This window comes from Bacteroides uniformis (assembly GCF_025147485.1).
In the GTDB taxonomy this organism is placed as follows: domain Bacteria; phylum Bacteroidota; class Bacteroidia; order Bacteroidales; family Bacteroidaceae; genus Bacteroides; species Bacteroides uniformis.
Window position 1 is genome coordinate 3,791,665 of record NZ_CP102263.1, and the last position, 57,671, is coordinate 3,849,335.

General features: G+C 45.1%; 54 protein-coding genes (2 of these 54 only partly in view). 19 read left to right on the forward strand and 35 right to left on the reverse strand.

The features are described from left to right. A protein-coding gene (locus NQ510_RS15320; RefSeq protein ID WP_005827650.1) for an alanyl-tRNA editing protein crosses the window boundary here: on the forward strand, window positions 1-372 show its 3' portion. It extends 96 nt beyond the left edge of the window; only the last 372 of its 468 coding nucleotides appear in the window; its start codon lies off the left edge, out of view; the stop codon is at window positions 370-372. A 245-nt stretch (window positions 373-617) separates the two neighbouring features. Then, a complete protein-coding gene (locus tag NQ510_RS15325; protein ID WP_005827646.1) occupies window positions 618-1,061 on the forward strand; it encodes an Hsp20/alpha crystallin family protein in 444 nt (147 codons plus the stop codon). 80 nt (window positions 1,062-1,141) lie between these two features. On the opposite strand, the gene NQ510_RS15330 is transcribed toward NQ510_RS15325, so the two are convergent. The 6 genes from NQ510_RS15330 to NQ510_RS15355 form a co-directional block, all read right to left on the reverse strand. Further along, the gene (locus tag NQ510_RS15330; protein ID WP_005827644.1) at window positions 1,142-2,278 is read right to left on the reverse strand and encodes an acyltransferase family protein; all 1,137 of its coding nucleotides are present in this window, start codon (window positions 2,276-2,278) and stop codon (window positions 1,142-1,144) included. A gap of 312 nt (window positions 2,279-2,590) precedes the next feature. Further along, window positions 2,591-3,706 (reverse strand): ABC transporter permease, encoded by a 1,116-nt coding sequence (locus NQ510_RS15335; RefSeq protein WP_005827641.1) that lies wholly within the window; start codon window positions 3,704-3,706, stop codon window positions 2,591-2,593. A gap of 112 nt (window positions 3,707-3,818) precedes the next feature. Continuing rightward, window positions 3,819-4,922, reverse strand: a complete 1,104-nt coding sequence (locus NQ510_RS15340) for an ABC transporter permease (protein WP_005827637.1) — start codon at window positions 4,920-4,922, stop codon at window positions 3,819-3,821. A gap of 47 nt (window positions 4,923-4,969) precedes the next feature. Next, complete coding sequence (locus NQ510_RS15345; protein ID WP_005837247.1) at window positions 4,970-6,427, reverse strand: ATP-binding cassette domain-containing protein; 1,458 nt, start codon at window positions 6,425-6,427, stop codon at window positions 4,970-4,972. Continuing rightward, on the reverse strand, window positions 6,405-7,295 hold the full coding sequence (locus NQ510_RS15350; protein ID WP_005827632.1) for an HlyD family secretion protein: 891 nt from the start codon (window positions 7,293-7,295) through the stop codon (window positions 6,405-6,407). Before NQ510_RS15350 ends, NQ510_RS15345 begins: the two co-directional genes overlap by 23 nt. A 34-nt stretch (window positions 7,296-7,329) precedes the next feature. Beyond that, on the reverse strand, window positions 7,330-8,592 hold the full coding sequence (locus tag NQ510_RS15355; protein ID WP_005827630.1) for a TolC family protein: 1,263 nt from the start codon (window positions 8,590-8,592) through the stop codon (window positions 7,330-7,332). Window positions 8,593-8,783: 191 nt separating this feature from the next. On the opposite strand from NQ510_RS15355, the gene NQ510_RS15360 reads away from it, so the two are divergent. Then, entirely contained in the window at window positions 8,784-9,677 is an 894-nt protein-coding gene (locus NQ510_RS15360; protein WP_005837252.1) for a helix-turn-helix domain-containing protein, read from the forward strand. 2 nt (window positions 9,678-9,679) lie between these two features. On the opposite strand, the gene NQ510_RS15365 is transcribed toward NQ510_RS15360, so the two are convergent. The 5 genes from NQ510_RS15365 to glmS form a co-directional block, all read right to left on the reverse strand. Next, window positions 9,680-10,228, reverse strand: a complete 549-nt coding sequence (locus tag NQ510_RS15365) for a methylated-DNA--[protein]-cysteine S-methyltransferase (protein WP_005827626.1) — start codon at window positions 10,226-10,228, stop codon at window positions 9,680-9,682. A 37-nt stretch (window positions 10,229-10,265) separates the two neighbouring features. Then, entirely contained in the window at window positions 10,266-13,502 is a 3,237-nt protein-coding gene (gene carB, locus NQ510_RS15370; RefSeq protein WP_034525538.1) for a carbamoyl-phosphate synthase (glutamine-hydrolyzing) large subunit, read from the reverse strand. A gap of 217 nt (window positions 13,503-13,719) precedes the next feature. After that, window positions 13,720-14,796: a glutamine-hydrolyzing carbamoyl-phosphate synthase small subunit gene (gene carA / locus NQ510_RS15375; RefSeq protein WP_005827621.1), complete on the reverse strand. Its 1,077-nt coding sequence runs from the start codon at window positions 14,794-14,796 to the stop codon at window positions 13,720-13,722. An 8-nt stretch (window positions 14,797-14,804) separates the two neighbouring features. Continuing rightward, window positions 14,805-16,688 carry an amidophosphoribosyltransferase gene (locus NQ510_RS15380; RefSeq protein ID WP_005827619.1) on the reverse strand — a complete coding sequence of 628 codons (1,884 nt, stop codon included), beginning with the start codon at window positions 16,686-16,688 and terminating at the stop codon, window positions 14,805-14,807. Window positions 16,689-16,834: 146 nt separating this feature from the next. Beyond that, window positions 16,835-18,679 (reverse strand): glutamine--fructose-6-phosphate transaminase (isomerizing), encoded by a 1,845-nt coding sequence (gene glmS / locus NQ510_RS15385; protein WP_005827617.1) that lies wholly within the window; start codon window positions 18,677-18,679, stop codon window positions 16,835-16,837. A 365-nt stretch (window positions 18,680-19,044) separates the two neighbouring features. Here glmS and gltB point away from each other — a divergent pair, with 365 nt between their 5' ends. The 3 genes from gltB (at window position 19,045) to asnB (ending at window position 26,810) form a co-directional block, all read left to right on the forward strand. Continuing rightward, window positions 19,045-23,598 (forward strand): glutamate synthase large subunit, encoded by a 4,554-nt coding sequence (gene gltB / locus NQ510_RS15390; RefSeq protein WP_369904459.1) that lies wholly within the window; start codon window positions 19,045-19,047, stop codon window positions 23,596-23,598. Window positions 23,599-23,682: 84 nt separating this feature from the next. Continuing rightward, window positions 23,683-25,041, forward strand: a complete 1,359-nt coding sequence (locus tag NQ510_RS15395; protein ID WP_005827613.1) for a glutamate synthase subunit beta — start codon at window positions 23,683-23,685, stop codon at window positions 25,039-25,041. A 41-nt stretch (window positions 25,042-25,082) separates the two neighbouring features. Beyond that, on the forward strand, window positions 25,083-26,810 hold the full coding sequence (gene asnB / locus NQ510_RS15400) for an asparagine synthase B (RefSeq protein ID WP_034525537.1): 1,728 nt from the start codon (window positions 25,083-25,085) through the stop codon (window positions 26,808-26,810). 68 nt (window positions 26,811-26,878) lie between these two features. Here the strand turns inward: asnB and NQ510_RS15405 are convergent, their stop codons facing one another. From NQ510_RS15405 to NQ510_RS15510, 23 genes are all read right to left on the reverse strand, one after another. Beyond that, window positions 26,879-26,971, reverse strand: coding sequence for a smalltalk protein (locus NQ510_RS15405; RefSeq protein ID WP_005837261.1), 93 nt, complete (start codon window positions 26,969-26,971; stop codon window positions 26,879-26,881). A gap of 40 nt (window positions 26,972-27,011) precedes the next feature. Then, complete coding sequence (locus NQ510_RS15410; protein ID WP_005827604.1) at window positions 27,012-27,515, reverse strand: HU family DNA-binding protein; 504 nt, start codon at window positions 27,513-27,515, stop codon at window positions 27,012-27,014. Between the two features lie 247 nt (window positions 27,516-27,762). Next, window positions 27,763-29,556, reverse strand: a complete 1,794-nt coding sequence (gene tnpC / locus NQ510_RS15415; protein ID WP_005827600.1) for an IS66 family transposase — start codon at window positions 29,554-29,556, stop codon at window positions 27,763-27,765. Window positions 29,557-29,628: 72 nt separating this feature from the next. After that, complete coding sequence (tnpB, locus tag NQ510_RS15420; protein WP_005827599.1) at window positions 29,629-29,964, reverse strand: IS66 family insertion sequence element accessory protein TnpB; 336 nt, start codon at window positions 29,962-29,964, stop codon at window positions 29,629-29,631. Next, window positions 29,958-30,320 carry a hypothetical protein gene (locus NQ510_RS15425; RefSeq protein ID WP_005827598.1) on the reverse strand — a complete coding sequence of 121 codons (363 nt, stop codon included), beginning with the start codon at window positions 30,318-30,320 and terminating at the stop codon, window positions 29,958-29,960. Before NQ510_RS15425 ends, tnpB begins: the two co-directional genes overlap by 7 nt. Before the next feature lie 81 nt (window positions 30,321-30,401). Next, window positions 30,402-31,643 carry a DegT/DnrJ/EryC1/StrS family aminotransferase gene (locus NQ510_RS15430; RefSeq protein ID WP_005827597.1) on the reverse strand — a complete coding sequence of 414 codons (1,242 nt, stop codon included), beginning with the start codon at window positions 31,641-31,643 and terminating at the stop codon, window positions 30,402-30,404. A gap of 70 nt (window positions 31,644-31,713) precedes the next feature. Beyond that, window positions 31,714-32,304 (reverse strand): sugar transferase, encoded by a 591-nt coding sequence (locus tag NQ510_RS15435; RefSeq protein WP_005827596.1) that lies wholly within the window; start codon window positions 32,302-32,304, stop codon window positions 31,714-31,716. A gap of 14 nt (window positions 32,305-32,318) precedes the next feature. Next, window positions 32,319-33,125 (reverse strand): glycosyltransferase, encoded by an 807-nt coding sequence (locus NQ510_RS15440; protein WP_080545836.1) that lies wholly within the window; start codon window positions 33,123-33,125, stop codon window positions 32,319-32,321. After that, window positions 33,097-33,558: a CDP-glycerol glycerophosphotransferase family protein gene (locus NQ510_RS15445; protein ID WP_259817145.1), complete on the reverse strand. Its 462-nt coding sequence runs from the start codon at window positions 33,556-33,558 to the stop codon at window positions 33,097-33,099. The genes NQ510_RS15440 and NQ510_RS15445 overlap by 29 nt, the downstream gene beginning before the upstream one ends. Then, window positions 33,507-33,980, reverse strand: a complete 474-nt coding sequence (locus tag NQ510_RS18915; protein WP_394372835.1) for a CDP-glycerol glycerophosphotransferase family protein — start codon at window positions 33,978-33,980, stop codon at window positions 33,507-33,509. Before NQ510_RS18915 ends, NQ510_RS15445 begins: the two co-directional genes overlap by 52 nt. After that, a complete protein-coding gene (locus NQ510_RS15450) occupies window positions 33,893-34,363 on the reverse strand; it encodes a CDP-glycerol glycerophosphotransferase family protein (protein ID WP_259817146.1) in 471 nt (156 codons plus the stop codon). Before NQ510_RS15450 ends, NQ510_RS18915 begins: the two co-directional genes overlap by 88 nt. A gap of 2 nt (window positions 34,364-34,365) precedes the next feature. Beyond that, entirely contained in the window at window positions 34,366-35,742 is a 1,377-nt protein-coding gene (locus NQ510_RS15455) for a bifunctional cytidylyltransferase/SDR family oxidoreductase (protein ID WP_005827593.1), read from the reverse strand. After that, the gene (locus tag NQ510_RS15460) at window positions 35,739-36,734 is read right to left on the reverse strand and encodes a glycosyltransferase family 2 protein (RefSeq protein ID WP_005827592.1); all 996 of its coding nucleotides are present in this window, start codon (window positions 36,732-36,734) and stop codon (window positions 35,739-35,741) included. Before NQ510_RS15460 ends, NQ510_RS15455 begins: the two co-directional genes overlap by 4 nt. Before the next feature lie 4 nt (window positions 36,735-36,738). Then, window positions 36,739-38,121: an O-antigen polysaccharide polymerase Wzy family protein gene (locus tag NQ510_RS15465; protein WP_005827591.1), complete on the reverse strand. Its 1,383-nt coding sequence runs from the start codon at window positions 38,119-38,121 to the stop codon at window positions 36,739-36,741. Then, window positions 38,118-39,176, reverse strand: coding sequence for a glycosyltransferase (locus NQ510_RS15470; protein ID WP_259817149.1), 1,059 nt, complete (start codon window positions 39,174-39,176; stop codon window positions 38,118-38,120). The genes NQ510_RS15465 and NQ510_RS15470 overlap by 4 nt, the downstream gene beginning before the upstream one ends. A 371-nt stretch (window positions 39,177-39,547) precedes the next feature. Further along, window positions 39,548-40,090, reverse strand: a complete 543-nt coding sequence (locus NQ510_RS15475) for a glycosyltransferase family A protein (protein ID WP_259817151.1) — start codon at window positions 40,088-40,090, stop codon at window positions 39,548-39,550. Next, window positions 40,074-40,700, reverse strand: coding sequence for a CatB-related O-acetyltransferase (locus NQ510_RS15480; protein ID WP_005827585.1), 627 nt, complete (start codon window positions 40,698-40,700; stop codon window positions 40,074-40,076). Before NQ510_RS15480 ends, NQ510_RS15475 begins: the two co-directional genes overlap by 17 nt. Further along, the gene (locus NQ510_RS15485; protein ID WP_259817153.1) at window positions 40,697-41,941 is read right to left on the reverse strand and encodes an oligosaccharide flippase family protein; all 1,245 of its coding nucleotides are present in this window, start codon (window positions 41,939-41,941) and stop codon (window positions 40,697-40,699) included. Before NQ510_RS15485 ends, NQ510_RS15480 begins: the two co-directional genes overlap by 4 nt. Window positions 41,942-42,117: 176 nt before the next feature. Then, complete coding sequence (locus NQ510_RS15490; RefSeq protein WP_050758071.1) at window positions 42,118-42,735, reverse strand: IS66 family transposase; 618 nt, start codon at window positions 42,733-42,735, stop codon at window positions 42,118-42,120. Window positions 42,736-43,061: 326 nt separating this feature from the next. Further along, window positions 43,062-43,214 carry a hypothetical protein gene (locus NQ510_RS15495; RefSeq protein WP_005827578.1) on the reverse strand — a complete coding sequence of 51 codons (153 nt, stop codon included), beginning with the start codon at window positions 43,212-43,214 and terminating at the stop codon, window positions 43,062-43,064. Window positions 43,215-43,224: 10 nt separating this feature from the next. Continuing rightward, a complete protein-coding gene (locus NQ510_RS15500) occupies window positions 43,225-44,793 on the reverse strand; it encodes an ATP-binding protein (RefSeq protein WP_005827576.1) in 1,569 nt (522 codons plus the stop codon). Between the two features lie 73 nt (window positions 44,794-44,866). Continuing rightward, a complete protein-coding gene (locus NQ510_RS15505) occupies window positions 44,867-45,352 on the reverse strand; it encodes a UpxZ family transcription anti-terminator antagonist (RefSeq protein ID WP_005827574.1) in 486 nt (161 codons plus the stop codon). Window positions 45,353-45,422: 70 nt separating this feature from the next. Further along, window positions 45,423-45,959 carry a UpxY family transcription antiterminator gene (locus NQ510_RS15510; protein ID WP_034525536.1) on the reverse strand — a complete coding sequence of 179 codons (537 nt, stop codon included), beginning with the start codon at window positions 45,957-45,959 and terminating at the stop codon, window positions 45,423-45,425. Window positions 45,960-46,573: 614 nt separating this feature from the next. On the opposite strand from NQ510_RS15510, the gene NQ510_RS15515 reads away from it, so the two are divergent. The 5 genes from NQ510_RS15515 to NQ510_RS15535 all read left to right on the forward strand — a co-directional run bounded on the left by NQ510_RS15515 (window position 46,574) and on the right by NQ510_RS15535 (window position 49,589). Further along, the gene (locus tag NQ510_RS15515; protein WP_005827569.1) at window positions 46,574-46,933 is read left to right on the forward strand and encodes a hypothetical protein; all 360 of its coding nucleotides are present in this window, start codon (window positions 46,574-46,576) and stop codon (window positions 46,931-46,933) included. A 180-nt stretch (window positions 46,934-47,113) separates the two neighbouring features. Continuing rightward, window positions 47,114-47,479: an SH3 beta-barrel fold-containing protein gene (locus NQ510_RS15520; RefSeq protein WP_005827567.1), complete on the forward strand. Its 366-nt coding sequence runs from the start codon at window positions 47,114-47,116 to the stop codon at window positions 47,477-47,479. Window positions 47,480-47,504: 25 nt separating this feature from the next. Then, entirely contained in the window at window positions 47,505-48,206 is a 702-nt protein-coding gene (locus tag NQ510_RS15525) for a Lin1244/Lin1753 domain-containing protein (protein ID WP_005827562.1), read from the forward strand. Between the two features lie 69 nt (window positions 48,207-48,275). After that, entirely contained in the window at window positions 48,276-48,599 is a 324-nt protein-coding gene (locus NQ510_RS15530; RefSeq protein ID WP_005825891.1) for a hypothetical protein, read from the forward strand. Window positions 48,600-48,671: 72 nt separating this feature from the next. Continuing rightward, window positions 48,672-49,589, forward strand: a complete 918-nt coding sequence (locus NQ510_RS15535) for an IS1595-like element ISBun1 family transposase (protein WP_005825889.1) — start codon at window positions 48,672-48,674, stop codon at window positions 49,587-49,589. Window positions 49,590-49,858: 269 nt separating this feature from the next. Here the strand turns inward: NQ510_RS15535 and NQ510_RS15540 are convergent, their stop codons facing one another. Beyond that, window positions 49,859-50,044 (reverse strand): hypothetical protein, encoded by a 186-nt coding sequence (locus NQ510_RS15540; RefSeq protein ID WP_005825886.1) that lies wholly within the window; start codon window positions 50,042-50,044, stop codon window positions 49,859-49,861. A gap of 284 nt (window positions 50,045-50,328) precedes the next feature. Between NQ510_RS15540 and NQ510_RS15545 the strand changes: the two genes are divergently transcribed. The 8 genes from NQ510_RS15545 to NQ510_RS15580 all read left to right on the forward strand — a co-directional run. Beyond that, window positions 50,329-50,862, forward strand: a complete 534-nt coding sequence (locus tag NQ510_RS15545) for a hypothetical protein (RefSeq protein WP_259817156.1) — start codon at window positions 50,329-50,331, stop codon at window positions 50,860-50,862. Window positions 50,863-50,972: 110 nt separating this feature from the next. Further along, entirely contained in the window at window positions 50,973-51,737 is a 765-nt protein-coding gene (locus NQ510_RS15550; RefSeq protein WP_005827557.1) for a glycerophosphodiester phosphodiesterase family protein, read from the forward strand. A 340-nt stretch (window positions 51,738-52,077) separates the two neighbouring features. Next, window positions 52,078-52,926 (forward strand): diaminopimelate epimerase, encoded by an 849-nt coding sequence (gene dapF, locus NQ510_RS15555; RefSeq protein WP_005827555.1) that lies wholly within the window; start codon window positions 52,078-52,080, stop codon window positions 52,924-52,926. 27 nt (window positions 52,927-52,953) lie between these two features. Continuing rightward, window positions 52,954-54,186 (forward strand): LL-diaminopimelate aminotransferase, encoded by a 1,233-nt coding sequence (locus NQ510_RS15560; protein WP_005827552.1) that lies wholly within the window; start codon window positions 52,954-52,956, stop codon window positions 54,184-54,186. Between the two features lie 85 nt (window positions 54,187-54,271). Beyond that, complete coding sequence (locus tag NQ510_RS15565; RefSeq protein ID WP_005827550.1) at window positions 54,272-54,997, forward strand: hypothetical protein; 726 nt, start codon at window positions 54,272-54,274, stop codon at window positions 54,995-54,997. Between the two features lie 78 nt (window positions 54,998-55,075). Then, a complete protein-coding gene (locus NQ510_RS15570) occupies window positions 55,076-55,432 on the forward strand; it encodes a P-II family nitrogen regulator (RefSeq protein WP_005827548.1) in 357 nt (118 codons plus the stop codon). A gap of 58 nt (window positions 55,433-55,490) precedes the next feature. Further along, window positions 55,491-56,759, forward strand: a complete 1,269-nt coding sequence (locus NQ510_RS15575; protein ID WP_005827546.1) for an ammonium transporter — start codon at window positions 55,491-55,493, stop codon at window positions 56,757-56,759. A 45-nt stretch (window positions 56,760-56,804) separates the two neighbouring features. After that, window positions 56,805-57,671 carry the start of a glutamine synthetase III family protein gene (locus NQ510_RS15580; protein WP_005827544.1) on the forward strand. The gene runs 1,323 nt beyond the window's last position, so 867 of the gene's 2,190 nt are visible here — the first part of the coding sequence; the start codon lies at window positions 56,805-56,807; its stop codon lies off the right edge, out of view.

Here is a 57,671-nt window from a genome sequence, read left to right on the forward strand (position 1 = left end):
TTCGGTTGCGGCCGCTCCATATCAGCACACATAGAACGGAAGAAGAGCAAGCTGGACTATCTCCTTGCCGCCTGCCCCACAGAAGAAGAAATAAAGAAGCTGGAAGAGGCCGTAAACGAGGTAATCGCCCGACAGCTGCCCGTCACAACAGAATTCATTACGCAAGAGGAAGCGCAAGGACGTTTCGACTTGGAACGCCTGCCCGATGGTGCTTCGGAAACGGTACGTGTCGTGAAAGTAGGCGATTACGACGAATGCCTCTGCATCGGAGTACATGTGGAGAATACATCAGAAATCGGAACCTTCAAAATCATCAGTCACGATTGGGACGAAGAAGCCAAGCGTTGGAGAATGCGTTTTAAATTAGTCTGAAAATCTATCAATTTTTAATAAATAAGATAGCAAAATGGCATTAAACAAGCAAATAAGTCAGTTTTTCAATGACAAATAGTCAATAAAGTCAGTGAAAACTGGTTGGCATAAGGTTTGCAATATTGTTAGCGAACGACGGTTCAAGAAACGGATGGTGAAAACCCAAAAGGCAGACACCCGAAGACAAAGAACCGGAGTTCAAAACTAAACAGCATGTTTAACTTAAACAATAGGAGACTATAACTATGATGCCTGTAAGAAGAAACCAAAATTGGTTACCGAGTATTTTTAATGATTTCTTTGACAATGATTGGATGGTAAAAGCAAATGCCACCGCCCCTGCCATCAACGTATTCGAAACAGCAAAAGAGTACAAAGTTGAATTGGCTGCTCCCGGTATGACAAAAGAAGACTTCAACGTTCACATCGATGAAGAAAACAATCTGGTCATCAGCATGGAAAAGAAAACAGAAAGCAAGGAAGAGAACAACAAGGACGAAAAGAAGGAAGGCCGCTACTTGCGCCGCGAATTCTCATACACCAAGTTCCAGCAAACCATGATTCTTCCGGACGATGTCGATAAGGAAAAGATTGGCGCCCATGTAGAAAACGGCGTGTTGAACATTACATTGCCTAAGTTTACAGAAGCAGAAAAAGAAAAGGCCAAGAAATTCATCGACGTAAAATAACGCCCGACCATTAAAAAGAAAATCTCCCGCTGCACAAGATAATGCAACGGGAGATTTTTTATATCCATAGCCATACGGAACTATTTCTTCTTCCCTTTCAGAAAACGGTCTGTCAGCCACTTGCGCACCGGTTCGTCGTACAGTTTCAAACAAGCATAAGCAAGGACAACGGCTCCCACGAAAGTAAGTATCATATAAGGGATACCTTCCGCCATTGTAGCGTTATTGTTGCATACCCAAGCCGTATAAGTATATACCAGCGGATAATGGGTGATATAAATCGGATAGGAAATATCTCCCAGGAACTTGCATACGGCAGTAGAGCGCTTACCGGTCACCTTGCCGCCCGCTCCCATCGAAACAATGACCGGGAAGATGCAGATAATACAGAAAGCCTCGTAAAGCCCGTTCATCCAGTAACCATCCTCACCTCCGATACGGGGAATGGAAAGAACCACCACAATCAGCAGGCTGCACCACCAGAAAGCACGCTTTTCAAGCCGTATCAGCCAGCCGAGGCGTGACAGAAGCAATCCGCCGAAGAACGGATACATCAGCCGGACCATACCCACATACTGCTGTTCCCAGTTCAAGGCCCAACCACCCACAATATCGCCGGCAGGAGCAGTCAGACAACGGTACACCGTAAAACACCCTGCCACAAATACCAGCACCGACAGGGCCACCTTATTGAACTTGCGTACAAACAACGCATACAGGATATTACCGATATATTCATAATAGAGCGACCATGCCGGGCCATTCAACGGATGCATTTCCGTCCAGCCGCGAATGTCGAACTTCAGCGGAAGAGGAAGCAAGGTACAGCCCAGCAACATCACCAGCAGCATTGTTCCGATGGACGTATTCTCGATAGGTGGAAAACAAGGCGACTCCTGAAAATAGAAAAAGGCAGCGCCCACAATGCTTCCCATAATCACCATAGGATGCAGGCGGATGATACGGCGTTTGAAGAAAGTGCCCACGGTCATCCGGTTCCAACGGTCATCATAAGCATAGCCGATAACAAAACCGGAAAGCATGAAGAAGAAATCCACTGCCAGATAACCATGATTGATAATTTGAGTAAGATGGCTGCCACCTGCATGTGCTTCAAAAAGATGGAAGATAATAACCATGACAGCCGCCACGCCACGAAGTCCGTCAAGAATCTCATAATGCGGTTTCGAGGCAAGATAAGTAGTTCGTGTATTCATTTTGGTATAAGATATTTATTTATTCGCGTACAAAGATAAGAGTTTTTTCCAATAAGGGAACTGATAGATATCATATAAACTCTATCAATTAATTGACAAGTATAACAGTTGTCTTTATCATTAGATACATATCACTACTTGCACCTTTTTTTCCGCACAAAAAACAGCTTTTATTATCCATAATAAAAGGGCTACACCTTTTCCTCCTCATGGTGTAGCCTTAAACACAAAAGGGTGTAGCTATCCAAGGCAAATGGTGTAGCCCTTCTTCAAAAAAGAGAGCCAAATAGGATAATAATAAAGAAAAATCAGTTAACTACTTTTCTTATAACTTTTTACCGCCCACAGATTGAAGACCAATGCAAAGACCAACACGGCTCCCAGTTGCGGAAGCAGTTCGGCAAATCCGCCACCACGGAGATAGATGGTACGCATCACCTCCACAAAATAGCGTAGCGGATTGATGCGCGTAATCCATTGCGCCCACTCAGGCATACTGTGGATAGGGGTGAAAAGACCACTCATCAGAATAAGGATAAGCATGAAGAACCACATGACAAACATGGCCTGCTGCAACGTGGTCGAATGATTGGATATGACCAGCCCGAACCCCGACACCACCGGTAGAAAAAACAGCGCCATGCCGTAGATAGTGAGGAAATGTCCCGCCGGCAGAATGCCGTAAAGTACCCATGCCAGAACGAAACAGATGGTCAGCACCACAAAACCTATCAGCCAGTAAGGTATCAGCTTGGCGGCAATGAAAGTGAACTTGCCGACGGGGGTGACATTTATCTGCTCGATGGTGCCCGCCTCCTTCTCGCCCACCACATTGAGGGCAGGGAGAAAACCGCAAATCAGCGTCAGCAGCATTACCATGAGGGCAGGAATCATGAAAAGCTTGTAGTTCAGCGTGGGGTTGTAAAGATTCTGCGTAGTGATGTCCACCCGGGGAAGCGGCTTCCCGGCAAGCCCTTGCGAAGACGACTCCGAACCCAGTTCACGGGTATAGTCACTGATGATGGAAGACAAGTAGGATCCTCCCAGACTGCCCTTCGTGCCGTTCACGGCATTGGCCGCCACCAGCAGACGAGGCGCCTCTCCCTTCACCCAATCCTTTTCGAAATCACGGGGAATCTCCAGCACGACATCTGCCGAACCTGCTTCAATGGCCAGCAAAGCCTCATCGTATGTATCGGGAAGCGCTGTCAGGCAGAAATAAGTGGATGCACCGATTTTATCTACCAGACGGCGAGACAAGACGCTGTGGTCATTGTCCACTATATTCAGATTGATGTTCTTTATCTCCAGATTGGCGGCCCAGGGCATCAGTATCATAATCATGCACGGGAAAATGAAAATCAGCTTGGGCAGGAAGGAGTTGCGGAACAACTGCTTGAATTCCTTTTCAATGAGAAACTTTATCATAAGACGATATTTTAAAGATTTTAGACATAAGAACAAAAGAACAGATTTCCCGTATCCTTTTGTCCTTATGTTCTTCTGCCTGAATAATTAATATAAAATTCATATCCGCTCTTTACTCAAGCCGATGCTTGAATTTCTTGAAACTCACCGTTATCAGCAATACCGCCATCGTGGCAAGTATGCCGACCTCCATCAGCACAAGCGAAACATCCACTCCCTCAATCATCAGCTTACGCACCGCCTGGATATACCAGCGTGCAGGAAGCACAGCTGAAATGGCCTGCAGGATAACGGGCATACTCTCAATGGGGAATATCATGCCCGAAAGCAACATGGTGGGCATCATCAGCATCAGTCCGGACACCAGCATGGCGGCAACCTGCGTCCGGGTGACCGTGGAAATCAGCAGCCCCAGCGCCAGGGAGACAAAGATGAATAGCAGCGACACCACCACCAGCCAGAACAAGCTGCCCGCCACGGGAACATTGAGCACATAGACCGAAAGCAGAAGAATGGTGGTCAAGTTGACAAACGACAGCACAAAATAGGGCACCGCCTTTGCCAGAATGATGAAAAGCGGTTTGACGGGAGAAACCAGCAGGACCTCCATCGTCCCCTTCTCCTTCTCGCGCACAATGGAGATGGAGGTCATCATGGCGCAAATCAGCATCAGAATAAGCCCCATGACACCCGGCACGAAGTTGTAGGCACTCTTCATCTGCGGATTGTACAGCAGCTTGAGCTGGGGTACAATGGCAGCGGCATGCACTCCCGGCGGAAGCATCTCCTGCCCGGCAGAGGAGATGATGTTTGCGGCATAGCCTGCCTGCATAGTCGCCATATTGGGGTCTGTGGCGTCGGAGACAAGCTGCACGCGCGCCTCGCCGGTATAAAGCTTGTCCGAGAAACGCTCGCTGAAAACAAGCGCCATGTCAATCTCCCCTCTTCCGAAAGAAGCCTCCATATCGGCGGGAGAATGCAGGCGGCGGATGACGGTGAAGTATTCGCTTGCATCCATGCGGTCGATGATACGGCGGGTAACTACGTCATTCGACGGGTCGAGCACCGCCACACGCACGTTCTTCACCTCGGTGGTGATGGCAAAACCGAAAAGGATTATCTGCACGATGGGCATGCCCAGCAGAATCAGCATCGTGCGCCGGTCGCGGAAGATATGGAAGAACTCTTTTCGGATGAAAGATATGAATTGTTTCATTGTCTATATTTATATTTAGGCTCGGATAATGCGGATTTCACGGATTTTCAGTCGGCGGTTCGCACAGCTTGACGAGCCAGTTGTTGGAATACATCGTCCATCGTAGTGGCATTGAACTGCCGTTTCAGCTCCCCGGGAGTGTCGAGTGCACGGATGACGCCGTCTACCATGATGGAGATGCGGTCGCAATACTCCGCCTCGTCCATAAAGTGGGTGGTGACAAAGACGGTGATGCCCTCGTCGGCAGCCTGGTAAATCAGCTCCCAGAACTGGCGGCGCGTGGCAGGGTCCACCCCACCCGTAGGCTCATCCAGAAAGACAATCTTGGGACGGTGGAAGATGGAGACGGAGAAGGCCAGCTTCTGCTTCCAGCCCAGCGGAAGGCTTTTCACCAGTGTATCCCGTTCCTTTTCCAGCCCGAGGCGGAGGAGCAGCTCATCCGTCTTGGGGGCAATCTCCGCTTCGGGGATGCCGTAGATACCGGCAAAGAGGCGGATATTCTCCCACACCTTGAGGTCTTCGTAAAGGGAAAATTTCTGGCTCATGTAGCCGATGTTCTTCTTCACTTCTTCGGGTTGGGAAGCCACATCGAAACCTGCCACACATGCCTTGCCGCCGGTGGGGCGGCTAAGTCCCGTAAGCATGCGCATGGCGGTGGTCTTGCCTGCCCCGTTGGCTCCCAGGAAACCGAAAATCTCGCCCCGATGGACTTGGAAGGAGATGTGGTCTACAGCGGTGAAATTACCGAACCGCTTGGTCAACCCTTCCACTTCAATCACCTTGTTTTCGTGGTTTTCCACCCGTTCGTGCTGCAAGCCCGGAGGGCAGAGGATGCCCGCAAAGCGTGTCAGGATACGGTCGGGGGTATCGATGCCTTTTATCTCTCCTTCGTTGATGAAGGCGATGCGGTCGCATTGGCGCGCTTCGTCGATGATGGGGGTGGAAGCAATGATGGTGATACCCCGCTCCTTCAGTCGGCGAAGCATTCCCCAGAATTCCTTGCGGGACACGGGGTCGACGCCCGTAGTGGGTTCGTCCAGAAAGAGGACATCCGGTTTATGGATAAGGGCACAGCTAAGGGCGAGTTTCTGCTTCATGCCGCCGGACAACGCTCCGGCGCGGCGCTTGCGGAAAGGTTCTATCTGCCGGTAAATGTCGCGCACCAAATCATAATTCTCCTCGATGGTGGTGTGGAAGACGGTGGCGAAGAAATTGAGATTCTCCTCCACCGTCAAGTCCGGATAGAGGGAGAAGCGTCCGGGCATATACCCCACCCGCCTGCGGATGGCTTTGTAGTCCTTCACCACATCCAGACCGCAGACCGAAGCCGAGCCTCCGTCGGCAAGCAGCAAAGTGGTGAGGATGCGGAAAAGCGATGTCTTGCCCGCACCGTCCGGCCCGATGATGCCGAAAAGCTCACCGGGAGCCACTGACAGAGAGACACCCCGCAGGGCTTCCACGCTGCCGTAACGTTTGGAGATATTAGTTAAAGTTACAGCCTCCATACATTCCTATTTTCAGCATCCCGTCATTCTTCACGGCAATCTTTACGGCATAGACCAGATTGGCGCGCTCGTCTTTCGTCAGGATAGTTTTTGGAGTGAATTCGGACGTATCGGAAATCCAGGTGACGATGCCGGGGTATTCTTTCCGCACTTCCTTTCCATAATCCGCATAAACCTTCACTTGCTGCCCCAGCTTGATTTCGGCAAGCTGCTCGGAGGTGATGTAGGCACGGAGGTAAATCTGCTCCATATCCGCCACTTTGAAAAGAGGGGTGCCGGGAGCAGCCAGTTCTCCGGCTTCGGCATATTGGGCAAGGACGGTTCCCGTCAGCGGAGAGGTGATGTGGCATTTGCGCAACTGGTCTTCTATCTGCGCCACCTGGATGCCGACAGAGGAACTTTGCCACGTCAGGCTCCGGTCACTGTTGCGCAGGGTGGAGTTCTGTGCGTCGAGCTGCTTGCGGAGGACTTCGAGAAGGGACTCGGCATCATCCAGTTGCTTCTGGTTGGCGGCACCCACACGGAGCAGGTTGGACACACGGTCGCGCTCGCGCCGTGCCTGCACAATCTGTTCCTGAGTGGCGGCTACTTGCTTCAGGATATCAGGCCGCTGGCCTTCCACGGACTTGACACTGGCCTCCAACTGGAGTTTCTTCAGATAGAGTTGGACGGTATCTATAATGCCTACTTCCTGCCCGTCTATCAGTGTCGTACCTTCCTCGATGTCGAAACTCAGCAGTTTTCCGGACGCCTCGGCAGAAACGATGACTTCGGTAGCCTCGAACGTTCCCGTCGCATCATATTTCGGAGTACCGCCGGTACAGGCGGCAAGGAGAAATAAAAAAGGAAATAATTTCAATGATTTCATACTATTTCAAGTTATAAATTACGGATTATAGTCATTAATTGTTCAGCGTATATTTCAGCTGCCAGATGTTCATCAGCAACTGCACCTCATGCAATGCCTTGGTCTGTCGTGCCATACTTTCATTGGTAATCTCCCGCAGCATATCGGTCACGGTCATTGTCCCGTTCTGCACCTTGGCCTCGGCTGCACGGCGGATATTCCCACGCAGACGGATAATCTCGTCATCATCCGCCATCTGGCGGCGCATGGATACAATGCCCGCATCCTGCTGCGTAGCCTGCAGGCGAATGTTGAAAAGGAACACATCCCGGCCGGTTTCTATCTGTTGGCGGGTATTGTCTATCCTGCGGCGGTCGTTCTTCAATGTATACAGACTGCCGAAATTCCAGGACATGCGCACCCCCGCCATGTAATAGGCGTTGAATTCATCCTTCAGCATATTCAACCCTGGATTGCCGTATGCCCCTTGTACAAAAAGGCCGAAACGCGGCATCAACCGGGTGTTCAAAGCTGCCTCCTGCTGGCGGAGTTGCTCTCCCTGCGCATCGTACCAACGAAGTTCGGGGCGGTTGTTCATCTGCCGGTCTATGTTTTCTTCGGCAGCCGGTTTCAATAAAACCGTTTCGGAAGAGAGATCCTTGCCCGTAAAGGCAGCAAGCATGCTGAGGTATGCACGGCGGGTGGTCTCCAATTCCACACGGTGCTGCCTGGTGTTCAGTTGCTCTACGCTGACTGCATCCAGGTCGCTCAGGGTGGCGATGCCATTGGCTATATAGTCGGCTACCTGCTTGTGGGTTCTTCCTAAATCTTCTTGCAAGAGGCTGTTCTGTTTCAGCTGTTCGTCCAACAGCAGGATGCCGAAAAAGAGCTGGTTCACCCGGTCAGTCAAGGCATACATGTCTACATGCTGTTTTTCCAGTTCCACTTCCGAGGCGGCACGCGTCAATCGTTTTCTGGAACGTATATCCCCACCATCCCAGAGGGTCTGCTGCACTTCGAGCATCACCTGGTACTGGTCTTTCGAAGCAGTCTTGATGTCGAGATTAGGGATTTCGACCGGTAGCCGGGTGATGTCACTCTGGTACGTGGCCTTGCCGGATAGGGAAAACTGGGGCAAGTAACCTTTTCCGGCATTGGAGAGGTCGTACCCGCGTGCCTTTTCTATCAGTCCGTATTGCCTGACCAACGGATAATTGTCTTGCGCCCGGCGCTGGCACTCTTCCAACGTGAGCTGGGCATGTGCCAGCATGGCGGCAAGAGAAAGGGTAAAAAAGAAAACGGTTCGTTTCATATCCATTCTGTTTCTTGTTTATTCTACATGGTTTTGTTCTATACACATGCAAAGATAAAGGCATAACCCTATAACCTTACAATCCATTTGTGCGCAAAGATGTTCTAATAGTACGACATTTCGTAGAAAAAGACAAATAATAGGAACACTTTATTATCTTTGCGGTGGAAATATACATTATTCATAAAGGGAAAGATATGGAAAAGAACAAACCGATAAGCGTCGCATTCGAGGACATCCGCAACAATCCGGATTTTATAGAACATTCCGAATACAGATTTATAAACGACGATTTGGGAATGGTCATCAGTTTTCAAGCAATGGGATTCAGGCTATTCCGCACCCAGCAACCTTATCGTGCCAAAGAAGGAAGGATTGTACGCATCATGCAAGGTAAGGGCCGAATCTCCATCAATCTTATCGAATATGAAGCTACAGCCCACGATATTATTATCATCCCTGACAATTCGCTGATAGAAATATCGGAAGTCAGTCCCGACTACGAATTCCAAGTCATCATGCCCACTGCCAATTTTCTGCCCGTACTACAGAATTCCATTCTTTCGGAAGCTTATACACGAAACGGAATCCGCCTTTCATGCAACAACGAGGAATGGGCACACATCAGCAGCTTCTTCTCTTTATTGTGGAATATACTACATTGTTTGCCCTACCGCCGCGGAGCTGTACAGCACTTGATTGTCTCACTTCTCTATAACCTTAAGTATATCCACGAGCACACATGCAAGTCAACTCCGTCACGCCTTTCACGCCAGGAAGAGCTATTCCGCCGCTTCATCGCTTTGGTGAACCAACACAGCAAGCACGAACGCAGCGTCAACTTCTATGCCGACAAGCTATGCCTGACACCGCACTATCTGAGTTCGGTGATACGTGAAACAAGCGGACAAACCGTGATGCAATGGATTAATCAAGCAGTTATCCTCGAAGCCAAAGTATTGCTGAAACACAGTAATCTACTGGTGTTTCAAATATCAGACGAACTGAACTTTCCCAATCCGTCGTTCTTCTCGAAGTTCTTCAAACGTATGACGGGGATGACACCGGCGGAATACCAGAAACAAACCTGACCTCAAAACAGCTGTCCTATACGGGAGCCTGACGGTCCGTCGCAAGAGTCCGCTTCCAATGCCAGCATCCCTTGTTTGGCTGCCAGTCCACCGGCATAGCCTATCAGCGTATGGTTGCTGCCCACCACACGATGGCAGGGGATGAGTATGGAGAGGGCATTTGCCCCATTGGCAGCCGCCACCGCACGTACGGCTTTCGGATTGCCCAGCTTTCGTGAAAGCTCGCCGTAGGACACTGTTTTTCCGTAAGGGATGTTCTGCAACTCCTGCCACACCGTCCGCTGGAATTCTGTTCCGACTGCAAGCAGTGGAACATCGAATATGGTCCGCTTACAGGCAAAATACTCATCCAACTGAATGATTGCCCTTGCAATCACTTCCGAAGTGCCTTCCTCATAATCGGCATGCAGCGCCTGCCGTATGCGCTTATCAACGGTTACTCTACGTTTCTCGTTCAGCATCCAGTCGCATAGGCAGAGTTTATCGCCGAAAGAGCCGAGGAGCAACTCGCCATAAGGAGATTGATAGTATTGGGTCAAAATTGTTTCCATCGAACTTAGTTTTCAGCAAAGATAGCAAATTAAATCATCATTTGTACTCCGCCCACGACTTGATAGCCAAATCATCCGGCGTCATCGTGCAGAATGCATTGATGAACGCACTTGCCAGACGGGCATTCGTTATCAACGGAATATTGAGGTCGATGGCGGCACGGCGTATCTTGTAGCCGTTATCCAACTCGCCTGCGGTGAGGTTCTTCGGAATATTGACAACCATGTCTATCTCCTTGCGGTGCAGCATGTCGAGTGCCTGTGGCTGGCGTTCGGGTTCGCTGGGCCAGTAGACGCGCGTATTCTCCACACCGTTCTCCGTAAGGAAATTGCTGGAACCACCCGTGGCAAATATCTTATACCCCTTCTTCTGAAGCATACGCGCGGCAGAAAGCATGTCCACTTTCTGCTTCGGAGTACCGGTAGAAAGCAGGATATTTTTCTCTGGAATACGATATCCCACGGAGAGCATCGCCTTGAGAATGGCGCAGGAAGTATCGCTGCCGATGCAACCCACCTCGCCCGTGCTTGCCATATCCACACCCAGTACCGGGTCGGCCTTCTGCAGACGGTTGAAGGAGAACTGGCTCGCCTTGATGCCTACGTAATCCAAATCGAACAGATTCTTGTCCGGCTTCTGTACCGGAATGCCGAGCATCACCTTCGTGGCAAGTTCAATAAGGTTTATCTTCAGCACCTTGCTGACAAACGGGAACGAACGGCTGGCACGGAGGTTGCACTCAATCACCTTGATGTCGTTCTCGCGTGCCAGATACTGGATATTGAACGGACCGGAGATGTTCAGCTCACGGGCAATCTCGCGGCTGATGCGCTTGATGCGGCGCACCGTCTCCACATACAACTTTTGTGGCGGGAACTGGATAGTGGCGTCACCGGAATGCACTCCGGCAAACTCGATATGCTCACTGATGGCGTACGCGATAATCTCTCCATCTTGCGCCACAGCATCCATCTCCACCTCCTTGGCATGCTCAATGAACTGGCTCACCACTACGGGATGTTTCTTGCTGACATTCGCCGCCAGCTTCAGGAAGCGTTCCAGCTCCTCCCGGTTGGAACAGACGTTCATCGCAGCGCCGGACAATACGTAGGAAGGACGGACCAATACCGGGAAGCCCACCTTATCCACAAAGGCGTTGATGTCCTCCAGGGAGGTCAGCGCCCGCCATTCGGGTTGGTCTACACCAATGCGGTCGAGCATGGCGGAGAACTTGTCACGGTCTTCGGCATTGTCGATGCTCCTGGCGCTTGTGCCGAGAATAGGTACCTTCTGCGCATCGAGGCGCAGGGCAAGGTTATTCGGTATCTGACCACCGGTAGAGACAATCACCCCGTGGGGATTCTCCAGTTCGAGAATATCCATCACGCGCTCGAAGGTGAGCTCGTCGAAGTAAAGACGGTCGCACATGTCATAGTCCGTAGACACGGTTTCGGGGTTGTAGTTTATCATGACACTGCGGTAGCCTTCCTGGCGGATGGTGTTCAGGGCCTGCACGCCGCACCAGTCGAACTCTACGGAAGAACCGATGCGGTAGGCGCCGGAGCCCAATACGACGATGGACTTGTGGTCGCCGAGGTAACGGACATCATTTGCCGTGCCGCTATACGTTAGGTAGAGATAGTTGGTCTGTGCGGGATATTCGGCGGCAAGGGTATCTATCTGCTTCACTACGGGCAGAATGCCTGCACTCTTGCGGAAATTGCGGACGGCAAGGATGGCTTCTTCGCCGTCCATTGCTTGTTCCAAGCCGAGGGCACGGGCTATCTGGAAATCAGAGAAGCCTTGTACTTTGGCTTTACGCAACAAGTCCACGGGAATCATTGGCAACTCTCCATCAGCCATAAAAGAGTGCAGTTCCCTGCTGGTATCCATGATGTTCATCAACTTCTCCAGGAACCAACGGTCTATCTTGGTCAATTCGTGCACCTGGTCCACCGTATACCCGGCACGGAAGGCTTTGGAGATGACAAAGATACGTTTGTCGGTAGGTTCGCGCAGAGCCTTGTCCAAATCGGCAATCACCAGTTCCTTGTTCTCTACGAAGCCGTGCATGCCCTGGCCTATCATGCGAAGCCCCTTCTGGATGGCTTCCTCGAAAGTACGGCCGATAGCCATCACCTCGCCTACCGACTTCATGCTTGAACCCAGCTCTTTGTCCACCCCGTGGAACTTGCCCAAATCCCAACGCGGTATCTTGCAGACCACATAGTCCAGGGCGGGTTCGAAGAAAGCGCTTGTAGTCTTTGTCACAGAGTTGTTCAAGTCGAACAAGCCATAGCCCAAGCCGAGTTTTGCCGCTACAAACGCCAACGGATAACCCGTTGCTTTAGAGGCAAGTGCAGACGAACGGCTCAAGCGTGCATTTACCTCGATTACCCGGTAGTCCTCGCTCATCGGGTCGTAGGCATACTGCACGTTACACTCTCCCACAATGCCGATGTGACGGATAATGCGGATAGCAAGTTCACGCAATTTATGATAGTCCGTATTGCTCAACGTCTGTGACGGGGCAATAACGATGGACTCACCTGTATGGATGCCCAGGGGGTCGAAGTTCTCCATGTTGCAGACCGTGATGCAGTTGTCGAAGCGGTCGCGCACCACCTCGTATTCCACTTCCTTCCATCCCTTCAGCGATTTCTCCACCAGCACCTGTGGGGAGAAGGAGAAGGCTTTCTCCACCAGCACATTCAGCTCTTCTTCATTGTCGCAGAAGCCCGAACCCAGTCCGCCAAGCGCATATGCGGCACGGACAATGACCGGGTATCCCAGTTCCCGGGCTGCGCGACGGGCATCCGCCGCATTCTCCACGGCTTCGCTCTTGATGGTCTTCACATCAATCTCATTCAGTTTCTGCACAAAGATTTCACGGTCCTCCGTGTCAATGATGGCCTGCACGGGAGTGCCGAGAACCGTCACGCCGTACTTCTCGAAAATCTTGTCTTTATAGAGGGAGACACCGCAGTTCAGTGCCGTCTGTCCGCCAAAAGCAAGCATGATGCCGTCCGGGCGCTCCTTCTCTATCACCTTCTCCACGAAGTAAGGAGTGACGGGCAGGAAGTAAATCTGGTCGGCAACTCCTTCCGAGGTCTGTACCGTGGCAATGTTCGGATTGATGAGAACCGTGTAGATGCCTTCCTCCTTCAATGCCTTGAGCGCCTGCGAACCGGAGTAATCAAATTCTCCTGCTTCACCGATTTTCAGTGCGCCGGAACCAAGCAGCAAGACTTTCTTTATATTGTTTTCTTTCATTTGCATATCTGTTTATTAAAAATGTAATAGTAGTAATAAAACCTTATCTTTCTCTTACCTTACACAATCAGTCACTAATTGAATGGCATTCAGTATAGGACTGAAAGGTATTCACTCTGGGACTGAATGACATTCAGTACGGGACTCATTATACCGTCTTTTACATACTGATTATCAAGAGATTACGAACGCAACCATTCTTGATAAAATTCTCTTACTAAAGCAACTTCACAAAGTCATCAAAAAGAAACTCCGTATCCGTCGGCCCGCTGGCAGCTTCGGGATGAAACTGTGCGGAGAACCAGGGATTGCGTTTGTGGCGGATTCCTTCATTAGAACCATCGTTCATATTGATGAAAAGCGGTTCCCAGTCTTCTGTCAGCGTGTTGTTGTCTACGGCATACCCATGATTCTGTGAGGTGATGAAGCAACGTTCCGTACCCACCATACGCACCGGTTGGTTATGGCTGCGGTGGCCGTATTTCAATTTGTATATCTTGGCGCCCCCAGCTTTGGAAAGCAACTGGTTTCCCATACAGATGCCGAAGATGGGCAGTTTCTCGTTCTGCATTGTCTTGCGGATATGCTGCACGGCAGCATCGCAGGTATCGGGGTCGCCAGGGCCGTTGGAGATGAACAACCCGTCGAACTCCATCCCAGTATAATCATAGTCCCAGGGAACGCGAATCACTTCCACGTCACGTTTCAGCAGGCAGCGGATGATGTTATGCTTGACGCCGCAATCCACAAGGAGCACTTTCTTCTTACCGGTTCCTTCGTTGTAACGGATAACCTCCTTGCAGCTAACTTTATCCACATAATTCACATCGGCATAAGAGGCCTCAGGCATTTCATCCGATTCATCATCAAAGGCGATACGTCCCATCATCACCCCATGCTCGCGAAGCACCTTTGTCAGTTCGCGGGTATCGATGCCCGTGATGCCCGGAATCTGTTCGCGTTTCAGCCAGTCACCGAGGCTTTCCACCGCATTCCAATGGCTATAATTTTCGCTATAATCGCTTACAATAATGGCTTCGGCATGGATATGCTCGCTCTCCATAAAAGTGGCAAGCCCATTCGGTTCGAGAGTAAAAGGCGGCACACCGTAATTGCCCACCAACGGATAGGTGAGCGTCATCAGCTGTCCGGCATACGAAGGGTCGGTCAGGCTTTCGGGATAACCCGTCATGGCTGTGTTGAAGACCACCTCTCCCGCTACCGGTTTTTCAAAGCCGAACGACTTGCCGTGGAAGCGGCTCCCGTCGTCGAGGATTAGAGTTACATTTCTCATTGATTCAATTAAAATTGATAAACTTGTTCTATATAATCAATAAATGCCTTGTTCAGCATCTTCACACCGCCCGGCGTAGGATAATCGCCGCTGAAGTACCAGTCACCCGGATGCTTGGGGCAGGCCTCATGCAGCCCTTCGAGAGGCTGGTAGACAATCTGCACTTTGGCTTTCGTCCCTTTGGGAGTGAGCAGTTCCACCATCTTGGCAGAGATTTCCTCGTCGGTAAAGGGAGCGTATATCTCCTTCACGTAATTCACCATCTGCTCTTTGGGCAGGCCTACCTGCTCTTTGGACTTGCGGTAGGCGGCGGCAATCACATCGCGCATCTCGCGCTCCTTCAGCAGTTCCACAGCAGCCTTGAAGGCGATGAATTCGCTCATCTTAGCCATATCGATGCCGTAGTAGTCGGGATAGCGTACCTGCGGTGAAGAGCTTACAATGACTATCTTCTTTGGCTCCAGACGGTCAAGGATGCCGATGATGCTCTGCTTCAGGGTGGTTCCACGCACTATCGAGTCGTCGATGATGACCAGATTATCCACTCCCGGGACAAGGCTTCCGTAAGTGATGTCGTACACATGGGCGGCAAGGTCGTTCCGGCTGTTTCCTTCGGCAATGAAGGTACGCAGCTTGATGTCCTTGATGGCCACTTTCTCGCTCCGTATGCGCCGCGACAAGATATGCTCCAGTTCGTCGTGGCTGGGACTATGCCCCAAGGCGGCAATCTGCTGCACCTTCTCCTCGTTGAGGTAGTCGTCCAATCCCTGCAACATACCGTAGAAGGCGACTTCCGCCGTATTGGGGATGAAGGAGAAGACGGTATGGTCCACATCGTTGTCGATGGCTTTCAATATGTTGGGTACAAGTTTCTCACCCAGCAGTTTACGTTCCCGGTAAATGTCCACATCACTGCCCCGGCTGAAGTAGATGCGCTCGAAGGAACAAGGTTTCACCTCGCGCGGCTTGTTGATTTGCACGGTGCGCACCTTGCCGGCCTTGTTGATAAACATGGCTTGTCCGGGTTGCAGCTCCTTGATGGATTCGACAGGAACATTAAGGGCTGTCTGTATCACGGGACGTTCGCTGGCAAGCACCGCTATCTCGTCGTCCTGATACCAGAAGGCTGTACGGATGCCCCATGGGTCGCGTACGGCAAAAGTCTCTCCGCTTCCGGTAAGTCCGCACATCACGTATCCCCCGTCCCACTCCTTGCTCGAAGTGCGCAGTACGTTGGCAAGGTCGATGTGGTTTTCTATATAACGGGTGATGTCCATGCCTGCCAGCCCTTCCGCTTCGGCAAGGTTGAAGAGGCGCTCCACTTCGCGGTCGAGGCGATGTCCCAACTGCTCCAGCATGATGTAGGTATCGGCATATTTGCGCGGATGCTGGCCGATGGCGGTAATGCGTGCGAAGATTTCATCCACATTCGTCATGTTGAAGTTGCCGCAGAGGGCAAGATTCTTGGCACGCCAGTTGTTTCTCCGGAGGAACGGGTGCACGTACGAGATGCCGGACTTTCCGGTAGTGGAGTAACGCAGGTGTCCCATATAGACCTCCCCTGCAAAGGGCAGCACACGCTTGGCATAGTCCGCATCATGCAGCTGTTCCTTGGTCAAGTCCTTGAAGTGACCCTGCACCGTACCGAAAATTTCGGTAATGGCGCCCGAGCCGAGAGCACGCTCACGGAACATATATTCCTCGCCGGGACTGGCTTCCAGTTTCACGCAGGCCAGTCCGGCACCTTCCTGCCCACGGTTGTGTTGTTTCTCCATCAGGAGATAGAGCTTGTTGAGTCCGTACATCCATGTTCCGTACTTCTCTTCATAGTACTCCAGCGGTTTCAGCAGGCGTATCATGGCGACGCCGCATTCATGCTTCAGTTGTTCCATCTATCTATTTACAATTTACCATTTACAATGTACAATTTTAAGTGTACAATTTTCTTTTCCTTATTATAGCATACAATTACCATTTACATTTACCCCTCCCAAGCGCAGCCCCATTGTACATTGTAAATGGTAAATTGTACATGTCCTCATTCTACAGTCACCGACTTCGCAAGATTCCTCGGCTGGTCCACATCCATTCCCTTGCACACGGCAATGTGATAGGCAAGTAATTGCAGAGGTACCGTAGTTATTAACGGATCAAGGCACTCCATTGTTTCGGGAAGCTCGATGCAAGTGTCGGCTATTTTACTGATGACCGTATCTCCCTTTGTCACAATGGCGATAACCCTGCCTTTACGCGCCTTTATTTCCTGGATATTGCTCAGCACCTTTTCGTAAAGCCCATTCCGGGTGGCAATAACCACCACCGGCATCTCGGCATCCACCAGGGCAATGGGGCCGTGCTTCATTTCGGCGGCAGGATAGCCCTCGGCATGGATATACGAAATCTCCTTCAACTTCAAAGCACCTTCCAGGGCTACGGGATAACTGTATCCGCGTCCCAGATAGATAAAGTTGTGTGCATAGGTGAATATCTTGGAAAGTTCCGCTATACGGTCGTTCAGTTTCAAGACCTCCTTCATCTTGTCGGGGATATGTCCCAATTCCTTGACAATTGCCAGGTATTGCCCTTCGTCCATCGTCTTTTTCTCTTTGGCAAGTGTCAGGGCCAGCATGGTAAGCACCGTTACCTGCCCGGTGAAGGCTTTGGTGGATGCCACCCCTATTTCCGGTCCCACGTGGATATAGGAACCCGTGTGCGTGGCACGGGGAATGCTGGAACCGACGGCATTGCAGATGCCATATATAAATGCCCCACGATTTCTGGCAAGCTCCACGGCAGCCAGCGTATCGGCCGTTTCACCGCTTTGCGAGATGGCAATCACCACATCGTTGCTGTCAATCACCGGGTCGCGGTAACGGAACTCACTGGCATACTCCACCTCCACCGGAATACGGCAGAAGCTTTCAATCAAATGCTTGCCGATGAGGGCGGCATGCCATGACGTACCGCATGCCACGATGACGAAGCGTTTGGCCGCCAGCAGACGTTCCTTATAATCAATCACTGCAGAAAGAACCACGTTCGTACCCTCCACATTGATACGCCCGCGCATGCAGTCGCGAATGCAGCCGGGCTGTTCGAAGATTTCCTTCAGCATGAAGTGCGGATAGCCTCCCTTCTCCAGCTGGCCGAGATTGAGCGCTACCGTCTTTACCTCGTGCGGACATTCCACATTCTTCAGGTTAACAACCTTCAGCTTCTCTCCCCGGCGGATGAGGGCAATCTCTTCGTCTTCCAGATACACCACCTTATCCGTATATTCCACAATCGGCGTGGCATCCGAAGCCAGGAAAAACTCACCTTCACCGATGCCCACCACCAGCGGACTGCTCTTGCGTGCAGCGATTATCCCATCCGGATTGTCCTTGTCGAGCACCGCAATGGCATACGCCCCAATCACTTCCTGCAAGGCAAGTTGCACTGCCGTCAGCAGGTCAATATGGTTTGTCACCTGAATGTATTCGATGAGCTGTACCAGCACCTCGGTATCAGTGCTGCTTTTAAATACATAACCTTTGGCTTGAAGTTTTTCTTTAAGGACGGCGTAGTTTTCAATAATGCCGTTATGGATGAGGGCGAGGCGTTCGGAAGAGGAATAATGGGGATGGGCATTGACGGAACAAGGTTCTCCATGAGTAGCCCAACGTGTATGTGCAATACCAATGTTACCGGAAATATCTTTTTGAGCAACGAAAGTTTCAAGTTCCGAAACCTTACCTTTCGCTTTGTACACGTTCAACTGTCGGTTATCACTGATTAATGCTACCCCTGCACTATCATATCCACGGTACTCCAACCGCTTCAGACCCTTGATAAGAATGGGGTAGGCTTTCCTTTGACCTATATAGCCTACTATTCCACACATAATGTATCAGTATTTGATTTTGCGCTGCAAATATACATATTCTTAAGAACATAAAGTTAATCTTTCCACTATTTATTTATCAAAAGAATAGAAAAAAGTTGTTTTTACATCAAAAAGTTAAAGAAAGTGTTATTTTAAAAGCAAAAGGCTTAATTTACAAATCCAAATCAAACCGTCTGATTTTGATTTAGGATTAAAAGAAAACAGAGGGTGTTTTCTATCAATTCATAACTTCATCTTCTATCGCAGGAATTTTGCAAGAAAGAAGGCAGGAATACATATTAGCATTTTGCAATTAATACCATATATTTGCCGAACATTTTGAAACCACAAACAATATTATACAGCAATAAAGAAAGCTTATAATCATGAAACAAGAACTTTTTAACAACAAAACAAAAGCAGAGGATTACCAGCGACAGCCCAAACAGTTGGGCTTGTATGAGGCATCCCATGAGCACGATGCCTGCGGAGTAGGCATGCTGGTCAATATCCAGGGAGGAAAATCACATGAACTGGTAGAATCAGCATTGAAGGTACTGGAAAACATGCGCCACCGTGGAGCGGAAGGGGCGGACAACAAAACCGGAGACGGCGCCGGCATCATGCTGCAGATACCGCACGAATTCATTCTGTTGCAGGGCATTCCCGTTCCCGAGAAGGGAAAATACGGCACCGGCCTGCTTTTCCTTCCCAAAGACGGAAAAGACCAGGCTGTCATCTTGAGCGTCATTATCGAAGAGATTGAAAAGGAGGGATTGACCCTGATGCATCTGCGCAACGTGCCCACTTGCCCCGAAATATTGGGAGAAGCGGCTCTTGCCAACGAACCGGACATCAAGCAAATTTTCATCACCGGATTTACGGAAAGCGAAACCGCCGACCGCAAACTCTATATAATAAGGAAAAGGATAGAGAACAGAATACGCAAGTCGGACATCCCCACCCGCGAGGATTTCTACATCGTCTCGCTCTCTACGAAGAACATCGTCTACAAGGGCATGCTCTCTTCCTTGCAGTTGCGCAACTACTTCCCCGACCTCACCAACAGCTACTTCACCAGCGGACTGGCATTGGTGCACTCCCGTTTCAGCACCAACACTTTCCCCACCTGGGGACTGGCACAGCCTTTCCGCCTGCTGGCACACAACGGCGAAATCAATACCATCCGCGGCAACCGCGGCTGGATGGAAGCCCGTGAGAGTGTACTCTCCTCTCCCGCCTTGGGAGACATCCGGGAGATACGCCCCATCGTGCAACCGGGCATGAGCGACAGTGCCTCGCTGGACAATGTGCTCGAGTTTCTCATCATGTCAGGCCTGAGCCTGCCGCACGCCATGGCCATGCTCGTGCCGGAATCTTTCAACGAAAAGAATCCCATCAGCGAAGATTTAAAAGCTTTCTATGAATACCACTCCATCCTGATGGAGCCGTGGGACGGACCGGCGGCACTGCTTTTCAGCGACGGGCGCTATGCAGGCGGCATGCTCGACAGAAACGGACTGCGCCCTGCACGCTACCTGATTACGCAGGGCGGCATGATGGTAGTGGCCAGCGAAGTCGGCGTGATGGATTTCGAGCCGGGAGACATCAAGGAAAAAGGACGCCTGCAACCGGGCAAGATACTGCTTATAGACACCGAGAAAGGCGAAATATATTATGACGGCGAACTGAAGAAACAACTTGCCGAAGCCAAACCATACCGCACTTGGCTGGCCGGCAACCGCATCGAGCTGGACGAACTGAAAAGCGGTCGCAAAGTCTCCCATAGCGTGGAGAACTACGACAGCATGCTGCGCATCTTCGGCTACTCCAAAGAAGACGTGGAACGGCTGATTGTCCCGATGTGTACCATCGGTGCCGAACCCATCAACTCCATGGGCAATGACACCCCGCTGGCAGTACTCTCGGACAAGCCGCAACTACTGTACAACTATTTCCGCCAGCAGTTTGCCCAAGTCACCAACCCTCCTATCGACCCGATACGCGAAGAACTGGTAATGTCGCTGACCGAGTACATCGGAGCCGTAGGCATGAACATACTGACACCCAGCGAAAACCATTGCAAGATGGTGAGGTTGAACCATCCCATCCTGAACAACGCCCAGCTGGATATTCTCTGCAACATCCGGTACAAAGGCTTCAAGACCGTGAAACTGCCCCTGCTCTTCGAAGTGGCAAAAGGGTGCCAGGGATTGCAGGAAGCATTGGCAACCCTCTGCAAGCAGGCGGAAGAATCCGTCAACGAAGGAGTGAACTACATCGTGCTTTCCGACCGCGACGTAGACGCCACCCATGCCGCCATTCCGTCACTGCTTGCCGTGTCGGCGGTACACCACCATCTTATCTCCGTGGGCAAACGGGTGCAGACGGCACTGATTGTAGAAAGCGGCGAAATCCGCGAAGTGATGCACGCCGCACTGCTGCTGGGCTTCGGAGCCAGCGCACTGAATCCGTATATGGCTTTTGCCGTCATCGACAAACTGGTGAACGAAAAGGAAATACAGCTCGACTACGCCACTGCCGAAAAGAAATATATCAAGTCCGTCTGCAAAGGCTTGTTCAAGATTATGAGCAAGATGGGCATCAGCACCATCCGTTCTTACCGGGGCGCGAAAATTTTCGAGACCGTAGGACTGAGCGAGGAGTTGAGCAATGCCTACTTTGGCGGACTGAGTTCACGCATCGGAGGCATACGCCTGGATGAAGTGGCACGCGACGCCATCGCCTTCCACAAGGAAGGGATGGAGGTTCTTAAAAAGAAGGGGGAAGCGGAGTTATTGCCGAACCGCGGACTGTATGCCTTCCGCAAGGATGGTGAGAAGCACGCCTGGAACCCGGAAACCATCAGCACACTGCAACTTGCCACACGCCTGGGAAGCTATAAGAAATTCAAGGAGTTCACTGCCATGGTAGACAGCAAGGAATCTCCCATCTTCCTGCGCGATTTCCTCGACTTCCGCCGCGCTCCTATCAGCATAGACCGGGTGGAACCGGTAGAGAACATCGTACAGCGCTTTGTCACCGGCGCCATGTCCTACGGCTCCATCAGCCGCGAAGCCCACGAAGCCATGGCTATTGCCATGAACAAGCTGCATGGCCGGAGCAATACGGGCGAAGGAGGCGAAGACCGGGCACGCTTCATGCCGCGCGAAGACGGCACCAATCTGCGCAGCGCCATCAAGCAGGTGGCCTCAGGACGTTTCGGTGTCACCGCAGAATATCTGGTGAATGCGGACGAAATACAGATAAAGATTGCCCAAGGCGCCAAGCCGGGCGAAGGTGGGCAGCTGCCGGGCTTCAAAGTGGATGAAGTGATTGCCAAGACACGCCACTCCATTCCGGGCATCTCGCTGATTTCCCCCCCGCCCCACCACGACATTTACTCCATCGAAGACCTGGCACAGCTCATCTTCGACCTGAAGAACGTGAACCCACGGGCAAAAATCAGCGTGAAGCTGGTGGCAGAAAGCGGTGTGGGCACCATTGCCGCCGGTGTGGCAAAGGCAAAGGCCGATTTGATAGTCATCTCGGGTGCAGAGGGCGGTACGGGAGCCTCTCCTGCATCATCCATCCGCTATGCCGGCATCTCGCCCGAACTCGGCTTGAGCGAAACGCAGCAGACACTGGTGCTGAACGGCCTGCGCGGACAAGTGATGCTGCAAGTGGACGGACAGCTCAAAACAGGCCGCGACATCATACTGATGGCAATGCTCGGAGCCGAAGAATTCGGTTTCGCCACCAGTGCCCTGATTGTACTGGGTTGCGTAATGATGCGCAAATGTCACCAGAACACCTGCCCCGTAGGGGTGGCGACACAGAACGAAGAACTGCGCAAACGCTTCCGCGGACGCAGCGAGTATCTGGTGAACTTCTTCACGTTCCTGGCGCAGGAAGTACGCGAATACCTGGCGGAAATCGGTGTGGAACGCCTGGATGACATCATTGGACGCACAGACCTTATCGTCCGCAAGCCGGATGACGGAATCAAGAAACATCAGTTGATAAGCTTCGACAAACTACTGGCACGCGTAGACAACGAAGCCGCCATCCGCCACGTCACCGACCAACAGCATGGCATCGACCATGTGAAAGATGTAGAGATGCTACATGCCGCCGCCGAAGCCGTAGAGAACCAGAAGGAAATCTCGCTGGAGTACACCATCGCCAATACCGACCGTGCCTGCGGCGCCATGCTCTCTGGTGTCATTGCCGCAAAATACGGAGAAAAAGGGCTGCCCGAACATACGCTGAATGTGAAGTTCAAAGGCTCCGCCGGGCAGAGTTTCGGGGCATTCCTTGTCCCGGGTGTCAACTTCAAGCTGGAAGGCGAGGCCAACGATTATCTGGGCAAAGGTCTGAGTGGCGGACGCATCGCCGTCCTGCCCCCGGTACGGAGCAACTTCGAGGCGGAGAAAAACACGATTGCAGGCAACACCCTGCTTTATGGCGCCACAAGCGGTGAAGTTTACATCAACGGCCGTGCAGGCGAGCGCTTTGCCGTCCGCAACTCCGGTGCCACAGCCGTAGTGGAGGGTGTAGGTGACCACTGCTGCGAGTATATGACCGGCGGGCGCGTGGTAGTACTCGGACAGACGGGACGCAACTTTGCCGCAGGCATGTCCGGCGGTGTGGCCTACGTATGGAACCGGGACGGCAACTTCGACTATTTCTGCAATATGGAAATGGTGGAACTGAGCCTCATCGAAGAGGCCTCCTACCGCAAGGAACTGCACGAGCTCATCTGCCAGCACTACCTGTACACCGGTTCCAAACTGGCACGCACCATGCTCGATGACTGGCCACGCTATGCCGACCAGTTCATCCAGGTAGTCCCTATCGAATACAAAAAAGTGCTGCAAGAGGAGCAGATGCAGAAATTGCAACAGAAGATTGCAGAAATGCAACGCGATTATTGAATCGCGAATTAATAATGAAAGAATGAAAGACTGAGGAAATTCCCCTTTCATTCTTTAATTCTTTAACTTTTTAATTTGTTCATCATGGGAGATCCAAAAGCATTCCTCAATATCCCCCGCCAAGAGGCGGGTTACCGTCCGATACACGAACGTATCACAGACTTCAGCCAAGTGGAACAGACACTGAACAGCCACGACCGCAAGCTCCAGGCCTCGCGCTGTATGGACTGCGGCGTACCCTTCTGCCACTGGGCATGTCCGCTGGGCAATAAAGACCCGGAATTCCAAGACGCGCTCTACCGGGGCAAATGGCACGAAGCCTATCAAATACTGAACAGTACGAATGATTTTCCGGAATTTACGGGACGCATCTGCCCTGCCCTTTGCGAGAAGTCGTGCGTACTGAAACTCTCGTGCAACGAACCGGTCACTATCCGCGAGAACGAAGCCGCCATTGCCGAGGCTGCTTTTCGCGAGGGCTACATCACCCCCCTCCAGCCCGAACGCAACGGAAAGAAAGTAGCCGTCATCGGCGCCGGCCCTGCCGGATTGAGCGTTGCCGTACGGCTGAACGCCAAAGGTTACGAAGTTACCCTATTCGACAGCAAACCGATGCCGGGAGGACTGTTGCGTTACGGCATCCCCAACTTCAAACTGGACAAAGCCGTCATCGACCGCCGCATGAAAATCCTCAAGGCCGAAGGAATCTTGTTCAAGATGGGAGTCCATGTCGATGTACAGAAACTGCCCGTCGGATTCGATGCCTACGCCATTTGTACCGGTACGCCCACCGCCCGCGACCTCTCCATTCCGGGCAGGGAGCTGAAAGGCATCTACTTTGCCCTCGACATGCTGGCACAGCAGAACCATATTCTGGATGGAGATACCTTCCCGAAAGACCAACTCGTCAACGCCCGCGGCAAACGGGTACTCGTCATCGGCGGCGGCGATACCGGGTCTGACTGTATAGGCACCAGCATCCGCCAGGGAGCCGTCAGCGTAACCCAGATTGAAATTATGCCCCAACCGCCCATAGGACACAACCCGGATACTCCCTGGCCGCAATGGCCCGTCGTACTGAAAACCACCAGCAGCCACGAAGAAGGCTGTACCCGTCGATGGTCCCTCGCCTCTACCCGGTTCATCGGGAAGAATGGCAAGGTATGCGGTGTGGAAGTGGAAGAAGTGGAGTGGCTTCCGGCAACAGACGGTAACCGCCCTACCATGAAATCTACGGGTAAGAAAGAGGTCATCGAAGCCGATATGGTGCTTCTTGCCATGGGTTTCCTCAAGCCCGAGCAACCGAAGTTTGCAGAGAACGTATTCGTGGCAGGCGATGCCGCCCACGGCGCCAGCCTCGTAGTACGTGCCTTGGCCGACGGACGACGAGTGGCAACAGAAATAGACCGTTACCTCGAACCTCTAAAAGAAAACAAGAAATGATTTCCCTTTCTTTAATTTTTAACCTTTAATTTTTAATTCTCATGTGTGGAATAGCAGGAATCTTCAACATACAGTCTCAAACTCCTGAGTTGAGAAACAAAGCGCTACGGATGGCGCAGAAAATCCGTCATCGCGGACCGGACTGGAGTGGTATCTACGTAGGCGGCTCCGCCATCCTCGCCCACGAACGCCTCTCCATTGTCGACCCGGAATCCGGCGGACAACCCTTATATTCACCCGACCGCAAACAGGTGCTTGCCGTCAATGGCGAGATTTACAACCATCGCGACATCCGTGCCCGCTATGCCGGAAAATACGCCTTCCAGACAGGTTCCGACTGCGAAGTCATCCTTGCCCTTTACAAAGACAAAGGCATCCGCTTCCTCGAAGAGCTGAACGGCATCTTCGCCTTCGCCCTCTATGATGAAGAAACGGACGATTACCTCATCGCCCGCGACCCCATCGGCGTAATCCCCCTTTATATAGGACGCGACAAGGATGGACACATCTACTTCGGCAGTGAGCTGAAAGCCCTTGAAGGTTTCTGCGACGAGTATGAGCCTTTCCTTCCCGGCCACTACTACCGTGGGCGCGAGGGCAAGATGCACCGCTGGTACACCCGCGACTGGATGGACTATGCCGCTGTGAAGGACAACTACACTCCTGCCGCCGAACGTAATGCCGCGCCGGCTTCGATAGGCCGGACAGCCTACAGCACACAAGTCACGGCTGTGCACGACGCACTTGAAGCCGCCGTACAGCGCCAGTTGATGTCCGACGTCCCCTACGGTGTCCTGCTCAGTGGCGGACTCGATTCTTCCGTCATCTCTGCCATCGCCAAGAAATATGCCGCCAAACGCATCGAGACAGACAACAAGGCAGATGCCTGGTGGCCACAGCTCCATTCCTTCGCCGTCGGCTTGAAGGGTGCTCCCGACTTGATTAAAGCCCGCGAAGTGGCCCGTCATATCGGTACCGTGCATCACGAGATAAACTATACCGTTCAAGAAGGCCTCGATGCTGTCCGCGACGTCATCTATTTCATTGAGACTTACGACATAACCACTGTCCGCGCCTCCACCCCCATGTATCTGCTGGCGCGTGTCATCAAAAGCATGGGCATCAAGATGGTACTCAGCGGCGAAGGTGCAGACGAGGTGTTCGGCGGTTACCTTTACTTCCACAAGGCGCCCACACCGCAAGCCTTTCACGAAGAAACCGTGCGCAAGCTCTCCAAACTGCATCTGTACGACTGCCTCCGTGCCAACAAAAGCCTTGCAGCCTGGGGAGTGGAAGGACGTGTCCCCTTCCTCGACAAAGAATTCCTGGATGTTGCCATGCGCATCAATCCGGCAGTCAAGATGTGCCCCGGCAAGGAGATAGAAAAGAAAGTAGTCCGCGAAGCCTTTGCCGACATGCTCCCTCAGAACGTTGCCTGGCGGCAGAAAGAACAGTTCTCCGACGGTGTGGGCTACAGTTGGATTGATACGCTGAAAGCCGTCACTGCCGCCGCCGTCAGCGACGAGCAGATGGCACATGCCGCCGAACGCTTCCCGATACATACCCCACAAAACAAGGAAGAGTATTACTACCGCACCATCTTCGAAGAGCATTTCCCCAGTGAAAGCGCGGCCCGGAGCGTTCCCAGTGTGCCCAGTGTGGCATGCTCCACCGCCGAAGCACTGGCATGGGACGCCTCTTTCCAAGGAAAGAACGACCCCAGCGGACGGGCAGTAGCGGGGGTACACGAAGAAGCATACAAGGATTAAAAAAAGAGCTGCCGACAGATTTCCTGCCAGCAGCTCTTCTCATTTTTTATTTATCAAATCCTATCGGACTAAAACATCATTGTCTGTCCACCAATCACACCTGCCACAGCACTCGCTACGGCAATAATAAGTTTCAAAATCACATTCCACGTTTTCTTCATAAAGATTATCCATTATCTGATTAATAATTCATAGCTACTGTTATCCCAGTGGATTCTCACCTTGGTCTCCATCCGAATCCGAGCCTCCTCCTTCCGAACCGGAGCCGCCATCTGTAGAAGTCTTCCCCTTAAGATAATCATCCAAACTCACCAAATCCAGCCTCTCTCCAGCGCGGGTAGCAGCCTTCGATATCTTCAGTTCCCTATTCGCCTGAAAACAGATACGGACGCTCTCCACACTCTTGGCTGTCACGTCATCAGCCTTTTCCTCACCTTTCGATTTGGCTGCCAGTATAAAAACACCCAGCCCGGCTATATTAACCGTCTTTCCTTCCAGCAACTGCTCTTTCAGCTTTTCCACAAAGTTCTGCATCGTACTCTTGATGTCACCGATAGACAGAGAAGAGCGGTCCTGCATCTTCTGTGCAATAAACGCCAAATCCACGCTTTGCCCCAATGTTACCAACTGCGGATAATACTTCTTGGGAGAGTTTTCAACCCTGGGGTCCGACGGTCTCTCCACCGTCCTGAAAATTACACTCATACTTTTTTTTCTTTAGAGATTTAAATTCGTTTTCCTATTCACACGTTTCGTTGATCAACGATGCAAAGGTGAGGATTAAAAACTATGTAGCCAAAGAAAAAAGGTGCTTGGGAGTAGTTTTTCTGAGAAAAGTGATAAAGTGCTATAAATCAACAAAAAATGTAAGCACTCAATTTAGGGCATCCCCCTTCGAAAGGGCACTTTTCAGTGCCCTAAACCGAGTTTTGTTAATTAATTAGTCTTGAATTTAACATTGGCTGGTAGCCAAAGTGATTTTGTCAGGAACCATGTTAACATAATCCCTGCATCCGTTAAAGATATTTTTGAAAAAAGTTCCGATGAAGTTCCAGACAGAACTGCCATGAAGCTTTACCGTTCCAATCACACTATGATATGTTGCAGCCATCCCAGCACCGGCATCACTACCATAATGAAGTGAATTATTACGTTGGGTAGTCAGCTTTCGAATGGTTCGCTCTGCCAGATTGTTGTCTATAGGTAATTCACCATCATCCAAGTAGGCAAAAATCTCTTTCCAGAACCGGTTCAGATAATTGAGAGCTTCCCTATAATACTGACTTCTAAATTCTGAATCCTTTGACAGTTCACTGTCCAACTGACTGCGCAATTCTATCAGGAGTTCCTTCGTTTCCAGACTTTGCCTTTCCCGAAACCTTTCTTTTGGAGTTAATCCGGCATCATCGTATTTACGCTCCCTCATAAAGAACTCCTTTAAAATTTCGGAAAAGCGTTCTGCAGTCGGTTCACCACCCTGATTGGAAGCCTTGACAAACTTGTTTTTGGCATGAGACATACAAACTTGGTGTACAGTATCTTTAAAACGGGCTGATTTCAGATCATTGCCGATAAACACATAAGCATTGTATCCGTCGGACATGATACTCTTCAATTCTGCATCACCCAAAAAGTCTGTAAGTACCTCACGACCGCGCGAGCCATTCTCATAGAAGAAAATGGCTGTTTTCCGAGCCTTGTTGACCAGAACCCAAATATAGCACTTCTTATAGTGATCATATTTACGCACCTTACACCAGGTCTCATCGCAGTTCACTATCGAGTCTTTTTCCAAAGCTATGGACTTCAATACACAGACCAATTCATCCAGGTATTTCTTGCCTTTCTTAAGCCAGTTGCGCAATGTGTTTTTAGAAACGGTCATGCCCATATCTGTCAGCCATTGGTGAAGAAGACCGAAAGTCACATTCTTCACATAAACTTCATAGGCGATAGCCTGCAGAAATTCAGGAGTAGCTTTAGTACCCTCGAATCTGGTCACCACCTCCGGATGGCCTTCAGAAGGGAAATAACCCCACCTGGGCTTTTTACCAGGCTCTGCATAATGAACCATCTCAAAACATTCTTCCGTAAGGAAAGTACGGAAACTGAACACCCGTACCATTCTCCTTTCAATGATGCGACCGGGAACCTTTGTCAAGTCAGAAGGATGCTCTATTACTTCTCCGGATACTCCCGTCGTTTTATAACCGTCAGGACGATTGGACAAATCACGGCCTTTCCCGGAAGGCTCTTTAACCTCCGGTGATTGGACATGACCAACCGAATCCGTGCGAAGCGTATCATCGGTTCCATCATAATCATCCTTCTCCTTGTTCCGGTCTGAATCACCCGTCTTAGCTTTAGATTTGATCTTTTGACGTCGATCACCAAAACGTTCCTGATGGGCATAATCAAGTCTTTCCTGAAGTGATTTAATCTTACGTTCAGCCGATTTGCGAAGTTTATGCTCTTCTGACAACCGATTCTCAAGGTCAGCATGTTTCGATTCCATAGAGGACACCTGATCCTTCAGATCCTTCATCTGAGCCATAAAATCCTCCAAAACAAGCTTCATGGCATCACTTGTCAACCGAAGATCCTGATTCTGTTCGGCAAGGTATTGTATGTACCGCTCTTTCTGATCCTCTGCCATACCTGCACTATAATTTATAGGGCTGAGTGAGCAGGTTGCCCTACTCAACAACTCTCGTTTTGTTGTAATTATATCTTGCAGATCGATCATACTTAAACCTTTGATTTACAGCATTAAAGGTAATAAAATAATCGCAAAAACGCAAGTGGACAAATAGATTAATTATCTGATTTTTAATGTTTTAACTATAGGATTCTCAAGAATCAAAACCACGTCCTTCCAGTCAATCCGATAAACAGTATCTGCCCCGTTCCGCTCTACTTTCATGAACTGATAGCCTGCTACAAACTTCTTTTCGAACAGACTATATGAACGATTATCAAATGAAAACATACGGACTATCCTGCGATTTCGAGACATGACTATAAAGACGTCTCCATCATTGGGCTCACGGTGAAGCCGTTCACGAATGACAGACAACACACGGCTGTGTTTACAACGCATATCGGTAAAATCACGGACATAATAAAAATGATTCAGACCGGTAACACTCAACATAACCCCTCCAACTGCTCTACCATACGAACCAAATCCTGGTAGCTTAAATTCTTTTGGGACAAATGCAAGCCATTGCTGATACGAATCCCAACCCAAATACGAACCGGGTGATCATCTCTGCTTGGTGATACCGGTTGAGGTTGATCACTAGCCCTGGATTTTTCCTCATGACCAATTGCAGGAGCACCATCAACCTGGACTTCAACTACTTTTTTACGGGTATCCTTGTACCATTTCTGAAAGATGTTATAAGGAACTTTGTTCTTAACGCAAAACGATTGGAGAGATTCTCCATGAGGCAAAGCCTCGGTCTGGTATTGAAAGTAAAACCTTTCAAGATCTTCACTGCTATACATAAATTCTAAAATTTTTGTTCGCAGCGAAGATAGAGGTTGCAATCAATAGCCATTTTTTGACTGCTTACACAAAAAATATTTCTACAATATACAATTCTTCATTTCATCTACTATGTATCTCACATCCTCATCCATCACATAAGGACCGCTCGGCAAGCAAAGACCACGCTTGAACAAGCCCTCACTGACACCATTCACATAGGCAGGATTAGCCGCATAAACCGGCTGGAGATGCATGGGCTTCCATAAGGGACGGCTCTCGATACCGGCTTTATCCAAACAAACACGCATGGCCTCCACATTACGGTTAGGCTCACAAGAAGTATGGGCATTCACTGACTCATGAGTAACACCCGCAGCACCACCAACGGCACCTTTCACTGTCTCACGGTAGGCATCCTCCTCACCTCTCACATGCAGATTCCCGTCAAGCAGTACCGTGTTCAGCCAATAGTTGCTGTCATAACGTCCGGAAGGATTCTCATGAAGCGTGATTCCCTCCACATCGGCCAACAGCTCACGATACAGACCGCACAGATGCTTATGGTGTGCTATGTGCTCATCCACCACCGTCATCTGGCCGCGACCGATACCCGCACAAATGTTACTCATGCGATAGTTATAGCCTATCTTCTCATGCTGATAATAAGGATAAGCCTCACGTGCCTGTGTGGCATAGAACATAACCTCCTTCTTTGCCTCCGCATCCGGACAAATCAAGGCACCGCCACCGCTGGTGGTTATCATCTTGTTGCCATTGAAAGACAGCACACCATATTTGCCAAACGTACCACAAACCCGTCCTTTGTACCTACTGCCGAAACCTTCCGCAGCATCCTCAATCACCGGAATGCCATACTTCTCCGCCACAGCCATTATTTCATCCAACTTGGCTGGCATACCATATAGATAAACCGGGACAATAGCCTTTGGTTTCTTACCAGTTTTAGCGATGCGGTCTTTGATTGCCGCTTCCAGCAGCTGCGGATCCATATTCCAGGTATCCCCTTCTGAGTCCACAAACACAGGAGTAGCACCCAGATAAGTCATAGGATGGCTCGATGCGCAAAACGTAAAACTCTGCACCATCACTTCATCACCCTGTCCCACTCCACAAGCCACCAAAGCCAAGTGTACAGCAGCCGTACCGGCAGACAAAGCCACCACATGCTTATTCTCACCTACAAAAGCCTCCAAATCCTGTTCAAAGCCGCTTACGTTCGGACCGAGTGGAACCACCCAGTTCGTATCGAAAGCTTCTTGTATGAAGCCCATCTCCTTGCCGCTCATGTGAGCGAGGCAAAGATAAATTCTCTTATCCATAAAATATATGTGATTATTCTAATGATTCGATTTCCTCACGTAGTGGGGAATAAAAAGGAAAGAAAGGATTTTATAAATCTTTCCCAAGCACTGTGTAAATGATGATTTTGATGTCATTCCAAAAAGACCAACTATCCAAATATTCAATATTTATCCGCACTTTGTCCGGAAACAAAAACTCATCATTATATTTTTGAGGTTCCTTCTGTTCTGCCAATAATTCTTCCTCGTTCCGATACTTTAAACTTGCGGGGCCGGTAATGCCGGGTTTTAAGAGAAGTATTCTCCGATGCTCCCCCTCAAGCCTATCAGCATAACCGGGAACATCGGGACGAGGGCCAACGAAACTCATGTCACCAATCAACACATTCCATAACTCCGGCAATTCATCCAATTTATATTTCCGGAGTACTGCTCCTAACGGAGTGATACGACTCTCTCCTTTTACAGAAATGGAACTTCCAGAATGGGCGACAGTCATTGAACGGAACTTATACATCGTAAACAACCGCCCATATTGTCCAACTCTTTTCTGTTTAAATATGACAGGACCTCCGGGCATCTTGATACGAATCAAAATGCTGATTATAATTAAAACCGGGAATAAAAAGATTAAACCGAAGAGTGATGCACCACGGTCAAAGAGAGATTTGATAAACATTCAATCTTGTAAAATTATCTTAAAAACTTATAAGCAAATTGAGTTACATGAGGGATAGGAATAATAAATATAACAAAACGAGCACAAGCAAATATATAATTCACATATGATAAGTTCAGTTTTCTAATAACAAGACATCTATTTTTCAAATCAGATAGACTTTTTGATAAACCATTTCTTCTTAAATAAAAATCCTTATTTACACGTACCCGTACCAACACTTCATCTATATTGGCAAACTTACATCCTGATAAAAAACCATTTAGCCAAAATATTGTATCTTCATCTTTATCCGTATCAACGGGATATAAACCTGCTTTATGAAAATAAGATTTTCTAAAAATAACACTCACATGTGCCAATGGGTTTCTTTTCCCAAAGAAACATTTCATTTCATCATGTGATAGAGGATATCTTATAACCCCTATAGATTTTTTGTTTTCATCCATTTCTTCAATATGTCCTCCACATATATCTATATTTTTATGATTGTTCATATAGATTATTTGTTTTTCAAATCTATTTGAAAGACAAATATCATCAGCATCCATACGGAGAACGTAATCATACCCTTTAGATAGTACAATAGTTAACAACTCATTCAATGAATATGCCAACCCATAATTTTCATCTCTACCATAAACATGAAACCGACTATCATTTAACTCCATGAAGAAGTGTTCTATACCACTTTCAACAACTCCATCATATTGAACATAAACATGAAAATCCTTAAATGTTTGTTTTAGCAAACTGTCAACACATTGTGCTACATATATCAATTTATCATTTTTATAAATCGACATTATTACTGCTACCATTATTTATAATATAACGAGTTAATACCTTACATGAATTTTGCATCGGAATATCTCCCCAAAATATTTTTTTTATTCTGTTTTGTTCAGTAGTCAAACTATTACCATAATTCCAATCAGATAATATTTCCATTAATGAATCAAAACTATAGGCTCGAACACCTGGAGTATAATCATCAAAATCAAAAGCCAAATCCCTACATTGACAAATATATTTTTCATAATCAAAAGGGAATAAAACAATACCTTTATCCAATAACAAATAATCGTAAAAAATAGAAGAATAGTCTGTTATTAGTAAATCCGTAAATGGTAATATTGGATAAACATCTACATCCTTATCTAAGAAACGAATGTTAGAAAATATACTTGAAACATTAGATACTACAGTGGCAGGATGTAACTTAAATAAAAAAAGTTCATCACGTTTCTCCAAAAATCATTCAATAAATCCAAATTAATACCTGAGGCTAACATAAAATCAGATTGGTCATCTCTGAAAGTTGGCATATAAATAATAGTATGGGAAAATTCTTGTATATCCTTTATCAGCCTATTAACTCCTTGCGGTTCATATTCTTCTACATATTTCTTTATTAAATTTGCATTTAAAAAGAATAACTCACATCTAGGATATCCCAAATTAAGACATTTACGTATATCTATTTGAAAGCATTTAGAAAAATGCATTGACATAAACACTGAAGTAGAAAGGAATAAATCAGGCTTACGAAATAAATAAGGAAATAAAATACGATTAAATATATTTTTTACATATATCTTAGAATCAATGCCAACAGTTGTTGCAAACTCAATTTTTTTATTCCAACACCGTGCCATAGATTTACAGCAAAGCATCCTCCCGAAGTCCAATAATTAATATCTGATAAATGAGAAGAAAAAATATAATAGTAGGATGTCAAACAATGATATAGCCCATATAAACTCCATCTATAATATGCATTAATACCTTTTTCTCTTAATAACAATATTTCCGATTTATTAGAAGATATCCAAATAGGAATTACTGTTTTCTCATATTTATATAAATATCTATATAAATATTTCACATTGTCCGTAAAACCCACTTTATATCCCAAAACCCATTTTCTCTTACTTCTTGGAATTAAGTATGAAAGTAACAATAATGGATATCCTAGAAATAAGGAAATTAAACGATATATTATATCAGTATAATTTCTATTACTAAATACCCATTTTATAAAATGAAGATTATTCATAGTCAGTCTGTTTTACGTCTGACATCTATAACTTGTCCCGTCAATCCAGAAAGTAATGTCATTATTGAAGTTTCTGCAACAAATTGGGGACTTAATAAACTATTTTCCGGTTCTATACCAAAGTTTTGGATACGCATAGGTGTTTTAGTTCTTTCCGGATTAATACAATTAATCTTTATATTATAACTTTTCCATTCTTCAGATAAAGCCTGAACTAAATTCACAATTGCAGCTTTTGAAGATGAATATAGGCTATACATCGCTCTGCCTCGTGTATATGAACTGGAAGTAAATAGTAATAAACCTCCATGAGACTTCGCTAAATATGAGAATGATTCCTTCGCTACATTTATCGCTCCCAAATAATTTACACGTATTAAATTTAAAATATCATCATATTTCATTGTCATCAAAGGAATTTTCAATAATATACCTGCTGTATTTATAACGAAATCAATCTTTTTCTCAATCAGATATACTTTTTCCAAAGCTTCTTTTACTAATGATGCATCAGCAACATCTGTTCCAGTCTCACTTCGACTAAACGAATAAACCTTAGCTTTCAATCCGGTACACAGTTCTGCAATACTATGTCCTATACCATAACTTCCCCCAAAAATGACTATAACTTTATGCTCTAATGCGGTTTCTTGTCCATATAAAGAAACATCACTTACAGATTTTAATTGAAAAAGCTTATCCAACAAAAACAAATCTTCTTTATGCGTTAACTTCATATTAAATTTCTCTCCCGGTACAACTCCTATTGGTATATCAGGCATATATTTTAAAACAACCCCACAATCATCGGTTGTTTTAAAATTAGGATCTACCAATGCACGTTTATATGCTTCCCTAATAACGGATAATTTAAATGCTTGTGGGGTCTGTCCATTGTATAAAAATTGTCGGTTAGGAATATCCTCTATTTCATGCGTATTCAGATTCATTTTGATAATGGTATCTGTTGCAGGAATTGCAACATCAACAGCTCCATACTTACCCAACATAGTAATACAATCTGATATTATTCTTTTAGTAACTAAGGGACGTACACTATCATGAAATATTAAATTAATATCATTCTCTGTAGAAGCATAGGCATTTATAGCTGACAAACTTGAATAATAACGTTCACTTCCTCCTTGTAGAATTCGTCCTACTTTCTTAAAATTATTAATGCAACACAATTCCTCCACTTTTTCAAGATAATTAGGGTGTACCACAATTGCAATTTCATCAATAAGCGGATGGTTATCAAATACAGAAATGGTATGTTCTAAAACTGTTTTTCCCGAAACTTTAAAAAATTGTTTAGGCATTGTCCCTCCCATACGAGTTCCGACACCACCTGCTAAAATTACAGCAACATTTCTCATGCTAATTTCTTTATTCTAACTAATAATCCAATTAAAAAATAGTAAACATAAAACATTCTTACCTGTAACCAAGACAAAATCCTCCTCTTAAACCCTATTACATGGCAAGTACTACAATATAATAAAACTGATTTGTACCTGGAGTCTTGAGTTATAATTCGAGTTATTGAAATAGCTTTCTTATTGAATATGGCTATTCGAGGATATTTATAACTCACTGCATTAGAAACCCAATCATAAATAATCCAATAAAAAACATCTTTAATAACTGGATATTTATATTTTTCATATATCACAAATAATTCATTAACAGTAAACAAAATATCCAAATCCTTTTCTTTTATAGTATTAATAATACTATCGTTACGTCCTATATAATAATTATATAACAATTCATTTAACACATAAACTCGTGCCCCTTGTATCATACATTGGAAATTGAACAACAAATCTTCATAAACAATTCCCGATTTAAAGTTCAACCCTCTTTGTCGTAAAAATGATAATTTATATAATCTGTTACAGGCTGATGCGCTAAAGCGATTATTCAGCTTAGCCTGGACCAAATATTCCTTACCATCTAACAGATTATTTCCCCAATACGCAGGATCTCTAACTTTTTCTATGCAATCCTTTATCAAATATCGACCAAAAACCACTATATCAACCTCAAATCTCTCTATTACTTGCGATAACTCATAACATGTATTAGGCTCTATAGAATCATCACTATCTAAAAATAAAACATATTCTCCTGATGCTATATTTAATCCTGTATTACGAGCTTCACTTAAACCTTTATTTTTCTGATATATATATTTAATTCTTTCATCAAATAAATAACTTTTTATGATATTATCACTATTATCCGTCGAACCATCGTTTACCAATATAATTTCAATGTCCTGAAAAGACTGTTTCATGACACTATCTAAACATCTGTTCAAATATTTTTCAACATTATATATAGGAATGATAATTGAAATAAGCATAAAACTAAATGAATTTTATTTTAAGTTTCGGAACATATAGAATTAAACTATAAAAAAATAAGAATATCAAAATATTTATCAATGAAGGGAAAAATGAAGCACGAGGCATATACACTATATTAGGAACTAATATAAAAGCCAAAAACATGATAACACGAGTATTACGAACACTTTTCTCAAAATAACGAATAATATATCCAGCTAAAAAACTCATTAGTAGAAATCCGATTAATCCCAAATCCCAAAACTCTCCGAGAAAACTAGAACCAACTCCCTCTCCCCCCAAGTATGCATCCGGTGCTAAAAAATAAGTCAATCGATGTCCTAAACTATTAGTTTGCTCCACAAATTCCATAGATTGACCTTCAAAAGTTGATGTTAAGGATAAAGGATACAAAATATATGGTAATCCAGTATTTACAAATGTTGATTTATAAAATATCATATATGCAAATACTAATAACGAAACCCCTTGTTGAGAAAAAAACATCATAAATAAATCAGAATCATAACCAGTATCAACGTCCCCCCTCCGGAACTCCAATAATACTTGTGACAGAATAATACACACGATTGAAATCAATAATAATTTGCCTATTTTTTGTTTTTGTTGTTCAGAATAAAATGAATAATAATACCATAATAAAAATATAATAGGTAAAAATAGTTTAGAACGTCCACCCTTTAAAACATCTGCAATTCTTAAAGCAAAGAAAATTGACGATATGATAAAGAACTTCTTTTTAGAAGGTTTCGATGCTAAAAATAAGCAATATGAAAATTCAAAAATAGATATTGCTCCCGTCGTCCATATTGGATATTTCAAATTTGCAATAGTTCCATCATATACAGCTAAATATCCATGCTCCAACACAGCTTTAAACTGAATCAAATATTTAATAAAAGTACCTGGAACGGAGAATAGAAATAAGAAAGTAGATATTTTATCTAGATACCTCGAATATTCAAAATTTATCTTTCTATAAGACAAATATTTTCTACCCATCAAGCATCCAAGATGCATAAATAGCAATGAAAATGTTAACAATATTAATATTTGAAACTGTACGTTTATAGGGAAAATGAAATCATTATATTTATCTGCCCATGTCCAATTAAACAAACCATAAATATCCAAGAATATACGCGAATAAATAAACACACATAGCATATATAGAAAAAGAACATACAAATTGAATGTTCCACTTTCATGTATCGCAGAAAAAAGTGACCACAAAAAAATGAGTAACAATTCATATTGTAGTATATTAATTGTTACATCATTATATCCAAATCCAATACAAAATAAAAATTGGAGAAAATAGCAAATAATAATAAAAATCTGTATTACTTGAAAAATGGAATATTTCCACGTAAAACTTATCATCTAAATAAAGTATTAACTTTACATATTTGCTGATTCAAATCAAAATCAGATAATCTATGCCTTAATTTAGTGGATATCAACAAAGAATGTTCTGACGCTTTACAAATTGCTTCCGAAAAAGAATTTATATCCAATGAAGCCACATATCCAAACTCTCCATTACACAATACTTCTTCAGCACCTACACAAGGAGAGGAAACAATATTTCTTTCTAAAATTAAAGCTTCTATTATTACAGTCGGTAATCCTTCATATAGGGAAGATAAAACAAATACGTCACAGGATTTTATTAAAGGATATGGATTTTCTTTAAACCCTAAAAAATGTACATAATCTTGCAATCCCATATCATCTCTCAGTTTTTCCAACTCAACTTGTAAAGGCCCCACCCCTAAAATCCATAATGTAAAATTTCCCTTGTTCAACAATAAAGGCATACACTCAATCAAAAATCGATGATTTTTACCTTTGTCAATCCTACCTACAGCCAATAAATTTATTCTATCCCGACTAAATGGTACATTAATATGTACATTTGATTTTTGTATAATATCAGAAATATCAATAGGATTATATAAAACAATCGATTTATTTTTGACAGCAGGGCATAAATTTATCAATGTCTTTTGACAAGCTTTAGAAACACATACTATTTGATTTAAAGAAGGAAGGTCACGAAAATATCTCCGCTTATTAGTTGTTTTACAGTAGGTATGCTTTATTAAATCTGTATGTAGCCAAGCCACTCTTTGCGCAGTAGCAGGAGCTTTAAATAAAATTCTGGTAGCAGTATCCTCTCTAAAAGCAATATAACAATCGTATAGTTTCCTTATATGAAAGATATAGAACAAGCTAGGAAACGTTAGTAAAATACGTCTCTTAATTTTATTTATTAGCAGATTTGAATCCCCCAAAGCAGAATATAAACATATATTCCGAGGAACACTATCAAGATAAACACCCTCTCTATTTATTAAAAGATCTACATTATATTTTTTTGCATCAAGATGTTGAAGTATTGTTATCAATATCCTTTCTGCTCCACCACCTTTCAAATTATCTATAATGAATAAAAGATTTTTTCATGACCTACTTTTATCTTTAATATATAATAAAATTCCTAAGAAACAGGCTATTATAAAAGTCCATCTTCTATTTATAGCTTCTTTATATATATTCCTAAAACTTTTTCCTGCAAATAGACTATAACGCACATAACTTGCAGCATTAATAACATAGTTAGTAAATGATAAATTAAAATAATTCCTCTCATTTATATACAGAGCATAACCATTAGATTTCTTAAACACAGATGTCTGTATTTGCTAGACAGACCATCTCTTTGATAATCTTTTATTTCTAAACTTCGCTTAATACAACATATTTTATATCGCAAAAGAAATTCTATTTAAAACCAATGCTTCTGTTACAAAGAATTCATTCTCAAATTCAGGAATGGATATTCTTTCAAAATACGAGTATAATAAATTAACCCTTTATCTCCTTTTACTGACAATGAATTGTAAAGGTTATAATGTGAAACAACCAACTCGTCTACAGGTAGCGAAGTTCCTATTAGATTTCCATGTAAATCTAAAGAATTACATGAAAATCCTGCTATCCAAGGATTATCCTTATGTATCAAATGATATGAATAAATTATTTCTAGTGCAGTTTCAATATAATAATCGTCAGAATCTAAACAAATAAAGATTTCCCCTTTAGCTATCTGCACTGCTCTATTAAATGCACGATGCTTTCCCCCATTCTCCTGCTTCAAATATACAATGGAAATTTTATTTGTATTTATCCATTTCTGAACTATTTCTTCTGTATTATCTGTGGAACCATCATCCACAATAATCCATTCAAAACTACGTAATGTTTGTTTACACAAATATTCATAGGTACGTCCTATAGTATTCGCTCTATTGTAAGTCGGAGTAAATACACTAAAGAGAAATTCCATATTTTTCCATTAAACAATTAACATCTGAAAAAAGTAAACTATTACTTCTTATCCATTCCTCATCCATATTCCACCACTTTAATTTTAACAAAAAATCTATTTGATTCTGCTCAAAGCGCATTCTAATACATTTAGCCGGTACTCCACCATAAATTGAATAAGGCGGTATATCTTTAGTTACAATAGAATTTGCTCCTATTACTGCACCATCACCAATTGTAACTCCATTTACAATAGTCACATTAGCACCAATCCATACATCATTTCCAATAGTAACTATAGCAAACTGGTCATACCTATCTTCTAAAAGGAACTTTCCTTTTAAAAATAACCTCGGAGAAGTCGTAACGTTCTTTTCTACTGGATGATTACCCAAGCCAGCTACGACATTAGGACCTATTGAACAAAACTTTCCTATATGGCAACAATGTATAATAGAGTTATAATTTACATATGAATAATCTCCAATAATAGAATTACTGAAAATAACGCGAGCTGAAAAAGAACAATCACAGCCTATAATAGTATTTCCTAATAATTGTACATCTCGTCCTATATTGACAGTCCTTCTCCTAAAGAGTCTCATAAACCGATTTATGAAATTCATCATATTATACCATATTTTTTACAATAATACCATCTCTGTAAAGTTTCAAAGAAAACAGATATTACCAATGATATAGATAAAGTATATATATTTAAACAATCAATAATTCCCAAAAACATTATTACGAACAAATACACGAACATACTATAAAACATATTGACAATAACATCTTTTACATGATTGTGACTTATTAATATAACAGTTCCAAGAAAATAACTTAAATGGCGATATATAAACAGAGTTCCCAACATCCAATACGCAGGAATTGCCATTAGCATATCATTATTAAAAAATAAAAGAATAAATGATTTCAAAGAACATCCAACAATAAAATATAATAAAACTCCTATTACAGTAGTATATATTAAAAGTTTACGGGCAAATATTTTATTAGCATTTTTATTATAATATGGAAATACAACATTACTTATTGTATAAAATATAGTAGATAATACATTTACTATTTTTTCTACAAAATCATAATAAGCAACTTCTCCCATTCCCAAAACGCTACCAATAACTATAGTATTAGTCCTATCTTTCACTATACCTGTTATTGACGTTAAGAGAAGTTTGGTTGAATCTTTTGTATGATAAAATATAGTCGCTAAAGACTGCCATCTAAACTTAATTTTAAATTTATATATTAGTATATATATGGCTATAAGAGATGTAATAATAGCTCCAATGCCATTTATAAGTGGAACCAATAAATAATCTTGCGGTGTAGTGACCCATATAAATATCAATAGAATAAACACTACACGTCCTATGAAAGAAAAAATTGCAATATATTTCATTTTTTCTATACCTTGAAAAAAACCATATAGGAAATAAACATTCATAAATACATTGCCACATTGAAAAATATATAATAATTTATATTCTCGAATTTCAGGAAAAAGAAATATTAAAAATAAGAATCCAAATACTATAATTAAAAGCAAGGTTTTTACAATATATACCACACTAACTATTTCGTTTATCTTCTTTGAATCTTCTCTATTAATGCTAATATATTTCGTAGCTGAGATATTAAATCCCCAGTTTACAAATATTGCTAAATAACTAACTATTGCCTGAGAATATATGATTACACCATATAAATTTTTTCCTAAAGTATTAATTAAATAAGGATATGTAACAAGTGGTATCAATAAATTACATATCTGTAATAAAGTTAGATAGCCAAAATTTTCAATTAAGGTTTTATACCTATATATATAGTCAGATATATTTTTCACTTTGCAAATTAACATCATCGTAAGCACTCAATCACTTTGGACTCTTCTGAAAATAAGTAAGCAGTCATTTTAGACCTGAAAAGGTTTAAAAGTAAGCACTCAATACCTTTTTCCCTACTGAAAATCAGCGAGAAAGGGAATTGGTCTTATTATATTTGACTTCGATTTAACTTAATTCAAACCGAAATGCCTGATGGAATCAGCATTTCGTAGTTCTTGTTTCCTGACAATAGTTCACGGAATACATGTATAAGATATCCCTTGATATCCGAGAGGTACATCTTGGCCGTTTCGATAATGGTATAGAAAGTCATTGCCACATTGACACCCTCCTCACTGCTGAAGTGAAGAGAATTATTTCGCGATACGGCAAAGGGACGTATCGCACGTTCCGCCACCATGTTGTCTATCGTGTAGTCGCCCCAGTGGTGATATTTAAGCAGGTCATCCCAGCCGTTCAACATATAAGCCAAAGCTGTCTCCATCATTTTACCGTAGTGACAGCGTTTATCCTGCTGAAGTTCCAATACCTGTTTCCTCAAGCCTTTCAATATCTCACTGACATCGGATTTATTTCTTCTTTTCCTTATCTCCCCGAGAGTGAGCCGACGCATCAAACATTCAGCCTCTATCAGATACAACCGCCCAATTTGTTCCACAAACCATGCCGCCTCTTCGTCTTTGGCGATGTCTGCAGCAAGTTTGAACTTTGCCCGGACATGAGAGATGAACTTGGAAACTCCCTCCTTTTGATAGCGTTTCCATAAATTCTTGAAATCCGTGCTGCTTGCCATAAGCATTCGTTTTATCTTTATGGCACAAAAATCTAGCATACGGGGCGGTAAAGCAAATAAACAATTGAGTGCTTACCGTCCATATGGGTAAGCAATAATACGTTATTTTTTGAATCCGGCACCAACTCTCCCTATCCAAAAAGCGATGCAACGCCATCCGCATCCGGATTTCCTTTACCGAAGGTATCAGCTGGCCGGCATTTATATAATTCATAAACTGAGGGACGAGGTCCGAAAGGGAATCTCGTACAGAGTCAGGCATCAGCATGTGCCATTCACCTTTAACATCATCCTCATATGTCAGCACAAGACCGAACTTCTAGAGTTTATAGGGAGTTTTGCGTATTGCGTACCACGTATGCATTGGCACCGACCGTGACAAACTCCTCAAGCAACTGATGTTCCGCCTTGCAAAGAGAATTGCAGATGGCAGCAAGGCTGATATTAGAACCGTATTCCTTATTTTTGATGGTAACCATATTTCCAATTTTAGAAAACAAAATCTTCCACAATATACCTGTCTACATTACGCCTTTCCTTGCTGAAATTCACCCCCACTTTGACAAGACGCCTCCCGTCCAACCTATAAGGAATCAGATACCCTTTTTCGTCAATCTGCCGTAAAGCCTCCTCAGCACTGCCGTTCAGTTTAAACTCAAAAACATAAATGGTATCTTTCGTCTTCACCACGGCATCGGCACGACCGCGGGCACTACGGATTTCCGTTTCAACAAATTGTCCCATCAAAGTGAAAACCACATAAAAGATAGCCTGATAGTGACGCTCCGTATTATCGCTCAAATCGTATGGCATACCGGCAAAGAATACTTTCAAGCGTTCCATGAATGCATCCACATCACCGGAACGGAGTTCACGCATAAACTTGGCTATGTGGAAACCGGTTTCATCATCAGTCACTCCTGTATAATAAGGAACCAAGAAATTCAAGAAACCATAGCGTACCTCATCATTGGGAAAACCCAAAGTGTACAATAAAACATCCCTATCGTAGTCTTTGATGGTCAGATAACCACTCTGATAAATCATGGGAAGCGGATTCTTTACTTCCGCACGATACTCAAAAAAGGCGGAAGCCGTCACTTCAACTCCCTCAATCAGAAGGCGCAAATCATAATCACTCTCTTTCAATAAATTTACCAAATAGGTAGGAGTACCGGTCTGAAACCAGAAATTATCCAAAATCTTCGACTTGCATGCATTCAACACACTGAAAGGATTAAAAACCCCTTCACAATGGGGGTAAAAATGATAACCGTCATACAGCTTGGTCATCTGCTCCAAAGTTGTATCAAAGTCCATTCCATTGGAAACACCCAAACGTTCTATCTCCGGAGTAAACGTTGTGAGCAGTTCTTCCTTAGTAATACCACATAAAGAAGAATAGTCGGGCCATGTACTGATGTCCTGCAACTGATTTAAATCACTGAACACGCTAATCTGCGCAAACTTCGTCACACCCGTCAAAAAAACAAAGCGGAGATAACGGTCGGCACTTTTCAGTACCCCATAAAAGGCTTTCAATATCCGACGATATTCTTCCGTTAGCTTTTCATCCGAAAGAGCTTGAAGCAAAGGCTTATCGTATTCATCAATCAACACTACCACTTGCTTACCCGTCTGGGCATACGCCTGCTCTATCACATAGGCAAAGCGCTCTTCGGGACTACGCTCCTGCTTTTCCGCACCATATTTCAATTCCCACTTTTCCAGATATTGATTAAGCATGGCTATCAAATCTCCGGCTATTTCATATTTACGGGCATTTAAGTCCATATGTAATACTGGATATTCCTCCCATTGGGTTTCCAGTTTTTCGATGGCAAGTCCGTGAAACAAATCTTTATGTCCTTGAAAGTAAGCTTCGAAGGTAGATATAAGCAAACTCTTACCGAAACGGCGAGGACGGCTCAAAAAATAGGGAGTGGAATTGGATGCTATCTTATAGACCATTGCTGTTTTGTCTACATAAAGATAATTTTCTTCACGCAGCTTTTCAAAAGTCTGTATACCAATCGGCAGTTTACGCATCTGTTCCATCTCATTTCTCTTTTTTAGAAGCTATATGCAAATATACGTTTTTTCTTCAAAGAGAAATTCTATTTATACATTTTTATTCCATTTCCTCCCATGGATAAGGATTATCCACCACATTCTGAAACTCATCAACTGCTTCCTGCTGCTCGGCAGTCAGTGATGCAACACTCCAAGAAGCAATGATAGAACGGCCCTCGTCGGCCAAAGGCTCATCGAAAACCTCTCCATAACAAGCCGTAAGCAAACGGAGTTTCAACAAAGAGGAAGGAAGGGAATCAAGGGTATCCCAGCAACGCCTCAATACCTCCTGCACATGCTGCTGTTTCTCACCATGGTCAATGAACGAGGCACTATACCCCTTCAAGAGCGCAAGACATACATTTGCCTGCTCCTCCACCGTGGTGCCCCAAGTGCCAGAATTATACAAAGTTGTGGTCAAGCGATAGACTTCGCTGTTACGACGAGACAAGTCATCGCTATAGATAGGACTGCCGTCCATACCCAAATACATCAGATCGTGCGCGGCACGCTGAAGGAGGAGTGCTTCTTCTAAAAGAGACATGCTATTTTGATTTATGATTTCAGAGTTATGATTTATCTATCACCAATGACTAATCATTGATTATCGACGATTATTTGATTACTTCGATGAGGTCTGGATGGATGGTCGCCATGGCAACGGCGATGATACCTTGTATAGCAATCACTACACGACGATCACGGGCACCTTTTACCTTTAGAAAAACACCTTCTTGACCCTCGAAGTCGCCACCGGTGATACGGACTTTCGTACCTTTGGAGAGATTCAGTTCTTCGGGCTGGAAATAGAGAAGATGGTCATTGTAGGTACCAGCAACGGCTATGAAACGCTGCATATCATGGTCAGGAATGACTATTTTCTGACCGCTACGGGTATCAGTAATATATTGCAAATAAGTAATTTGAGACTTAAATCGCTGCACTTCGGAAGGACGTGCGTGGACAAAAACCAGGTTACGGATGACGGGAACCAAAGCACGGACTTTCCTGCCCCTACGGATACTTATCTTATATTGCATGGGAATGAAACAGCCAAGATTTGCCTTTTCGAGAAGATGCATAGCTTCAAGCTCCCTGCGGTATGTAGCACGCATGGCAAACCAAACTTCGGTCTCTTTATCCATTTCTATTCTTGTTAATTTTACTTAGAAAAAGGTATTCCTTGGGGGCTTTGAACTACTATTACAGAACTGTAGTTCAATCACTTGCGAGCATTTTATGGGAAGTTTGACAAGCACTATGCCCTTCTTGTCAACAGATTCTCTGCGGTTGTTCATTACCTTTTGGTAAGAGACTATAAACGAACGTATTAGAAACAAAAAAGCGTTTTTTAATCGTACGTTTAAAAAACACCTATTTCGAACTTATACAAGACATACTCAAAGAGCTAAAAATAAGAAGATTTTAACTGATTACACATATTGCATATACTGCTGAAATTCAATGTAATATACTTATCATTATTTATTATTAGGAACATTTTTCTATCAAACATTTTGCCATTACAAAAAACGTCTCTATCTTTGCGTTCATTAAACGTACGTTTTTTAAACAGCATATCATCTTATATATCAACCATTTACAACTCACCCTTCACATTTCCCTCCAAAATTCCCTTATTTCTCCCTCACTTTTTATACTTTCGCATTTTTTAACCAGAATAAAAAACAGTTAAACGAACAAAGAATTACACAAATGAAAGAACTCAAAAAAGAAGCATCTCAACAGTAACGAACAGAGAAGCATGTCGTATCAATCTGATACACAGAAACTAAGAGCAACAAAAGTAAAAGAACACAGCTCCATAGTGGATGAAAAGCTATTGGCAGAACGGGTTTACTACGGAGACCAGACCCATGTTTATGTAGGTTACTTAAGAGCCTTTAAATCAGGCTATTTTGAAGGCACAAAAATTAGAAAAATAACGGATATAGCCAAACTGCTCGTAGCATCCGAAAACTTCACAAAGAAAGCCAGAGGAGAGCAAAAGCCTTTGACTTACAGTACGATAATTACCGAATTGGAGAAGGTATGGGCCATCATAAAACAGGAAGACACCACACTGATTGACCCATACGGATATGATGTAAGGATAAATCACTGATAGTTCAGTACCTGGAAAGGCAGTAATTTTGCCGCCGTCAGCAACCGGACAGAAGGGCTACACCTTTCTCGTCGGATGGTGTAGCCTCAACAAGGCAAGGGCGTAGCCATCCGTACTGAAAGGAGTAGCTCTTTTTCATTGCTGATTATCATACATTTAATAACCCTAAAAACATAAAAAATGGGAAAAGAGAAAACTGAATTTGAGGAGCAATTTGTATCCAAAACAGAAAAAACAAAAAAACTATGGGAAAAACGGATTACGGAAAACACGACATTGAGCATGGAGTCTGTACAATGGATGGCACAGCGCATAAATTCCCTACTGGAATACATGCAATACGGATATGCATTGATAGCCTACCGAAAGCAGGACGGTAGCTTCTACATGGGAAGAGGAACCCTTGTTTCCTACGAAAGCGACTTCAAAAAGAAACATGACATGACAAGCATTAAAGCTCACGTAGCCTATTGGGACGCGGAACAACAAGGCTGGCGGACTTTTCTGATTGAGAACTTTATGGAATGGAGACCGATAGTAAACTAACAAAAAAACACCAATATCAAAAGCTATGGAGGCTTATTTACTACATGATGCCAATGCCGGCAGCAACCTAAAATTAATGATTATGATACAAGAAGAAGGTATGAAAGGATATGGCATTTACTGGACAGTGCTCGAATTCCTCAGATTGCAGAACGAATATAAAGCCAGCCTGAAAGTGATTCCCATACTGGCACAAAAAGCAAGGGTGACAACCGCCACACTGAAGCGAATCATCTATGACTATGCGCTGTTCGAGGTGAACGAGACAAGCTTCTCATCCCCCGGACTAAGCCGCCGCATGGAGCCATGGGACGCCCAACAAGAAGCTAAAAAAGAGGCCGGACGTCGCGGTGGACTGGTTAACCAGCAGAGAATCAGGGATGCCAAGACAAGCAGCGCTTTAGCAAATAAACTAAATAAAGAGAATAAAGAAAACCCCTCTCTATCTCCCCAAGGGGAGACGGGAAGAAGGAAGGAGGAGATTCTTCTGACTCCACCGGAGTACACGCTCAACAGACAGACGCATAATTACCAAGGCCTGATGGAAGAGCTGGCAAGGCAGAAAGTAACCGACATCCACGATTTGAATGCCATCTTGAGACTGACAGATTTTGGAAAACTGGGAGGGAAAATCTGGAAAATCCTATATGAGTTGAACAGCTCACCCCAACTGAAAGCCCGTATCGTGATGCCCGGAAAGTACATACTGAAATTACTCAGGGGTTAGATTTAATAAAAGAAGGTAACTATATACCACTTTGCACTAAATATTAAATTCAATAAAGAATAGAAAGTTATGGAAATGAACGAGGAAAGTATTAAAAATTTATGGGTAATAGTAGAAAAGACCCATAAGCAAGTTTTAGCGATGAAGTTTTTAGGCGAATTTAAAGCTTATGTAGTAAGTGGGTTTTCAACGAAGACAAGGGATAACCCTTTTAATGAAGCTTACAATGCGATTGATATTACAGATATATCGGTTAACTTGCCTATTTTACCGTCGGAATTAAACCCTCAATCTTTTGAAGAAAAGCTACGAGGACGTTCTGTAAAGAATTTCAAATTTGGTGGTGATGATTATTTTTGGTTGATTAAATCTGGTAAAACAGAATATTTATAAGAAAAATATACTGTTTTAGTTGGATTTATGAAAAAATATTTGTATATTTAGATGTAAAAGGAGGAATATATTATGATAGACGTCAATTCGTTTAATTCATTGTTTGAACTGTTAGAAGCATTTCCTACTGAACAGTCTTGTATCGAATATTTAAAGAAAGTACGATGGGGTGAAAAGGTGAAATCTCCTTTTAGCCCTGGCTCTAAAGTGTATGTATGTGGAAATAATACATATTTATGTAAGGACACCGGGAGAAGGTTTAATGTAAAAACGGGAACCATTTTTGAGAATACTAAAATGTCGTTGCGAAAGTGGTTTATGGCCGTATGGATGGTTCTTTCAAACAAGAAAGGAATATCATCTTTACAATTAGCAAGGGATATAAAAGTGACCCAGAAAACAGCCTGGTATGTGTTACAACGGATAAGAATATGTTTGGTATGTGAAAATCAAGGAAAATTGCATAATGAAGTAGAAGCCGACGAAACCTTTGTCGGAGGCAAAAATAAGAATCGGCATAATGACAAGAAAGTTAAGGCTTGCCAGGGACGTTCATTCAAGGATAAGACCCCGGTTCTTGGAATGGTAGAAAGAAAAGGAAAGGTTATCGGGATAGTTATCAAGAATACGTCCAAAGAGGAACTCACTCCTAAAATATTGGAGTTTGTTGATAGAAACGCTATATTGTACACTGACGAATGGTACGGATATAATGAGATAGACAAAATGTATTATCACTATTCCATAGACCACAGCAAGAAACAATATGGGTACGGAAGAATCAACACTAATACCATTGAGGGTTTTTGGACTTTATTAAAAAGAGGATATGTAGGAATATACCACTATATGAGTTCTAAGCATCTTCAAAGATATGTTAATGAATTTGTGTTCCGCTATAATACACGAAAAATCAGCGAGAATTCAAGATTTAATTTGTTACTTTGCAATATGAATTATCATATTACATATAAGAAATTGACAGCATGAGTAAAAAGGAAATGACAATAGGAGAAGAATTTGAAAACTTTATGAGTTTTGCAATGCGATATAATTTTAAGAAAAAAAGAAAGTAAAATTATATAAACCAACTGAAATTGCAAAAATATATCGTGAAAATGGAATGACGGAAGAAATGCTGTATAAGCGTTGTATAGGATTGGGATGTACAGAAGAGGAAGCAAAGATGTTGGTACAAAAATGCTTCCACCCTACAGAAAAAGATTTAGAACTTGAAAGATTATAATAAAAGAATACCTTTATTTAGATTCTTTTTCTTTATTCTCGTTTTTCAAATCTTCCTCATAATCTTTTAAATAAGAATCTTCATACATAATTCCGGGAGTGCCAATAATCTCTTCTTTGATTTTTAATTCACCACAGTGAATACATTTAAAGTAAGCATTATGCTCTTCCCAAACATGGTTGCATTTTTTGTTCTCCATAATATTTTCTTATTTGTTTGACATTGCAAATGTAGCAAATATCACTATATTTGCAAATGTTCTATAGAACAAACGTTTTAGAGAAAATATTCGGGAGTGCCTTACTTCGTTAAAATCGCCAGTTTTAACACGCACACAAGGCACAAGCCCTCACTGTACCAAGTGGGTTGCTTGTCTGCGTGTGCATAGGTCTCTGGCGATACCTTACGAAGTTGTGGACTGTGACCCACTTCCTTTTAGGTACAGCCTTTATAGGTCACGTGAAGGCAGAAATACGAATAGTTATGAAAAAGTTTGTATTATTGATTTTGTTTGTTTTTTCTTGTACGTTATCATCTTATGCACAATTCGATAACGGATTACAATTTAGGGATTCTCTTGCAGGATGGACTGCAAGACATGCAAAAATTAGTGAGATAGAACCAATTCTAAAAAAATACAATATTGATTCTTCTGGAAAGCGAATGATTATAAAAATAGATGAGAATAATATTTTTAGAATTAGATGTAACGTTGATTCACAAGATGAAATAGAGTGGATAAGTATGACAACTTTATATGATTCAACGGATTCCGGAATGAAAGCTGATATTATGGTAATGACTACACTTTTAGAAAATTCTAAATATTTAGGATTGAAATTTAAAGAAGAAGCTTATTTTCAAATGAGTAGTGAAAACAACATGTTTTTTTTTTCAGAAAAATTGGGGATTACTGTTGTTCTTACTACATGCTCAATGTCTCGAAGATATGGATGTCCTACTTTGGAAATATCATTTATAAAAGGAACTGATTATAAAAAATGGATTAAACAATAAATAATAAAGGTAACTATATGCCCAAGCATTTTTAGTGCAAAATGGTATATAGTTACCTAAAAGAAATATAATACTTATCTTTGTGTTCAAAACAAAACACCCTAATCATTATGAATCTGAAAAAACTTTTTTTTGCTTCTGCCCTGCTCTTTGCTGCGTGCGGCACTATCCAGGCCCAGGAAGTCATTGCCCACCGTGGTTTCTGGACTACGGACGGCTCGGCCCAGAACTCCCTTGCCGCACTTGTAAAGGCTGATTCTATCCACTGCTACGGCTCCGAGTTCGACGTTTGGCTTACTACAGACAATCAGCTGGTTGTCAATCATGACGCCACCTTTAAAGGCGTGACTATGCAAGATGCCACAGCCAAGGTATGCACAGCCGTGCAACTGGACAACGGCGAACAACTCCCCACCCTGCAACAATATCTGGAGAAGGCCGTGGGACTGAAAACCCGTCTCATCCTCGAACTGAAAGCCCATAAAACTCCCGAACAAGAGACACGTGCCGTAGAGGGTATCATTAAAATGATTAGAGACATGGGACTGGAAAATCGTACGGAATATATTACCTTCTCCCAACATGCCACCAAGGAATTTATCCGTCTGGCACCCAAAGGTACCCCCGTCTACTATCTGAGCGGTGACCTTACCCCCAAGGAGTTGAAAGCATGGGGTTGTGCCGGTCCCGACTATCACTTCAGTGTTTTCCAAAAACATCCTGAATGGATAAAGGAATGCCACGACCTCGGCATGAAAGTAAACGCCTGGACCGTAAACGAAGCCAAAGACATGGAATGGCTCATCAGCCAAGGAGTAGATTTCATCACAACCAATGAACCGGTAGTGCTGGAAGAAATTTTAAAGAAAAAATAGCCGCTCCTTATACATTTAGAAACAAAAACCAAACAAACCGCTTCATTATGTCCGCAATGGAGCGGTTTTTTGTTTTCAAAAAGATAGCAATTAGTCTTATAAAAAATCTTTTTTCTTATTTTGAATCAAACTAAACTTTCACATGGATTACAATTTATATAAAAACAAAGCCATATGCTTTTAAATTGAAAGCCTGACAGTAGATATTCTCATTGAATGAAAGTTTCGCTAAAAAATAATAGAAAATAGATATGCTTTACAGTTAATTATAAAACAAAACGTCGTATATTTGCATCGAAATAGAACAAAAGGACATACTAACCAACCAATAAAGGACAAAATGACAAGAGCTATAAAATTCACCAAGATGCACGGTGCCGGAAACGACTACATTTATGTAGATACGACCCAATATCCTATCAGCCATCCGGAAGAGCTTGCGAGGGCATGGAGTGCACCGCATACGGGAATTGGAAGTGACGGTCTGGTACTTATCGGTTCTTCGGACAAAGCCGATTTCAGCATGCGGATATTCAATGCCGACGGCTCGGAGGCCCGGATGTGCGGCAATGCAAGCCGCTGCATCGGAAAATATCTTTTTGACTACGGACTGACCTCCAAAACAGAAATCGCACTCGATACACTGTCAGGTATAAGGATGCTAAACCTGCACTTGGCAGACGGAAAGGTCAACTCTGTAACCGTAGACATGGGCATACCTGCCGACGAACCGGCAGACTACGACGGCAAAGGAGCCAAACCGATGAAAGAACAGCCCATCGAAGTGGACGGAGAACGATATGTAGGGACCACCGTATCCATGGGAAACCCACATCTGGTAATCTTTGTCAATGATATTGAAGCCATCGACCTTACAGTCATCGGTCCCAAACTGGAGAATCACCCTCTCTTCCCCGGACGCATCAATGTGGAATTTGCCCAGATATTGGGAGAAGGAAAAATAAGGATGCGTGTCTGGGAACGAGGCTCGGGCATTACCCAAGCCTGCGGAACCGGAGCTTGTGCCACCGCCGTGGCAGCCTTCCTCACCGGACGCGCAGGAAGGGAATCCATCATCATCATGGACGGAGGCTCACTCACCATCCGATGGGACATCGCCACCAGGCATGTACTGATGACGGGAGAAGCCACCAAAGTATTCGACGGCAAAATTGAATTAATTGACTAATCACCAACTATCAACCAAGAAAAGATTATGGCATTAGTAAACGAACATTTTTTAAAGCTACCGGGCAGTTATCTGTTTTCAGACATAGCCAAGAAGGTAAATACTTTCAGGATAACACATCCCAAGCAAGAGGTCATCCGTCTGGGTATCGGAGACGTTACCCGGCCACTGCCACCGGTCTGCATCGAAGCGATGCACAAGGCAGTGGAGGAGATGGCTGACGCACGGACATTCCGTGGATATGGTCCCGAGCAGGGATACGACTTCCTGATAGAAGCCATCATCAAGCACGATTACCTTCCGCGAGGCATCCACTTCGGTCCTACGGAAATCTTCGTGAACGACGGAGCAAAGAGCGACACGGGAAACATCGGCGACATTCTCCGCCACGACAACAGCGTGGGAGTGACCGACCCGATTTATCCGGTCTATATAGACAGTAACGTGATGTGCGGACGTGCCGGAGTACTGGAGGAAAACGGCCAGTGGAGCAACGTCACCTACATGCCTTGTACCGCCGAGAACGACTTCATCCCGGAGATTCCGGACAAGCGCATCGACATCGTCTACCTCTGCTACCCCAACAACCCCACGGGCACCACCCTGACCAAGCCCGAGCTGAAGAAATGGGTGGACTATGCGCTCGCCAACGACACGCTGATTCTGTTCGATGCCGCCTACGAAGCCTTCATCCGCGAAGACGACGTGCCCCACTCCATCTATGAGATAAAGGGAGCGAAGAAATGCGCCATCGAGTTCCGCAGCTTCTCGAAGACTGCCGGATTCACGGGAGTACGCTGTGGCTACACCGTTGTGCCGAAAGAACTCACTGCCGCCACGCTGGAAGGCGAACGCATCCCGCTGAACAAGCTCTGGAACCGCCGCCAATCTACCAAGTTCAACGGCACCAGCTACATCACCCAGCGAGCGGCGGAAGCCATCTACACACCGGAGGGACAGCGGCAGATAAAGGAAACGATAGATTATTATATGGACAATGCCCGGACCATGAAGCAGGGCCTTGAAGCGGCCGGGCTGAAAGTCTACGGCGGTGTGAACGCTCCTTACATCTGGCTGAAAACACCCGACGGAACAAGTTCCTGGCGGTTCTTCGAACAGATGCTGTACGAAGCCAATGTAGTGGGCACACCGGGTGTAGGTTTCGGCCCCAGCGGTGAAGGATATATCCGGCTGACGGCCTTCGGCAAGCACGAAGACTGCGTGGAAGCCATGAAGCGCATCCGGAAGTGGCTGAAATAAAAAAACAATTGAATTAGCGAGGTACTTGCTATAATCGAGTCGGACTGATCATCCGGAATTTTTCTAAACTTAAAGGTAAAAAGGTATGAAAACAAGAAGTGTAAAATGGGGAATAATGGCAATGGCGCTGTTATCAATGGCAATGCCTTTCACGGCAAAGGCTCAGGATAAAGTGGAAGCGTCGGCAGGCGTCGACCTCGTAAGCGGTTACGTGTGGCGTGGCCAGGATTTGGGAGGGGTAAGCCTCCAGCCGAGCGCATCCATCGCCTACAAAGGTTTCTCTCTGGGAGCTTGGGGCTCCGTAGGCATCGAGAGTTCGGACACGAAAGAGTTCGACCTCATACTGGGATATTCAACCGGAGGCTTCAGCGTATCGGTGACGGACTACTGGTACAATGTGACCGGAGATGGGGTGACAGCCAAATACTTCCAGTACGGTGCACACAATGCTGCCAACTCACATCTGTTCGAGGCGCAAATCGGCTATGATTTCGGCCCCGTAGCCGTAAACTGGTACACCAACTTTGCAGGCGACGACGGTGTTGACAAAGACGGTGACCGTGCTTATTCATCCTACATCTCCGTGGCAGCCCCCTTCACACTGGGCGGTCTGGACTGGACGGCCGAGATAGGCGCTACCCCTTGGGCCACGGACTTCTATGGAGCCAACGGATTTGCCGTATGCGACGTCAGCCTGGGAGTATCAAAAGACATCAAAATCACCGATTCCTTCTCCCTCCCGTTGTTTGCCAAAGCAACCTGGAATCCAAGGTCTGAAGGTGCCTATTTCGTAGTCGGACTAAGTTTCTAAGATGAAAAACCTATGATTTACACACACCGAAAGGCAAATAGTAAATCGTAAATTGTCTAATCGTAAATTATTTAAGGTATGAAAAAGATTGAAGCTATTATCCGAAAGACCAAGTTCGAGGACGTGAAGGACGCGCTGCTCGAAGCGGACATCGAATGGTTCTCCTATTATGATGTACGGGGCATCGGGAAATCCAGACAAGCCCGTATCTACCGTGGTGTCATGTACGACACCAGTTCCATCGAGCGCATCCTTATCTCCATCGTGGTGCGCGACAAGAATGCGGAAAAGACCGTACAAGCCATCATCAAATCTGCACAAACCGGTGAAATCGGCGACGGACGTATCTTCGTCATCCCCATTGAGGATGCCATACGCATACGTACTGCAGAGAGAGGCGACATCGCACTCTACAATGCCGAACAAGAAAGATAACGGGCAGCTACAAACCACAACCAAGAAAATACAATACAACTAAAAGCAACAAGAAATTATGGATAAACTTATTTTAAGTGAACTGACCAACGGACTGAACACTGTATGGATGCTGCTTGCAGCCATGCTGGTATTCTTCATGCAGCCGGGCTTTGCACTGGTCGAAGCCGGTTTCACCAGAGTAAAAAATACGGCCAATATCCTGATGAAGAACTTCGTTGACTTCATGTTTGGCAGCCTGCTCTACTGGTTCATCGGTTTCGGACTGATGTTCGGTGCAGGCGGATTCATAGGAATGCCCCATTTCTTCGACCTCTCGTTCTACGACGGAGGCGGGCTTCCCACGGAAGGTTTCCTGGTATTCCAGACTGTATTCTGCGCAACGGCTGCCACCATCGTGTCCGGCGCTATGGCAGAACGTACCAAATTCTCCATGTACCTGGTTTACACCATCTTCATCAGTGTGCTGATTTATCCCGTTTCCGGTCACTGGACTTGGGGCGGCGGCTGGCTGATGAACGGTGAGGCAGGTTCCTTCATGATGGAAACATTCGGAACAACTTTCCATGACTTCGCAGGTTCCACCATCGTCCACTCCGTAGGCGGCTGGATTGCCCTGGTAGGTGCGGCCATCCTCGGCCCGCGCATCGGGAAATACGGCAAAGACGGCAAGTCAAGAGCCATTCCGGGACATAACCTCACGATTGCGGCACTGGGTGTATTCATCCTTTGGTTCGGATGGTTCGGCTTCAACCCCGGTTCACAGTTGGCAGCAGCCACTACGGACGATGCAAGGGCCATCTCGCATGTATTCCTCACCACCAATCTGGCAGCCTGCGCAGGCGGTTTCTTTGCATTGGCGGTAAGCTGGATGAAATATGGCAAACCCTCCTTGTCTCTGACACTGAATGGCATTCTGGCCGGATTGGTAGGCATCACGGCCGGTTGTGACATGGTTTCTCCCTTCGGGTCGGTAATCATCGGCACCATCTGCGGCATCCTGATGATTTATTCGGTGGAATTCATCGACCGGACACTGAAAATTGACGACCCCGTAGGGGCCAGTTCCGTACACGGCGTCTGCGGTTTCACGGGAACCATCCTCACCGGACTGTTTTCCACCAGTGAGGGACTGTTTTACGGTGCAGGCTGGAGCTTTCTCGGAGCGCAGGTATTCGGTGCACTCGTAGTAGGCGCATGGGCAGCAGGCATGGGATTCATCATCTTCAAAGGACTCGACAAAATCCACGGCCTCCGCGTTTCCAAACGTGTGGAGGAAGAAGGACTCGACATTTACGAACACGGCGAGTCTGCCTACGGTGCATAATGATTTTATATTTTATTAAACCAACAATTACAACTCTAAGGTATTATGTCAAAATTGAGATTCAGAGTAGTAGAGACGGCGTTCAAGAAGAAACCCGTTGCAGTGGCAGTCCCGGCGGAACGTCCGTCAGAGTATTTTGCCAAGTATGTATTCAACAAGGAGAAGATGTTCCGCTATCTGCCGAGCAAGGTGTATGCCAAACTGACGGATGTGATTGACAACGGAGCTCCGCTGGACCGCAGCATAGCCGACGAGGTTGCCGCAGGTATGAAGAAATGGGCGGTTGAAATGGGGGCGACCCACTATACGCACTGGTTTCATCCGCTGACCGAAGGTACTGCCGAAAAGCACGATGCTTTTGTGGAACACGACGGCAAAGGCGGCGTGATGGAGGAATTCACCGGCAAACTGCTCGTGCAGCAGGAACCGGACGCTTCCAGTTTCCCGAACGGCGGTATCCGCAATACGTTCGAGGCACGTGGCTACTCGGCATGGGACCCCTCCTCCCCGGCATTCATCGTAGACGACACGCTCTGCATCCCGACTATTTTCATCGCCTATACCGGTGAGTCTCTGGACTACAAGGCACCGTTGCTGAAAGCCCTGCGTGCCGTAGACAAGGCTGCCGTCGACGTATGCCACTATTTCAATCCGGAAGTAAAGAAAGTGGTTGCCTATCTGGGCTGGGAGCAGGAATATTTTCTGGTTGACGAAGGGTTGTACGCCGCACGCCCCGACCTGCTGATGACCGGACGCACGCTGATGGGCCATGACAGCGCCAAGAACCAGCAGTTGGAAGACCATTACTTCGGGGCCATCCCCAGCCGTGTGGCCGCTTTCATGAAGGAACTGGAAATCGAAGCGCTGAAACTCGGCATCCCCGTCAAGACCCGTCACAACGAAGTGGCTCCC

What these genes read in the sequence shown, in the direction of transcription:
- NQ510_RS15325 (WP_005827646.1), top strand. Translation starts at nt 618, where the DNA reads ATGATGCCTGTAAGAAGAAACCAAAATTGGTTACCGAGTATTTTTAAT.
- NQ510_RS15330 (WP_005827644.1), bottom strand. Translation starts at nt 2,278, where the DNA reads ATGAATACACGAACTACTTATCTTGCCTCGAAACCGCATTATGAGATT.
- NQ510_RS15335 (WP_005827641.1), bottom strand. Translation starts at nt 3,706, where the DNA reads ATGATAAAGTTTCTCATTGAAAAGGAATTCAAGCAGTTGTTCCGCAAC.
- NQ510_RS15340 (WP_005827637.1), bottom strand. Translation starts at nt 4,922, where the DNA reads ATGAAACAATTCATATCTTTCATCCGAAAAGAGTTCTTCCATATCTTC.
- NQ510_RS15345 (WP_005837247.1), bottom strand. Translation starts at nt 6,427, where the DNA reads ATGGAGGCTGTAACTTTAACTAATATCTCCAAACGTTACGGCAGCGTG.
- NQ510_RS15350 (WP_005827632.1), bottom strand. Translation starts at nt 7,295, where the DNA reads ATGAAATCATTGAAATTATTTCCTTTTTTATTTCTCCTTGCCGCCTGT.
- NQ510_RS15355 (WP_005827630.1), bottom strand. Translation starts at nt 8,592, where the DNA reads ATGGATATGAAACGAACCGTTTTCTTTTTTACCCTTTCTCTTGCCGCC.
- NQ510_RS15360 (WP_005837252.1), top strand. Translation starts at nt 8,784, where the DNA reads ATGGAAAAGAACAAACCGATAAGCGTCGCATTCGAGGACATCCGCAAC.
- NQ510_RS15365 (WP_005827626.1), bottom strand. Translation starts at nt 10,228, where the DNA reads ATGGAAACAATTTTGACCCAATACTATCAATCTCCTTATGGCGAGTTG.
- carB (WP_034525538.1), bottom strand. Translation starts at nt 13,502, where the DNA reads ATGAAAGAAAACAATATAAAGAAAGTCTTGCTGCTTGGTTCCGGCGCA.
- carA (WP_005827621.1), bottom strand. Translation starts at nt 14,796, where the DNA reads ATGAGAAATGTAACTCTAATCCTCGACGACGGGAGCCGCTTCCACGGC.
- NQ510_RS15380 (WP_005827619.1), bottom strand. Translation starts at nt 16,688, where the DNA reads ATGGAACAACTGAAGCATGAATGCGGCGTCGCCATGATACGCCTGCTG.
- glmS (WP_005827617.1), bottom strand. Translation starts at nt 18,679, where the DNA reads ATGTGTGGAATAGTAGGCTATATAGGTCAAAGGAAAGCCTACCCCATT.
- NQ510_RS15395 (WP_005827613.1), top strand. Translation starts at nt 23,683, where the DNA reads ATGGGAGATCCAAAAGCATTCCTCAATATCCCCCGCCAAGAGGCGGGT.
- asnB (WP_034525537.1), top strand. Translation starts at nt 25,083, where the DNA reads ATGTGTGGAATAGCAGGAATCTTCAACATACAGTCTCAAACTCCTGAG.
- NQ510_RS15405 (WP_005837261.1), bottom strand. Translation starts at nt 26,971, where the DNA reads ATGAAGAAAACGTGGAATGTGATTTTGAAACTTATTATTGCCGTAGCG.
- NQ510_RS15410 (WP_005827604.1), bottom strand. Translation starts at nt 27,515, where the DNA reads ATGAGTGTAATTTTCAGGACGGTGGAGAGACCGTCGGACCCCAGGGTT.
- tnpC (WP_005827600.1), bottom strand. Translation starts at nt 29,556, where the DNA reads ATGATCGATCTGCAAGATATAATTACAACAAAACGAGAGTTGTTGAGT.
- tnpB (WP_005827599.1), bottom strand. Translation starts at nt 29,964, where the DNA reads ATGTTGAGTGTTACCGGTCTGAATCATTTTTATTATGTCCGTGATTTT.
- NQ510_RS15425 (WP_005827598.1), bottom strand. Translation starts at nt 30,320, where the DNA reads ATGTATAGCAGTGAAGATCTTGAAAGGTTTTACTTTCAATACCAGACC.
- NQ510_RS15430 (WP_005827597.1), bottom strand. Translation starts at nt 31,643, where the DNA reads ATGGATAAGAGAATTTATCTTTGCCTCGCTCACATGAGCGGCAAGGAG.
- NQ510_RS15435 (WP_005827596.1), bottom strand. Translation starts at nt 32,304, where the DNA reads ATGTTTATCAAATCTCTCTTTGACCGTGGTGCATCACTCTTCGGTTTA.
- NQ510_RS15440 (WP_080545836.1), bottom strand. Translation starts at nt 33,125, where the DNA reads ATGGTAGCAGTAATAATGTCGATTTATAAAAATGATAAATTGATATAT.
- NQ510_RS18915 (WP_394372835.1), bottom strand. Translation starts at nt 33,980, where the DNA reads ATGCTTTGCTGTAAATCTATGGCACGGTGTTGGAATAAAAAAATTGAG.
- NQ510_RS15450 (WP_259817146.1), bottom strand. Translation starts at nt 34,363, where the DNA reads ATGAATAATCTTCATTTTATAAAATGGGTATTTAGTAATAGAAATTAT.
- NQ510_RS15455 (WP_005827593.1), bottom strand. Translation starts at nt 35,742, where the DNA reads ATGAGAAATGTTGCTGTAATTTTAGCAGGTGGTGTCGGAACTCGTATG.
- NQ510_RS15460 (WP_005827592.1), bottom strand. Translation starts at nt 36,734, where the DNA reads ATGCTTATTTCAATTATCATTCCTATATATAATGTTGAAAAATATTTG.
- NQ510_RS15465 (WP_005827591.1), bottom strand. Translation starts at nt 38,121, where the DNA reads ATGATAAGTTTTACGTGGAAATATTCCATTTTTCAAGTAATACAGATT.
- NQ510_RS15475 (WP_259817151.1), bottom strand. Translation starts at nt 40,090, where the DNA reads ATGGAATTTCTCTTTAGTGTATTTACTCCGACTTACAATAGAGCGAAT.
- NQ510_RS15480 (WP_005827585.1), bottom strand. Translation starts at nt 40,700, where the DNA reads ATGATGAATTTCATAAATCGGTTTATGAGACTCTTTAGGAGAAGGACT.
- NQ510_RS15490 (WP_050758071.1), bottom strand. Translation starts at nt 42,735, where the DNA reads ATGGCAAGCAGCACGGATTTCAAGAATTTATGGAAACGCTATCAAAAG.
- NQ510_RS15495 (WP_005827578.1), bottom strand. Translation starts at nt 43,214, where the DNA reads ATGGTTACCATCAAAAATAAGGAATACGGTTCTAATATCAGCCTTGCT.
- NQ510_RS15500 (WP_005827576.1), bottom strand. Translation starts at nt 44,793, where the DNA reads ATGGAACAGATGCGTAAACTGCCGATTGGTATACAGACTTTTGAAAAG.
- NQ510_RS15505 (WP_005827574.1), bottom strand. Translation starts at nt 45,352, where the DNA reads ATGTCTCTTTTAGAAGAAGCACTCCTCCTTCAGCGTGCCGCGCACGAT.
- NQ510_RS15515 (WP_005827569.1), top strand. Translation starts at nt 46,574, where the DNA reads ATGTCGTATCAATCTGATACACAGAAACTAAGAGCAACAAAAGTAAAA.
- NQ510_RS15520 (WP_005827567.1), top strand. Translation starts at nt 47,114, where the DNA reads ATGGGAAAAGAGAAAACTGAATTTGAGGAGCAATTTGTATCCAAAACA.
- NQ510_RS15525 (WP_005827562.1), top strand. Translation starts at nt 47,505, where the DNA reads ATGGAGGCTTATTTACTACATGATGCCAATGCCGGCAGCAACCTAAAA.
- NQ510_RS15530 (WP_005825891.1), top strand. Translation starts at nt 48,276, where the DNA reads ATGGAAATGAACGAGGAAAGTATTAAAAATTTATGGGTAATAGTAGAA.
- NQ510_RS15535 (WP_005825889.1), top strand. Translation starts at nt 48,672, where the DNA reads ATGATAGACGTCAATTCGTTTAATTCATTGTTTGAACTGTTAGAAGCA.
- NQ510_RS15540 (WP_005825886.1), bottom strand. Translation starts at nt 50,044, where the DNA reads ATGGAGAACAAAAAATGCAACCATGTTTGGGAAGAGCATAATGCTTAC.
- NQ510_RS15545 (WP_259817156.1), top strand. Translation starts at nt 50,329, where the DNA reads ATGAAAAAGTTTGTATTATTGATTTTGTTTGTTTTTTCTTGTACGTTA.
- NQ510_RS15550 (WP_005827557.1), top strand. Translation starts at nt 50,973, where the DNA reads ATGAATCTGAAAAAACTTTTTTTTGCTTCTGCCCTGCTCTTTGCTGCG.
- dapF (WP_005827555.1), top strand. Translation starts at nt 52,078, where the DNA reads ATGACAAGAGCTATAAAATTCACCAAGATGCACGGTGCCGGAAACGAC.
- NQ510_RS15560 (WP_005827552.1), top strand. Translation starts at nt 52,954, where the DNA reads ATGGCATTAGTAAACGAACATTTTTTAAAGCTACCGGGCAGTTATCTG.
- NQ510_RS15565 (WP_005827550.1), top strand. Translation starts at nt 54,272, where the DNA reads ATGAAAACAAGAAGTGTAAAATGGGGAATAATGGCAATGGCGCTGTTA.
- NQ510_RS15570 (WP_005827548.1), top strand. Translation starts at nt 55,076, where the DNA reads ATGAAAAAGATTGAAGCTATTATCCGAAAGACCAAGTTCGAGGACGTG.
- NQ510_RS15575 (WP_005827546.1), top strand. Translation starts at nt 55,491, where the DNA reads ATGGATAAACTTATTTTAAGTGAACTGACCAACGGACTGAACACTGTA.